The organism is Microcoleus sp. Pol14D4, assembly GCF_036701245.1.
Lineage (GTDB): Bacteria > Cyanobacteriota > Cyanobacteriia > Cyanobacteriales > Microcoleaceae > Microcoleus.
On record NZ_JAUBQM010000015.1, the window covers coordinates 1 to 57,671 of the forward strand.

General features: G+C 46.1%; 42 protein-coding genes, 1 tRNA gene and 1 other RNA gene (1 of these 44 running past the window's edge). 23 read left to right on the forward strand and 21 right to left on the reverse strand.

Features of this window, described 5'->3' with window-relative positions; translation table 11 throughout:
- The first annotated feature begins 306 nt into the window (after positions 1–306).
- Positions 307–1,707 (forward strand): NB-ARC domain-containing protein, encoded by a 1,401-nt coding sequence (locus QUA33_RS08415; protein WP_333148019.1) that lies wholly within the window; start codon positions 307–309, stop codon positions 1,705–1,707.
- On the opposite strand, the gene QUA33_RS08420 is transcribed toward QUA33_RS08415, so the two are convergent.
- The 6 genes from QUA33_RS08420 to QUA33_RS08445 form a co-directional block, all read right to left on the reverse strand.
- Positions 1,681–2,319, reverse strand: a complete 639-nt coding sequence (locus tag QUA33_RS08420; protein ID WP_333148021.1) for a type I restriction endonuclease — start codon at positions 2,317–2,319, stop codon at positions 1,681–1,683. The genes QUA33_RS08415 and QUA33_RS08420 overlap by 27 nt on opposite strands.
- Positions 2,320–2,631: 312 nt before the next feature.
- Positions 2,632–3,711, reverse strand: a complete 1,080-nt coding sequence (gene fba / locus QUA33_RS08425; RefSeq protein ID WP_006633469.1) for a class II fructose-bisphosphate aldolase — start codon at positions 3,709–3,711, stop codon at positions 2,632–2,634.
- 193 nt (positions 3,712–3,904) lie between these two features.
- Positions 3,905–3,976: transfer RNA gene (locus QUA33_RS08430), tRNA-Lys, on the reverse strand.
- 67 nt (positions 3,977–4,043) lie between these two features.
- The gene (locus tag QUA33_RS08435) at positions 4,044–4,913 is read right to left on the reverse strand and encodes an aldose epimerase family protein (protein ID WP_445243226.1); all 870 of its coding nucleotides are present in this window, start codon (positions 4,911–4,913) and stop codon (positions 4,044–4,046) included.
- Positions 4,914–5,050: 137 nt separating this feature from the next.
- Positions 5,051–7,129: a CapA family protein gene (locus tag QUA33_RS08440; protein ID WP_333148025.1), complete on the reverse strand. Its 2,079-nt coding sequence runs from the start codon at positions 7,127–7,129 to the stop codon at positions 5,051–5,053.
- A gap of 12 nt (positions 7,130–7,141) precedes the next feature.
- Positions 7,142–7,297 (reverse strand): hypothetical protein, encoded by a 156-nt coding sequence (locus QUA33_RS08445; RefSeq protein ID WP_158307982.1) that lies wholly within the window; start codon positions 7,295–7,297, stop codon positions 7,142–7,144.
- Between the two features lie 601 nt (positions 7,298–7,898).
- On the opposite strand from QUA33_RS08445, the gene QUA33_RS08450 reads away from it, so the two are divergent.
- Positions 7,899–8,210, forward strand: a complete 312-nt coding sequence (locus tag QUA33_RS08450) for a DUF6679 family protein (RefSeq protein ID WP_006633466.1) — start codon at positions 7,899–7,901, stop codon at positions 8,208–8,210.
- Positions 8,211–8,532: 322 nt separating this feature from the next.
- On the opposite strand, the gene QUA33_RS08455 is transcribed toward QUA33_RS08450, so the two are convergent.
- Entirely contained in the window at positions 8,533–10,167 is a 1,635-nt protein-coding gene (locus tag QUA33_RS08455; protein WP_333148127.1) for an MBL fold metallo-hydrolase, read from the reverse strand.
- A gap of 1,757 nt (positions 10,168–11,924) precedes the next feature.
- On the opposite strand from QUA33_RS08455, the gene QUA33_RS08460 reads away from it, so the two are divergent.
- The 6 genes from QUA33_RS08460 to QUA33_RS08485 all read left to right on the forward strand — a co-directional run bounded on the left by QUA33_RS08460 (position 11,925) and on the right by QUA33_RS08485 (position 21,422).
- Positions 11,925–13,115, forward strand: a complete 1,191-nt coding sequence (locus QUA33_RS08460) for a glycosyltransferase (RefSeq protein WP_333148027.1) — start codon at positions 11,925–11,927, stop codon at positions 13,113–13,115.
- A 74-nt stretch (positions 13,116–13,189) separates the two neighbouring features.
- The gene (locus tag QUA33_RS08465) at positions 13,190–14,500 is read left to right on the forward strand and encodes a glycosyltransferase family 2 protein (protein ID WP_333148029.1); all 1,311 of its coding nucleotides are present in this window, start codon (positions 13,190–13,192) and stop codon (positions 14,498–14,500) included.
- A gap of 256 nt (positions 14,501–14,756) precedes the next feature.
- On the forward strand, positions 14,757–16,007 hold the full coding sequence (locus tag QUA33_RS08470) for a glycosyltransferase (RefSeq protein ID WP_333148031.1): 1,251 nt from the start codon (positions 14,757–14,759) through the stop codon (positions 16,005–16,007).
- A complete protein-coding gene (locus QUA33_RS08475; protein ID WP_333148033.1) occupies positions 16,004–16,795 on the forward strand; it encodes an ABC transporter permease in 792 nt (263 codons plus the stop codon). Before QUA33_RS08470 ends, QUA33_RS08475 begins: the two co-directional genes overlap by 4 nt.
- Positions 16,796–18,868, forward strand: a complete 2,073-nt coding sequence (locus tag QUA33_RS08480; RefSeq protein WP_333148035.1) for a Wzt carbohydrate-binding domain-containing protein — start codon at positions 16,796–16,798, stop codon at positions 18,866–18,868. It abuts the gene before it with no gap.
- 136 nt (positions 18,869–19,004) lie between these two features.
- The gene (locus QUA33_RS08485) at positions 19,005–21,422 is read left to right on the forward strand and encodes a sulfotransferase (protein WP_333148037.1); all 2,418 of its coding nucleotides are present in this window, start codon (positions 19,005–19,007) and stop codon (positions 21,420–21,422) included.
- Positions 21,423–21,490: 68 nt separating this feature from the next.
- Here the strand turns inward: QUA33_RS08485 and QUA33_RS08490 are convergent, their stop codons facing one another.
- The 3 genes from QUA33_RS08490 to QUA33_RS08500 form a co-directional block, all read right to left on the reverse strand.
- Positions 21,491–22,711 carry an NAD(P)/FAD-dependent oxidoreductase gene (locus QUA33_RS08490; protein ID WP_333148039.1) on the reverse strand — a complete coding sequence of 407 codons (1,221 nt, stop codon included), beginning with the start codon at positions 22,709–22,711 and terminating at the stop codon, positions 21,491–21,493.
- 217 nt (positions 22,712–22,928) lie between these two features.
- Positions 22,929–24,836: a 1-deoxy-D-xylulose-5-phosphate synthase gene (dxs, locus tag QUA33_RS08495; RefSeq protein WP_333095197.1), complete on the reverse strand. Its 1,908-nt coding sequence runs from the start codon at positions 24,834–24,836 to the stop codon at positions 22,929–22,931.
- Between the two features lie 1,428 nt (positions 24,837–26,264).
- Positions 26,265–28,403 (reverse strand): protein phosphatase 2C domain-containing protein, encoded by a 2,139-nt coding sequence (locus QUA33_RS08500; RefSeq protein WP_333148041.1) that lies wholly within the window; start codon positions 28,401–28,403, stop codon positions 26,265–26,267.
- A gap of 334 nt (positions 28,404–28,737) precedes the next feature.
- On the opposite strand from QUA33_RS08500, the gene QUA33_RS08505 reads away from it, so the two are divergent.
- Both QUA33_RS08505 and QUA33_RS08510 read left to right on the forward strand, forming a co-directional pair.
- Complete coding sequence (locus QUA33_RS08505; RefSeq protein ID WP_333095199.1) at positions 28,738–29,169, forward strand: NfeD family protein; 432 nt, start codon at positions 28,738–28,740, stop codon at positions 29,167–29,169.
- 151 nt (positions 29,170–29,320) lie between these two features.
- Entirely contained in the window at positions 29,321–30,289 is a 969-nt protein-coding gene (locus QUA33_RS08510) for an SPFH domain-containing protein (protein ID WP_333148043.1), read from the forward strand.
- Between the two features lie 304 nt (positions 30,290–30,593).
- Here the strand turns inward: QUA33_RS08510 and cimA are convergent, their stop codons facing one another.
- A complete protein-coding gene (gene cimA / locus QUA33_RS08515; RefSeq protein WP_445243225.1) occupies positions 30,594–32,252 on the reverse strand; it encodes a citramalate synthase in 1,659 nt (552 codons plus the stop codon).
- Positions 32,253–32,327: 75 nt separating this feature from the next.
- Here cimA and QUA33_RS08520 point away from each other — a divergent pair, with 75 nt between their 5' ends.
- The 5 genes from QUA33_RS08520 to QUA33_RS08540 all read left to right on the forward strand — a co-directional run bounded on the left by QUA33_RS08520 (position 32,328) and on the right by QUA33_RS08540 (position 36,277).
- Positions 32,328–32,666, forward strand: a complete 339-nt coding sequence (locus QUA33_RS08520; RefSeq protein WP_333148045.1) for a 2Fe-2S iron-sulfur cluster-binding protein — start codon at positions 32,328–32,330, stop codon at positions 32,664–32,666.
- Between the two features lie 537 nt (positions 32,667–33,203).
- Positions 33,204–34,487, forward strand: coding sequence for an RNA-guided endonuclease IscB (gene iscB / locus QUA33_RS08525; protein WP_333148047.1), 1,284 nt, complete (start codon positions 33,204–33,206; stop codon positions 34,485–34,487).
- An 87-nt stretch (positions 34,488–34,574) separates the two neighbouring features.
- Positions 34,575–35,684, forward strand: coding sequence for a glycine oxidase ThiO (gene thiO / locus QUA33_RS08530; protein ID WP_333148049.1), 1,110 nt, complete (start codon positions 34,575–34,577; stop codon positions 35,682–35,684).
- 117 nt (positions 35,685–35,801) lie between these two features.
- Complete coding sequence (locus QUA33_RS08535; RefSeq protein ID WP_333148050.1) at positions 35,802–36,008, forward strand: hypothetical protein; 207 nt, start codon at positions 35,802–35,804, stop codon at positions 36,006–36,008.
- A 2-nt stretch (positions 36,009–36,010) separates the two neighbouring features.
- Positions 36,011–36,277, forward strand: a complete 267-nt coding sequence (locus QUA33_RS08540; protein WP_333148052.1) for a type II toxin-antitoxin system YafQ family toxin — start codon at positions 36,011–36,013, stop codon at positions 36,275–36,277.
- A gap of 67 nt (positions 36,278–36,344) precedes the next feature.
- Here the strand turns inward: QUA33_RS08540 and QUA33_RS08545 are convergent, their stop codons facing one another.
- Positions 36,345–36,812: a hypothetical protein gene (locus tag QUA33_RS08545; protein ID WP_190734193.1), complete on the reverse strand. Its 468-nt coding sequence runs from the start codon at positions 36,810–36,812 to the stop codon at positions 36,345–36,347.
- A gap of 950 nt (positions 36,813–37,762) precedes the next feature.
- On the opposite strand from QUA33_RS08545, the gene QUA33_RS08550 reads away from it, so the two are divergent.
- Positions 37,763–38,878 (forward strand): fatty acid desaturase, encoded by a 1,116-nt coding sequence (locus QUA33_RS08550; RefSeq protein WP_333148054.1) that lies wholly within the window; start codon positions 37,763–37,765, stop codon positions 38,876–38,878.
- Between the two features lie 266 nt (positions 38,879–39,144).
- On the opposite strand, the gene QUA33_RS08555 is transcribed toward QUA33_RS08550, so the two are convergent.
- Positions 39,145–40,893: an ABC transporter ATP-binding protein gene (locus QUA33_RS08555; protein WP_333148056.1), complete on the reverse strand. Its 1,749-nt coding sequence runs from the start codon at positions 40,891–40,893 to the stop codon at positions 39,145–39,147.
- A gap of 334 nt (positions 40,894–41,227) precedes the next feature.
- On the opposite strand from QUA33_RS08555, the gene QUA33_RS08560 reads away from it, so the two are divergent.
- Together QUA33_RS08560 and groL are read left to right on the forward strand one after the other, a co-directional pair.
- Entirely contained in the window at positions 41,228–41,386 is a 159-nt protein-coding gene (locus tag QUA33_RS08560) for a hypothetical protein (RefSeq protein ID WP_333148058.1), read from the forward strand.
- 30 nt (positions 41,387–41,416) lie between these two features.
- Positions 41,417–43,108, forward strand: coding sequence for a chaperonin GroEL (groL, locus tag QUA33_RS08565; protein WP_333148060.1), 1,692 nt, complete (start codon positions 41,417–41,419; stop codon positions 43,106–43,108).
- A 312-nt stretch (positions 43,109–43,420) separates the two neighbouring features.
- On the opposite strand, the gene QUA33_RS08570 is transcribed toward groL, so the two are convergent.
- Positions 43,421–43,678, reverse strand: a complete 258-nt coding sequence (locus QUA33_RS08570; RefSeq protein WP_050813024.1) for a DUF2811 domain-containing protein — start codon at positions 43,676–43,678, stop codon at positions 43,421–43,423.
- 225 nt (positions 43,679–43,903) lie between these two features.
- Between QUA33_RS08570 and QUA33_RS08575 the strand changes: the two genes are divergently transcribed.
- On the forward strand, positions 43,904–44,128 hold the full coding sequence (locus tag QUA33_RS08575; protein WP_333148062.1) for a hypothetical protein: 225 nt from the start codon (positions 43,904–43,906) through the stop codon (positions 44,126–44,128).
- A gap of 60 nt (positions 44,129–44,188) precedes the next feature.
- Here QUA33_RS08575 and QUA33_RS08580 read toward each other — a convergent pair whose 3' ends face one another.
- Both QUA33_RS08580 and QUA33_RS08585 read right to left on the reverse strand, forming a co-directional pair.
- Entirely contained in the window at positions 44,189–44,392 is a 204-nt protein-coding gene (locus tag QUA33_RS08580) for a hypothetical protein (RefSeq protein ID WP_333148065.1), read from the reverse strand.
- A gap of 77 nt (positions 44,393–44,469) precedes the next feature.
- Entirely contained in the window at positions 44,470–45,129 is a 660-nt protein-coding gene (locus tag QUA33_RS08585) for a class I SAM-dependent methyltransferase (protein WP_333148067.1), read from the reverse strand.
- Positions 45,130–45,791: 662 nt separating this feature from the next.
- Here QUA33_RS08585 and QUA33_RS08590 point away from each other — a divergent pair.
- A complete protein-coding gene (locus tag QUA33_RS08590; RefSeq protein WP_333148069.1) occupies positions 45,792–47,837 on the forward strand; it encodes a sensor histidine kinase in 2,046 nt (681 codons plus the stop codon).
- Between the two features lie 38 nt (positions 47,838–47,875).
- On the opposite strand, the gene QUA33_RS08595 is transcribed toward QUA33_RS08590, so the two are convergent.
- Positions 47,876–49,105, reverse strand: coding sequence for a Gfo/Idh/MocA family oxidoreductase (locus QUA33_RS08595; protein WP_333148071.1), 1,230 nt, complete (start codon positions 49,103–49,105; stop codon positions 47,876–47,878).
- Between the two features lie 294 nt (positions 49,106–49,399).
- Entirely contained in the window at positions 49,400–50,122 is a 723-nt protein-coding gene (gene rnc, locus QUA33_RS08600) for a ribonuclease III (RefSeq protein ID WP_333148073.1), read from the reverse strand.
- 100 nt (positions 50,123–50,222) lie between these two features.
- Here rnc and QUA33_RS08605 point away from each other — a divergent pair, with 100 nt between their 5' ends.
- Positions 50,223–50,357, forward strand: coding sequence for a hypothetical protein (locus QUA33_RS08605; protein ID WP_333148075.1), 135 nt, complete (start codon positions 50,223–50,225; stop codon positions 50,355–50,357).
- A gap of 132 nt (positions 50,358–50,489) precedes the next feature.
- Here the strand turns inward: QUA33_RS08605 and rnpB are convergent.
- The 3 genes from rnpB to QUA33_RS08620 form a co-directional block, all read right to left on the reverse strand.
- Positions 50,490–50,923, reverse strand: an RNA gene (gene rnpB / locus QUA33_RS08610) — RNase P RNA component class A.
- A gap of 318 nt (positions 50,924–51,241) precedes the next feature.
- Positions 51,242–52,423, reverse strand: a complete 1,182-nt coding sequence (gene corA, locus QUA33_RS08615; protein ID WP_333148077.1) for a magnesium/cobalt transporter CorA — start codon at positions 52,421–52,423, stop codon at positions 51,242–51,244.
- A 75-nt stretch (positions 52,424–52,498) separates the two neighbouring features.
- Positions 52,499–56,734, reverse strand: a complete 4,236-nt coding sequence (locus tag QUA33_RS08620; RefSeq protein ID WP_333148079.1) for a PAS domain-containing protein — start codon at positions 56,732–56,734, stop codon at positions 52,499–52,501.
- A 714-nt stretch (positions 56,735–57,448) separates the two neighbouring features.
- On the opposite strand from QUA33_RS08620, the gene QUA33_RS08625 reads away from it, so the two are divergent.
- A complete protein-coding gene (locus tag QUA33_RS08625) occupies positions 57,449–57,574 on the forward strand; it encodes a hypothetical protein (protein WP_333148081.1) in 126 nt (41 codons plus the stop codon).
- A gap of 25 nt (positions 57,575–57,599) precedes the next feature.
- On the forward strand, positions 57,600–57,671 hold the 5' portion of the coding sequence (gene hemG, locus QUA33_RS08630; protein WP_333148083.1) for a protoporphyrinogen oxidase. The gene runs 1,416 nt beyond the window's last position; the window shows 72 of its 1,488 coding nt (coding positions 1–72); it begins with the start codon at positions 57,600–57,602; its stop codon lies off the right edge, out of view.

Below are 57,671 nucleotides of genomic sequence, written 5' to 3' on the forward strand. Positions count from 1 at the left end.
TTGGGTCATTACTCAAAACAATTTGAAGGAATATAGCTTCAGCTTATCACCCTTCTCTCAAGAATGAAATAGCCCTGGGTTTAATACACTATTACAGGAATTAAACGACAAGCGTTTAATCCCTCAATTTACTTTTTAATATTTCTCCTAATGTTCTTAGAAATCAGAATTTTTTCATAAAAAAAGGTTCAATTTTGTCCACAGTTTTCTAGATTTTTACTATATTTTAATTCGTTTGGTATGAAATTGTATAAAATTGTTATAAAAGTGCTATAATATACAAAACTCTTACATCTTGGTAGCTGGATGAATCTTAAAGAAGTTTTAACCCTCACCGATCGCATAGTGTTCGAGAAAACGGGTCAACACCTTGACGATTTACAAGCAGCGGTACTGCGGGGAACTCTACAACGTGAGACATACAAGCACATAGCCAAAGACTTTGACTGTTCTGAAAGTAATGTTAGGCAAGTCGGATCGCAATTATGGCAGATACTTTCAGAAGAGTTGGGAGAAGATGTTAGTAAATCTAATGTTCGATCGGCAATGGAGAGATTGGAAGTCTCCATATTTTCAAATGCTGTACAAGATAATGTTCGAGTTGGTAGCATTAATTCTTGTGGAGAACCTAGAAACCCCCCAAATATCCCAAACTCACAGCCACCAAATCAAGAGACATCTAACTCAAAAAAAACTAAAACTCTACATCAAGATTTAAGCGAAATGCCGGAGTTGGGCGATTTCTACTCGCGCCCCCTCGAACTCCAAACCCTCACCACATGGATTCTACAACAACGCTGTCGCCTCATCACCCTCACCGGCATCAGCGGTATCGGCAAAACCACCCTAGCAGTGCAACTCGTACAACAAATTAAAGACGAGTTTGAGTACGCAGTTTGGTACACACTAGACGAATTCCCCACCCTAGAAAAATTTCAATCTAACCTAATACAGCTTTTTTCCCATTCCAAAAAAGAAGATTCATCCCCAACAAACCAAAAACGCTTACCGCTGATTAAGTATTTACAAAACCATCGCTGTTTAATCGTCTTAGATGACGTTCACAACCTTTTCTGTAGCGGCGAATTGGCCGGAAAGTATAAACCAGAATCCGAAGAATATCGCACTTTATTCAAACAAATAGAAAAATTATCCCATCAAAGCTGCTTGATGTTAATCGGTTGGGAACAACCGAGAGAAGTAACTCAAGTTAAAAGCCAAAATACATCTATTCGCACCTTACAGCTCAAAGGTTTAGACATCGCCGCCGGACGGGAAATACTGAGAAATTGCGGGTTAGAAGCAAGCGACAACAGTGAAACTCTCATTCATCGTTACCAAGGCAACCCCCTATGGTTCAAAAGCGTGGCGAATCTGATTCAAGACTTGGGAGGAGGCGTGACAGAGTTATTACCAAATGATACTATATTGTTGCCGGAAGATTTGAAAGATGTTTTACAGCAGCAGTTCGATCGCCTATCCGAACTAGAAAAACAAGTAATCTCCTTATTAGCGAAAGAAAGCCAGCCAATCAACCGGGCAAAATTGCTAGAAAATGAGATAATTCCCGCTTCAGATTTGCTAAATGCGCTGCAATCTCTATCGCGGCGCTGCTTGATTGAACAACAAGCAAATTTTTACACGATTTCACCTGTACTGAGGCAATACCTTCACCGTAACTTAGGCGGCAGTGATGCCTTGGCCTAAATGCTTCAAGACTTGAAAAGCCGATCGCAATTCACTTCGCACAGTATAAATCGAAAATGCCCGCGATAACCCGTATTCGGCTGTAGGTTGAGCCTTGACTTTCACAAACAACACATCATCGCCATTCGTCAACATACCAAATCTCGGTTTATCCAGATCAGGATTTGCCATCATGTATGCTAATGCTTGGGGTAATGCCGATCGCGTCGAAATCGTACTCTTCTTACACTCCAAAACTATTACCCAAAGCTGGTTCTGCAAAATCAAGATATCAATTCGTCCGCGCAGGGTTTCTTCCCCATCATCGATCGCAATTTCGATAGCAGCTTCAGCCTTCATCTTGAAAGGTGGATCGTAGAATCCCGCCAGTTCTAACAAAGGTGATGCCACCAGCAAAGTCACTGCCCCTTCTAACAATTCTCCATCGGCCCTATGATATAGCAATCTGCGTCGTAGCGTATCCAAAGCAGTCTGTTCAGAATCGCTGAGAGTTGGCAATTGGGTTTGCCACTCTGTAAAAAAAGCCTCATTCTCAGTTCTGCTCAAATTCAACCTTGATTCAGTCTCCTCTTGGCTTTTAATAGCTTCTGTAACTGCAATAACCTTTGCCATTCGTTCACCTTTGATTCAAACGGTTGAATTTCCAAGGAAAATTAGCTTCATTGTAAGCAAAAATAGGGATACTGCTATAGCGATCCCAGTTTTCAATATCATATGAATTCCGGTTTAATTGGAATGATTAAACCGCAGAGGACACAGAGAACACAGAGTCAGAGAACAGAGAGATGAATAATTCCTATGCTACCGGATTTGATATCACTTCTATTGATTTGTGTCCATAAACAAAAACCGGGCAACTTCAAAGCTACCCGGCAATCCTAACTTTAGACTTCAGACAAAACTAAAATCTAAAACCTAAAATTCTTAAACAGCCACAGTTTTCTTAGCAGAAGAGCTCAATTCACCCTTAGCATACTTAGCTGCAAAATCGTCCAAAGATACTTGCTTAATCTTTGTACCGTGACCGGCGCAACCGAAAGAATTATAGCGATCGCTACAAACCTTCTGCATATACTTGATCGACGGCTTCAAGAAGTGGCGGGGATCAAACTCATCGGGCTTGGCAAACAAAGCTTCGCGCACCGCAGCAGTAATCGCCAAACGGTTGTCAGTATCGATATTGATCTTGCGAACGCCGCACTTGATACCCTTTTGGATTTCTTCCACAGGTACGCCGTAGGTTTCGCGGATTTTGCCGCCGTTGCTGTTGATAATTTCCAGCAATTCTTGGGGCACAGAAGAAGAACCGTGCATTACCAAGTGAGTATTCGGCAAGCGGCGGTGAATTTCTTCAATGCGGCTGATTGCCAAAATTTCGCCAGTCGGCTTGCGAGTGAACTTGTAAGCGCCGTGAGAAGTGCCGATCGCAACTGCTAGAGCATCAACGCCGGTTTGCTCGACGAAATCAACAGCTTGTTCGGGATCTGTCAGCAACTGATCGTGAGAAAGCGCACCTTCAAAGCCGTGGCCGTCTTCTGCTTCGCCCATCCCTGTTTCCAGAGAACCCAAACAACCCAGTTCGCCTTCAACGCTAACGCCGATCGAATGAGCAACATTCACCACATCGCGAGTAACTTGAACATTGTACTCGTAGCTGGCGGGAGTCTTAGCATCCGCTTCCAGAGAACCGTCCATCATCACGCTGGTGAAACCTTGGCGCATGGCAGAATAGCAAGTACCGGGGGCATTGCCGTGGTCTTGGTGCATGGAAATGGGAATGTGAGGATAGGTTTCAACTGCTGCCAAAATCAAGTGGCGCAGGAAATTTTCGCCAGCGTAGGAGCGAGCGCCGCGAGAAGCTTGCAGAATCACAGGGCTGTTGGTTTCGTCAGCAGCGCGCATGATCGCTTGGATTTGCTCCATGTTGTTGACGTTGTAAGCCGGTAGGCCGTAACCATTTTCAGCCGCGTGGTCGAGCAGCAATCGCATAGGTACAAGCGCCATAGATATTCCTCCTAATTATTTGTGATTTTTGGGCAGTGAATTTTGGACAAGCTCAATTCTTACGATAATATTAAGACAATTTGCGACCGATCGCGCACGATCTTTCCAGATTTACTTAAAAGTTCAAAAAACAAAATTTTGAGTTCCGAGCATTCCGCTCAAAACTCAAAATTTTTAACTCACAAATTTTTTATGGGTCGCCCGGGATTTGAACCCGAGACCAATCGGTTAAAAGCCGAATGCTCTACCGCTGAGCTAGCGACCCGCGAAAACATTGTTACCGCACACAATTTCTAACAGTAGCACCCCTCATTTGAAATAGCAAGTGTTTTTTAAATAAAATTTGCAGTCATGCGAACCAGCATCTCGCAAGTCGCGCCGGGGGGCAAATACATCAAGTGTTCGCCAGTGTTGAGGGCATTTCGAGGAGCAGTCCAAGGTTCCAAACAGTAAAAATCCTTGCCCTTCACCATCCAGAAAACCAACTTCCCATAGCTGGAGTTGTAACTGAGGGTGAGCCGCAAGCCGCTCGCCGCGTCAGTGACAGTAGCAGCAAGACCAGTGAGTTCGTCAAAGGAAACATCAATTTCATCCAACGTCGGGTCAAAAACTCCAGTGAAGTAACCCTTTTCATGGGTGTTCTGATCTCTGTACTGCATCCCTGGAATATCAAAGCGCAGCTTAGATTTGTCCGTCGCCAAAAAGTAGGGGTGCAAACCACTAGAAAACGGCATCGGTTCAGCAGACAGATTGGTATATCGCTGAAAAATTTCCAAAGAATTGCCTTTAATCTGATAAGTGAAGGCTAGTTGGAAATCAAAGGGATAAACAGCCAGCGTCTTGTCGCTGCTGTCGAGAATCAGCGTAATAGCAGCGCAACCCTCCGTAACTTGTTCGCCTGTTGTCCAAGGCAAGTCTCGAGCAAAGCCGTGCTGTTTGAGCTGACGCTCGACTCCCTTGTGCGTGTAAGTATTGTCGGGGAGATTGCTGCAGATGGGAAACAAGATGGGAATCCCGCCACGTACAGTTAGATCGGGATTGGCGAACCGTTCCGCATCCAAATAGAAGATTTCTTTGCCTTCAACCAGCCAGCTAGTGGCAATACCGCCCCGTTCCGGCACAACTTCTAGAGTAGAGTTAGCGGCTTCGTCGGAGAGGATATAGGTTTTGTACTGCTTTTGCTTGAGCGCGATCGCAAACACATTTGTCATCGGTAGTAGGTCATTGATCATTGGTTGTCAGTAAATCAGTCGTTAATAATTGGTCGCTAGTATCTTGATGTTCACCCATTACCGCCCTTATCCTCCCCCTGCCTCCTCGTTGTTCAGACCCCCACTGGCTAACCAATTCTCCCAGCTATAGGAGGCAGGGCGATCCGGTGCTTGGAGCGTTTGCTGCTGTTAGCTGGAACGATCGCGGAGGCCGGCTGCTTTTTGAGTGCGACTTCAAAAGATACAGCCCGAGTGGGGGGAAGATAGCTTTGGGGACTCGGCACTGCTCCTTGACTAGGAGATGGGGGCGAAATAAACGGTTCTTTGATAAATGGCTCTTTTGTAAACGGCTCTGGTTCCCCGCTGGGGTTTTGAGGTTGAGTGGGGTAGATGCGCGGCGGCAAATTTTGATTCGGAGGCGGATTTGACTCAATTGCAGGCCCTGTCCCGTTCGGGAAAAATGAGGAGTTGTCCGGCTGTTGGGGCGCAGCCGGCAAAGCCGGCAAAATCAAAGTAGGTTTGGGTTGTCCGGGCCCTTGCTGAGTGCTTTCACCGGAGGTTCCCCCGGAACCTCGCCCGGGCTGGTATGTACCGCTCTTTGCTGCTCCTGGCAATGGAGAATTTGGAGTTTTTGATGCCGCTCCTGGCTGGACTAGGGCATCGAGAACTACAGAAGATTGCATCGGTCGATCGAAAATACTAGAAATTTGCTCGACGCGTTTGAGGATGCGATCGGCTGCGGCTCCCTTCACCACATTCGGCTGAAACTTTTTCACCTCCACAGGCAGAAACTCTACCTTCATATTCCTGTCTTTGAGCGATACTTTCAGGACTGCGGTATCGTAATCCCTGCGAGCATTGCCGCCGAATATAAAATTACCCAGCGAGTAAACTATCGGACGGCCCTTGTAAATTTCTGCACCTTGCAACACCTGGGGATGGTGTCCCACTACCAAATCAGCTCCTTGGTCGATCGTGAACCGAGCCAAATCAATCTGCCAGTCCCCCGGATAATCTGCCAATTCGACTCCCCAGTGGTAATTCACAATAATCCAGTCTACCTGACCCCTAAGAGCTTTAATATCCTCGGCCACGCGATTGTTACGGCGGGGGTTAGTGCCCGCTTTCCCTTGGTCAGCGACGTTAAGCTCGGCATCGTAATAACCGAGGTAGGCAATCCGCTGACCCTTAACTTCAATAATATCTGGACGCCTCGCTTCTTTAATATCTCTGCCGGCTCCCAGGTGTTGAATCCCACTATTATCTAGAGTATTCATCGTCTCCACCAGCCCCGGTTCCTCGTAATCCATAGCGCGGCTATTTGCCAGATTGACAATATCCACTCCTCCGGCTGTTAATACTTTCACCGATTCTGGATCGGCTTTAAAATTTAATTGTTTTTTGCCAGACCCCAATGTAGAGCGAGTCAGGGAGTTTTCTAGGTTAACCATCGCCACATCTGCTTGCCGGTACTCGTCCATATTGGCGAAAGCCCATTGGTGATCGTTGGCAGCAGATGCTCCGAGCGCATCCGATAGATTCACATTTCCTCCGAACATCAGCGTTACTGTTGGGTCGTAAGGATTAGCAACTTGCTTTTGCTGTACTACTGGTACCACTTCTAAGGCCGCTTGCACCGTATCTGCACGTTTTGGAGGCGGCCCCGACATTACCGCAGTTTGCTGGTAGCCGGATACTGGAGATACTAACTGCAGGGTCAGAGCTTCGTGGTAGCTGACCCAACACCCTAAAATAAAAGAGGCAAGTGCCGATCCCACTAGCAGCAGAGAACGATACGTTTTAAATTTAACCCAATCGACGACTGGTAGGGAACGGTAACGCCGACGCTGGCGGTTTGCCGGAGTGACAATTCGCACTGACTGTTTCCAGAGAATGTCTGCATCCCCAGCCAAGCGCGCGTGAATTCGCACTCCTTCTACTGCTGGCGAGTTGAGTCTCCAGAGTTGGTGGCAAATAAATTTGACTAAGCCTTCGCGGAGATTGCTCCCGAGTAATGTAGTATCTGGCGCAAATTCGCGCTGGAATTCTACGAGGATTTGGACGCAGCCGGCCTGAGCCTGTTCGACGCGGGCATAAATCCCTTCGGGTCGCAGCAAGCTGTCAATCCAGTAATTGAGGGCTTGAAAGTTGCCCGATCGCGCTAGCTCCAAGATAGACGGCTGCGACCAATTTTCTGCGTACACCATCAATTAGCCTCCTTAATACGCACGAGCAATGACTCCAATTTGTTTTGAACGGAACCGCAATTCTTTTAGCTTAACCGCCACAGGTTCCGCTGCCCGTTTTGAAGCTAGTTGTTGGCCGCCACCATTTTCTACATTTAGGGGCTGCCTGCTGTCAGTGATTTTTATCACACTCAGGTCGGTAGATTTGAGATTTGAGATTTGAGATTTGAGATTGAGTTCACAGAGGGTAATCGGGGCCAGAACCAACGTCGAAACAAGAGGTTTCTGGGGGAATTGAGGCACAAGAGAGGGAGATTTATGAGGCAGAGTCTGTTTTTATTGTCGCTGTTTGAGTGTCGCTTTAGAGCTTTCGGTTTGAGATTTGAGATTTGAGATTGAGCCAAGAGGCCTTAGCGGACAATAAAACAAACGTCGAAACAATAGATTTCTGGGGGACTTGAGGCAAAAGAGAGGGAGATTTATGAGGCAGAGTCTGTTTTTATTGTCGCTGTTAATCGAGTGCCTTTGTCAAGTCCTAATGCTTCGATCTATGCTGGCAAATGCCTCTCACGAGGGATGCCACTGGCTGCACAACCTGTAATTGGATAAATGGCGTACTAGATAGATTTGGTGGTAAAATCAAATTTGGTAACTCCCATCGGTACCAAAGTTGCGGAAAACGTGAAACTGGCCAGTCCATACGGCTGTGCCTTCCGATGTAAAACCCAAAGTACGTTACGGTAAACAGGCCATATTTTAAGCAAGTTACACTGCGCAGGAGAACTGACAAATGCTACAGCGCAAAATCTATCAACTCTGTTGTGATGGTCGTGAGGTTTCTATTTTTCTTCGAGATCAGCAACGTTGGATAGAGCGCGCTCGTATCCTAGATATTGAAGGGGATCTAGTCACGCTGCGCTACGAAACCGACGAAGAAGACGAAATCAGCTCTTGGGAAGAAATGGTGCGTCTCGAAAGTATTGGAGCTGTGTCCCAGAAGTTGGCTTCGGTGTCCCGAACTAACTGCGAACCCCTAGTTTCTGACGATTGTCCCGAAGCCGAACAAATTCGCAATCACTACCCGGACTCGAATTTGGAATAGTTTTGAGCTCGCGCTTGAGGCACAAGGAAAACTTGGGGGAAAAGAAAACGACTTTTCTCCCTTTTTTGTGGAGAAATTATGCAAAAAACCCGGTTTAGGCCAAACATATTCTGGGTTGTGACCACATAAGCTATTTTGCCTTTAAATTTAAGCTTGATGGGGGGATCTGCTGCCCACGGGACAACAGCGTAAATACACAGTAGTTTAAAAATTCAATGCGCGACACCCTAGCCCTGCTGAAACAGGGTTTTTTGTCTGGGTGCGTCCAGGGCTGTTCTTTTGTTTTCTAGGCCTGCAGGCTGGTTTGTAGGTGTCCGAGAGCTTATTCGCCGTCTGTTTCGCCATCTAGGAAAAGTTCCGACTCCGGTATCGCTTTAAATACGGGACAGTAACCGTCGGGGGTAACTTTAAAGCCAAACAAAGCACTGGACTGGTTCCAACAGCGCTGGCTGCGGTAGTGCTGACAATTGCCGCAGCATTCGAGGTTTGCCTGAACGGCGCTGCCTTGAAAAAGCAGTTCCCGCTGGGAGATGCCGCGCAGTACAAGTTCTTCGCCTTGCCAGCGCGCTTCTACCAAACCGGTATCGGCAAAATTGGCCCACCGAGGATCGGCTGTAATCGGACTCGGTAAGCTAATTGCTACCTCTGTCCCCAATTCGCTGAGTTCTCCCTCATAGTTAGTTTCTGGGATAGCGGGCTGCAAAAACATTTCCCCGATCGGCAATTCGACAAGTGTTCCGGCCGCCGGAGTGTGCAACTGGTAGCGGTTTCGCAGCTCGTCCAAGTTAGCCAAGTCAGCCAAATATGCAGGGGAACCGTGGAGTAAAATTACGTGCTGGGGACGCAAATTGTGGATGAGTTGGGTCGTCCCGGGCCCGTCGCAGTGTTCGGCTAGCAGATAAGTTTCGACACTTGTGACTCCAGATTCGGGCCTGTTGCCCAGCCAGTCGCTGACGGGATATCCTGGTTTTTGAGGGGCGAGCAAAATCCAAGGATGTGTGCCATCGGCAACATACAAAGCCAAATCAGCTAACTTGTCTGTAATTACAATACAGGGCGTGGCTCCCAATCCGGGGCGTTGTTCGGCAGACAGCCGGCGGACGCGGGGTTTCACCCTTTCGTCCCAAAACAAAGGTTGGTGCAGAGCAAAATTTTGGACGGCGGTGGGAAATTGGGGTAACAGTTCCAGATAAGCGTCGCACCCGTCGGCGACAGTGCCGTCCACCCAAATATCCAAGTCGCGGCCAGTAAAGTAGTGGTGACTGCGGAGCAGCATCAGCATTTCTTGGCCCAAACCAAGGGCCGGCGCGGGCAGCAGTACCGAGTACCCGTCGGCGATGGCGCGGTGGATGCGATCGGCTAACTGATTTTCTAGTTGTCGGCGGTGAGGGTGGCGCGCCGTGCCGTAACTGCCTTCCAAAATTAACACATCCGGCTTCATGCCCCTGAGTTCTCCCAGGGGCAAACCTTCCACCAAACGAGAATTGGATAGGAAAAAGTCGCCGGTGTAAACCACGGTGTAGGTGCGGTGCGGCGCGGCATAAGTCAGCAGCACAGTCGCCGCTCCGGGCAAATGGCCTGACGGGAACAACTGCACGCTCAGTCCTGGGCGCACTTCGAGCGGCGACTGCCATGGCAGTCCCTGGCAGAACCGGGACTCTGGCTGCTGAGCCAGTTCTGGCCAGTTGAGCGGTAGCAGTCGCGCTGTCACTTTGCTGGCGTAAATTGGCAAGTGGGGGAAAGATTGATGGAGTGCTAGCAAACCTCTGGCATGGTCAGAGTGGGCGTGGGTACACACCACAAAATCGGCTGGCAGCGATCGATTTTGTGTCGCTGACAGCGGTGCAATATCCTCTACACCGCAGTCGAGTAAAATGCGGTGCGGCCCCATTCGCACTAGCAGACAGACCCCTTCCTGTGCGTGGCCTGCGCCGTAAGGTAAACAATCGAGATCCATCACTGCGGTTAGCTCCCTGCTTTGCACGCAACTTGCAGTATCGCCACATTTAAACATTGGTTGCGACTGCATTCATTCGATCGAGTTCAGTCTCGGACGCTGAAACCGGGTTTGATGAACGAAAACACTTTGTTGCCGCCCCCGCTCCCGGTTAAAAAATCCGGTTTATCAAAGTTCTGGTGCGTAAGCCCTAGAGCTAAATGTTTGCTCGAAGGCTCCGGCTCTCGTGCAAGGAAAGTAATTGCACTTAAGATTTGATGCACGCCAAGAAGGTGATTTTCCGAAGGCATTTGCCTGACGGGCATTCGGCTTTCGACAAAGTTCATGCTACTGGTTCTGGCATCAAAAGTTACATTTTATTGCACCAGGTAAGAGTAGCGAACTCGATCTCATATTCTGAGTTTTAAACTTTTTTCCACAATTTGCGCCTGCTAAAAGCTAGTCTTTTTTATGAGAAGATTTTAATTCAGATGTCCAAAGATCTTGATAAAACTTTACAATTCTTCATTTTTAGGGTTTTGAGGCTCGTGTATTGTCCAATCTGAAAAACGGAGAATCAGCATTGTGCTAGCTAACTGCTTTTGTCAGGGCAGAGAGAGACTTTATGAGTTTGATCGGTTTCTTTGTAAAAGTTTGATACATTTTTCTAAGCAAACCTTCTGGCTATCCAGGAGAGAGTTTAAATTGCTTTTCGACCCCCCCCAAAAACCGATATAAGTTTCCGGCAGGAATTGCCAGCAGCCCAAAGTTTTAGACTCTTGTTCAAGCTCCAGATTCATCTGTGGAGTAAACTCAAATCGTTCGACTGAGGGCGACTCGACGGCTCGCCCAACGTCTGAGCGCGACTGAGCTGGACTCGACGGCTCGCCCAAAGTCTCGCCGAAGTCTCAAAACTCAAATCTAAAATCGGCTGACTGGCCCATAATTAGGTTTGTTTAGTCCGCTCCTTGACTAGGGGACAAAACGAGGTGTTTTTTGTTTTACCCCAAACGTAGCCACATCAATGCCCCGACAATGGAAGATAATTATCCTGTACAAATCCCACTAACTCGCCAGAAATAATCTCAGGTCCATGAGCCTCCAACCAGTCTGTAATCTTCGGTTTTTTATCATTGCTGGGTCTTCATTTGGGGTGGAGTTTTTGAGTTGTTTTTCAGCTAACCCGGGGCGACTGAAACAGAGTGTAATAGCTTGGTTTTAAGTTAAACATCACATCGTAGTTCTCGAAGAGTATCGTTGAAGTTCTGCCCGATTCCAGTTTTTTGACTGCCACCAGCAAATGACTGCTGCGCTTTGCACAGATTCTCGATAACTGACTGAGCCTCGTGGTTAGTGTTTAATTGTTTGGTATGTTTTAGAGAATAGTACCCTATAGCAATTAAAGCTGAAATGAGGGGCGATCGCACAAACCCGTTTTTATCAAAAAATAGGGTTTTTAGATTTGGTATTAATGGGGAGACTGAGGAGCGCGCCGACCGCCAATAACACTTGCAATTGACACCTGCGTGGAAGTGCGAAGGTTTTCGAGGAAAAATATTCTGTAGGCAAAAAGTTGACATCAACAGGCTATCGAAAGTAAAAATAAATAACAGTCATAACAAAAATGAGGCTTTATGTTTGATTCGCAATAGGCGAGCGACAACTAGGGAATTGAGAAGTTGCTATCCCCTAAAACAATTTCGCCTAAAATACATCCGGTAATATACGGAGTATCTAGGTTTTTTTCGCAATCAAAAATATAAAATCAAAAATCTAAAATGGCAACAGCTATTCTTGAGCTGGAAATGTCCACACTCCCGCCAGAAATTACGGTTGAGGAGCGTTACAGCAAAGCCTTGGTTTTAATTCGACTGCACGGAAAACCGATCGGCCAAGCTCTATTGTCGCTCGTCGGAGGTCGCGCCGACGGCTCCCAATTGCGGGAAACACTGATGAACGCTGCGGGGGAAAACCTTTGGAAAAATTGGCTCTACGATACTCTCGCATGGGACGAACGCGGGCCTGTGCAGGCAATGCCGATCGCCACAGTAGCGGTTTGCACGCGCGATCGCCCGGAAGATTTGCGGCGCTGTCTAGACGCGCTGATGCAGCTCCCAGACGAGGGTCAGGAATACTTAGTAATTGACAATTGTCCCAGCACGGACGCTACCAAGGAACTAATCAAAAATTACCCAAAAGTCCGCTATGTGCGCGAAGACGTACCGGGTTCCAGCGCTGCACGCAACCGAGCTTTACGCGAAGCTAAACATGAATTCGTAGCGTTTACAGATGACGATGCAGTGCCCGATCGGAACTGGCTGCGATCGCTCTTGTGGAATTTTAGCGACCCGCGAGTTATGTGCGTCACGGGGCTGGTGATGCCCTTGGAACTGGAAACCGAAGCGCAAGAATGGTTCGAGTCGTACAGCCCACACGGGCGGGGATTTGAGCGCCGAGTTTTTGATGGGGCGCAGTGCAATCCTCTGATTGTGCATCTTGTGGGAGTTTCGGCGAGTATGGCTTTGCGGAAAAGTTCGATCGACTGCATTGGCCTGTTTGACGAAGCTTTGGGGGCGGGAACACCCACTGTGGGCGGCGAAGACTGTGAACTATTTGCCCGCATTTTGCGCGCGGGCTACTGCATTGTCTACGAGCCGAGAGCATTGAGCTGGCACCGCCATCGGCGCACTTGGGAAGAATTGCGAAAAACGCTCCAAGGCTACGGAATCGGAGTCTATGCTTTCTGGACGCGGATGTTTGTAATCAACAGAGAATTCAGTGTGCCTCTATTAGCTTGGGGATGGCTGCGGTATAAGCAAATTCCTGAATTAATTGCTTCTTTGCGAAAGCAACCGGATGCGGTTCCGAGGGATTTGCTGTGGGCTCAATTCCGGGGCTGCATTAGCGGGCCGAGGGCTTATTTTGCTTCTCGGAAGTTGTTACAAAAAATTAAGGGGAGCAATGAATAGAGATTTTTAGATTATTTTTAACGGCAGATGAAGGGAGATGAAAAGCAGATGAAGTTAATTGTTGTAATGTAAATATGGAAAATCTAACAGTTAGCATAATTATTCCTAGCCACAATCGAAGTTCTTCGCTGCGGCGCGCTCTTGATGCTTTGCACTCGCAGACTTATCCGATCGACCTGATGGAAGTTATTGTAGTGGCAGATAGCTGCATTGACGATACTTTGGCAATGCTACAAGACTACAAAGCTCCGTTTAAACTGCAGGCGATCGAGGTAAATTGCCGGAGTGCTTCGATCGCCCGCAATACGGGAGCGGCTTCGGCTACCGGGAAATTGCTGCTGTTTCTCGACGACGATATCGAAGCGCTGCCACCTTTGGTGGAAAGCCATGCGCGGGTTCACCGAGAGCGTCCGGGAGCGGCTGTCATGGGCCCCTATCCGCCTAAGTTGCACGGAGGAACTACGTTTTTTGACGTGGAAGTGCGATCGTGGTGGGAAGAGAAGTTTTATCAGATGAGCCAACCTAGTCACAGATTTACTTATCAAGATTTGCTCAGCGGCAACCTTTCTTTGGATGCAGAACTGTTTGCTCGTCTCGATGGGTTTGATTCGGCTTTTGGGAACTGCGGCGGAGAAGATTACGAGTTTGGGATGCGTTTGCTGAAAGCTGGTGTACCTTTTGCTGTAGCGGGGGAGGCTGTGGGCTATCATTACGAACACGAAACTAATAATCTCGATCGCTCTTTTGGCCGATGTCGTCAGGAAGGGCGATCTGATGTTTTAATCGGCCGCCGACACCCGGAACTCAGACCGACGCTGCAAATAAAAGACTACGAAACTCCTGCTTTTTTGGTAGACAAGATTGTGGTGGCGATCGCGTTTTTCTGGCCGGCGGTTATGGATTGGCTGGCTGTGGGAGTCAGGAAATCTCTGGATTTGCTGGAAAGCTTGGGGATGCGGGGAACTTGGCGGTGGTTGCGGGCAAAATTGCGCGGTTATTGGTATTTGCGGGGTGTAATTGATGAGCTAAAAAGTCGATCGGCAATTTCTAGTTTTATGCAAGGAGGCCCGGCCCGTGCTGATTTGGGCGGATATGAAATTAACATTGATTTACAGCAAGGTTGGGAAGCGGCAGAAAGTCTGCTGGACGCGGAACGACCGGCTGGGGTTTACCTGTATTACGACCAACTAACAGTCGGCCATATTTTTCCGCAAGCGGGGGCGGAACCGCTGCGGGGCGCTCACTTGCGATCGATTCTGGCGCTTCACTTTGCTCAACCGCTGGCTGGGGCGATCGCGGTTAACGGTTTGCCCCGCACTGCTGAAACGCTTGAAGAAAAACCTTTAGTTGCTTTGGAAACTTACGAGTTAGCAATTAAGAGCTAAGTAAATAGGTACAAATAAAGATTACATGATTCGGGCAGGTGAGTGCATTCATCTTCTCGCTTATATCTGGTTATGCTTAGCTAAACTAGCCCCTAGAAGATTTTTTTTTCGTTCATATCTACTGAATTCGGGGAAGTGAAACCAAAAACTCAAACCTCAAAAGTTGGGAAATTGGAAAATTGCAACCCCAAAGTTAAAAGTCCAAAGTCAAAAGTTTTCTATCTAGTGCCCGCTGCAAAATTTTCAGGAGCAAGTTATGGCAATAAAAGTGATGGAGATTGAGTTTACCGAACAGATTAATCCGATTAGGCAACTCGAACAATACGAAGGAGTTCGGATTTTAGTTCGCTACCGGGGACGGCTTCTGGGCTGGGCTTCTGTTAGCAACAATCCCTGGGAACAAACAATTTCCGCTGAGCGAGTGCGACAAACAATTGTGGATCAGTTAGGAAAAGAGTTGGTGCGATCGACTTTAGGAGAGCAGTTCGGCGCTGTTTCTGAAGCAGTGGCGGATCGCGACCTGCCGCCAATTAGCGTTGTCATCTGCACGCGCGATCGTACAGATTTGCTCAAAGGCGCTCTGGAAGCTCTGCTCGCCCTCGACTATCCGCACCGCGAAATTATCGTTATAGACAACGCTCCTGCAAGCAGCAGCACCGCTGAATTAGTCGCGGATGCGCCGGTACGCTACGTCAAGGAAGAACGGCCAGGATTGGACTGGGCGCGCAATCGCGGGATCGCGGAAGCGCGGCATGAGATTATTGCTTTTACTGACGACGACGTGCGGCCCGATCGCGGTTGGTTGCGGGGTATTGCTTCGGCGTTTGCTGACCCAGAAATTATGGCCGTGAGCGGTTTAGTGGCGGCAGCCGAACTGGAAACAGAGGCTCAAATTCAATTTGAACTCCGCTACGGGGGAATGCTGCAATACCTCGACAGTTTTAAATTTGATGGTAGCAAGCTCTCGACGCGGGAGTTGCTGTGGGCGAGCAAATACGGCGTGGGGGCGAATATGGCTTTCCGGCGGCAAGTTTTCGAGGCTGTGGGCAATTTTGACGTTGCTCTCGATGTGGGTACTGCGACTTGTGGTGGTGGGGATATTGAGATATTTCATCGGATTCTGGCGAAGGGATACTCGACTTTTTATGAGCCGAGAGCTTTTGTGTGGCATCGGCACAGACGCAGCGCCGAGGCTTTGAGCAGGCAGTTACAGGACAACGGGCGCAGCTTTGGGGCTTTTTTACTGACGTGCGATCGCAACCGCACTGTGCCGCGCTGGGAAATTTGGAAATTTGCTATGTTTCAGTGGCTTGGTTGGTGGCTGGTGCGCCGCTTGGGGGTTCCGGGTTTGCTGCCGCGCAAGTTGGTAGTCAGCGAGTTACTAGGATCTCTCGACAGTCCTTTTGCTTACAGAAAAGCGCAGTTGCAGGCGCAGCAGTTAGCTGAGATTGAGCCGGAAGAGCAGCTACAGTCGCAACCTGAGCAAGTCGCCGGAGGTGTGCGATGAGAAGTGTTCCCAGGCTGGGTTACAGGCGCAAAATCGCTCATTTCTTCGATTTGCTGCGGGTGTTGGTCGATCGCGATATAAAATTACTTTACAAGCGATCGACTTTGGGGATTGCTTGGACTTTAATCAATCCGCTGTTGCAGTTAGCTGTATTTTCATTTGTATTTCGTTCTGTTGTACCGATTAACGTTCCGAAATTTTCTTCCTTTGCTTTCAGCGGTTTGTTAATCTGGAGTTGGTCTCAAACCGCATTATTTCAAGCAACGGGATTAATTACCAACAATAAAGCGCTAATCAGACAGCCTAATTTTCCCACGGCAATTTTGCCGGTAGTCACGACTATGACGGGGCTAATTCACTTTCTGTTAGCTTTGCCGGTGTTAATTATCTTTCTGGCAATTGATGGCGTTCAGCCGAGTGCAGTGCTTTTTGTGTTGCCGCTGCTAATGGCTATTCAGTTTATTTTGACTGTCAGTTTGGCCTACCCCCTCGCTGCTTTGAATGTCACTTTTCGGGATACTCAGCACACTTTGGGCGTAGTTTTGCAGATGCTGTTTTACCTGACTCCGATTTTCTACGACCTCAACAGCGTCCCGAAACAATTTCAGCCTCTTTATCAGTTGAATCCTATGGTGCCACTGCTGGGAGCTTACCGCGCCATACTGCTCAAAGGTACGCAGCCGGATTGGCTGGCGCTGTTAATTCTTAGCTTGGTTGTGGCTGCTCTTTTGCCGATCGGACTGGGAATTTTTAGACGGCAAAGCAATACTTTTGTGGAGGAATTGTAAATGCGTCAAGCTATTGTTGTCAAGGGTTTGGGGAAACGTTTCAACCGCTACTCTGCCGATCGACCTTATACGATTATGCAGGCCGCTTTGGCGGGTTTTCGGCAGATGAAACCGCAGGCGCGTTTTTGGGCACTGCGGGATATCAATTTCACGGTTTCTCCCGGGGAGATGCTGGGAATTCTAGGCAAGAATGGCGCGGGAAAATCGACGCTGCTGCAACTTGTTGGCGGTATCGGCCAGGCTCAAGAAGGAACTATTGAAGTTAATGGCAGAATTGGCGGTTTGTTGGATTTGGGTGCGGGTTTTCACTCGGATTTAACGGGCCGAGAAAATGTGTTTGTGGGTGCGGTGGTGGCCGGTTTGACTCGTCGGGAAGCGGCGCGCCGATTTGATGATATTGTTGAATTTGCGGAATTGCAACAGTTTATTGATAGTCCGATGCGGACTTACAGTACCGGGATGCAAATGCGGCTGGCTTTTTCGGTGGCGGTTCACACCGATCCAGAAGTGCTGTTAGTTGATGAACATTTGTCGGTTGGTGATGTGGCTTTTCAAAATAAATGTTTGAACAGAATCACGGAGTTTAAGAATCAAGGATGTGCGATTGTTTTGATTTCTCACAACGCGGCGCAAATTCATAAACTGTGCGATCGGGCTTTGTGGCTGAAATCAGGTGAAATCGTGGCTTACGGGGAACCAGAAGTGGTAGTCGGTCAGTATTTGTCGGAAATGCGCCCAGCCACCGAAAAACGCACTCCCATGCGTCCTCCTGAAATGACGACTACGGGTTCGCAACTGCGAATTAATGACAATCGCTTCGGTTCTTTGGAAGTAGAAATTACGGATGTTAAAGTGTTGCCGGATGGTGAGATAAACAGTGGCGATTCTATTACTGTGGAAATTCATTATTCTGTACCGAAGCCAATTTCGGCTGCTATTTTTGGCGTGACAATTAGCCGGGAAGACGGTCAAAGTTGTTTTGAGACTAATACTAATCAAATGGGCAGATTGCTGCCGCTGGCGGAAGGTAAAGGCACAATCCGCCTGCACTTAGACAGGCTGGATTTAGGCAACGGTCAGTATTACGTGAATGCTGGGGTTTATGAGAAGAGTTTGGCTTACGCCTACGATTATCATTGGCATCTTTATCCGCTGTACGTGCGATCGACTGTAAGCCAAAAAACGATTCTTTGTCCGCCCTACCACTGGGAATTTGATGGCAAAATGCAGGTTGCGGATTTACCCGAACCAATCGAAAAAGTTCACGCCTTGAATAAGGATAATCCCGCCTATGCCAAGATTTCGACTCAGTTGAAAAATAAGCAGGAACCAGACTTTTTAATTATTGGCGCTCAAAAGTGCGGCACGGAACCTCTATCCGGCTATCTCGCAAATCACTTGCAAATTCTCAAAGAAGGTTCCCGCGAAATTCAGTTTTTTGATTTGAATTTTGAGCGGGGTGTTGATTGGTACAGCAAGCAGTTGACTCGCTGTGTGGCGGGTGACAAGGTTTTGCTGTGGGAGATGACTGGTTACTATATTTATCATCCGTTGGTGGCAGAGCGGGTTTACAAGTGTTTCCCGGATGTTAAGCTAATTGTAATGCTGCGAAACCCGGTCAAACGAGCTTGGCTGCACTATCATTTAGAAGTGGCGATCGGCTGCGAAAAGCTGAATTTTGAAAAGGCGATCGCTTCAGAACCCGATCGCCTAAAAGGTGAAATTGAAAAAATTAAAACCGATCAAAGTTATTACAGTTTCAACCACCAACATTATTCTTATTTGTCACGAGGAATTTATGTTGAACAAATCAGGAATTGGCTCGATTATTTTCCGAGGGAACAGTTGCTAATTCTCAAAAGCGAAGATTTTGAGGCAAATACCGATAAAGTTTTTTCGCAAGTGTTAGATTTCTTGGATATTAGTGCGATCGCAAGTAAAGAATATGACATTAATACGAGCGAGGAGTACAGCAAAATACCAGCAGCAATAGAACAACAATTGACAGATTATTTCAAACCTTACAATCAGGAACTTTCTGATTTGTTAAAACAGGATTTTACTTGGAGTTAGAAAAATAGTTTTTAACCGCAGAGATGGCACAGAGGAACATAAATCCTACCTCTGTATTCTCTCCCTCTGTGCCCTCTGCGCTCTCTGCGGTTCATAAAAAAAAATCTCATGCACAAACAACTTATAAAGTATAAAAATGAAACGAATATTTCTAGTGGGAGCTCCTCGCAGTGGCACAACAATTCTTCAAAGCTTATTAGCTGCTCATCCCGAAGTTATTTCTTTTCCCGAATCTAAGTTTTTTCACTATTTGCTATACGATCAGTTTGCGGGAAAGTTGCCAGGTAGAATGGAAGCTTTTTTTAAGGATGAGATTAAACGTCCTGAACTTTTGAAAGATTTTGATGACAGCCAAACTGTGGAAGCTAAAGCTAGTTGGTTTGTGAAAGTTTTGGATGGTTTGGCGGGTGAACAAAAAAAAAGCATTTGGTTGGAAAAAACGCCGGAGCACATATATTTTATTGATGAAATAGAGCGCTTTTTACCGGATGCGAAATTCATACATATTTTGCGAAACGGTATGGATACAATAGCTTCTATGTTTGATGCTACTAGGAGTTTTAACGAATTGTGGGGCGCTGGTTGGGATTTAAACCACTGTATCAATCGCTGGGAACACGCGATGTTAACTAGCCACAAATATATTAATAAATCAAATCATATATTAGTTAAATATGAGGAGCTTTTAGATAACAAAACACTGATTCTAGGAGAAATTTGTAATTTCATGGGCATTGAATATGACGCCACAATGCTCGTTAACTATCAAGAAAAAGCCGCAAAGCTCAGTTTAAATCTACCTTGGCACAAAGGAATTGAGAGAGATGTCAAAAGTAGTAACGTTCACAAATATCATAAAATTTTCACGCGAAATGAAATCAGATATATTTTAGATAAAATTCAGCGAGTCCAGGGTGAAATTGCCTGGAAAGTTGCGGTGGAAGTGAGCGAACCAATTTCGGATATTTACGCTTTGCAAATATGCGATCGCCTGTGCTGTACGATCGAACTAGAAGGAATTCAACTAGGTATTATTGAATTCCCGATTTGCGATGGCATGGTTGCGGCTTCGGTTTTGGCGGATGCGGTTGCAGCTCAGTTTGCTTGGCAAATTCTCGATCGCTTCTTTCAACGCAATCGCTGCGAAAAAGGCAATAAGTTGTGGGAAATGTTGCTGGAACCATTGCACCCTAAACATGACTGGACGCTATTTCTGCAAGAATTATGGGGGCGTCCGCATTGGCATTTGGAGGATTTCTACAATCCTGAAATAGCTGAGAAAGTCCCAACAATTACCCTCGAAAAAGATTTGATTGCTGTAGAAGTTAGCGAGGAATTTGCTAATATAAAAGTTGAGCTTTCTGAAATAAATGTGCTGGTGAAAGTAGGCGGCGTTGCTGTCGGTATTGTCACTGTTGCGGTGGAAAATAATTTTGTTTCGGCTCAAAAATTGCGATCGACAATTACTCGAAATATGGGTTTTGAGTTGTGCGTCGCCACCGTGCGAGAAGCTTTGGTTGGAAAACCACTCAACGGCAAGCAGTGGCTGCGATCGCGCTTAGCCTCTTGTGCTCGACAAAGGTCGAATTTGCCCGACTGGTTGAATGCACCGGGTGCTGGGGGCATTTATCCCCAAAATGCGGTGATATTCGGCAGGCGATCGGGTGCGATCGGGACGAGTGTCAGCCGCCGCGCCTCACTCCCGGAGGCGGCGCTGCAGGAAATCGAGTCAGCCGCGGCAATCGCGGGGGAACCGACAATGCAAATTCCCCAAGAAAACGAGTTTCCAAAGCAAGTATTTTACGCACCGGAAATCATTGGCTCAAAATCTTCTTATCGGGAAGTTTCTCACTCGGTGAAACCTCAAGTTTTGGACAATCATAGCGTTACACAAAAACTCCCGATTCTCTCGTACCGCCGCATTTCTCCTGACGGTTTAGACGCAGTTACTCCCCAGATTTTTGAACAACAGTTACACAAGCTCAAAAATCTGGGTTATTACAGTGTGAGTTGGGAAAACTGGCGAAGCGCAAAACAGGCTAAAACTCCTTTACCCGGTAAAGCTGTATTGATGACATTTGACGGCGGCTATCTCGACTTTATCCAATATGCTTGGCCTGTGCTAAAACGCTTTGATTTTACAGGAACTGTTTTTATTGTAGCGGAGTCAATAGGCAAGACAAATAGTTGGGAAAAAGCCGAATTTGAAGAAGTGCCGTTAATGGGATGGCCGGAAATTTTGCAATTGCGGGATGCAGGGATTGAATTCGGTTCTATGTCTGCTACTCATCAACCTTTGACTGCATTGTCGCCGACAGAAATTGTGCGGGAGGCGGTCAAATCCCGTGCTATCTTGGAACAGGGATTAGAGAAATCTGTTAAATGCTTTGCCTATCCTTACGGGGATTTCGATCCCATTGTAGCGCATTTAATTGGAGCTAGTGGATATACTTTTGGTGTATCATATCAATTAAATTTTAGCAGTTTTGACGATTCTTTATTGTCGCTGCCGCGCATTCAAGTAACTGCCGAAAATGCCTTAAAATTAGCTTGAATTAGCTTAGTAAGGTCCGTCAATCAGCGAGATTTTTCCTCAATCAACAATCTCTCAACGGACGCACCTTACCAGTTAAATTTCTTAATCAATTCCTTGATTTTTCGCTGCAAATAACCGCCCAACCCTCGGGAAATTTTCTCAAACTTATAATAAAATAAAATCTCCATAACATCTTCTGTGTTCATATACTTTAAATAAGAAATTATTTTATCGGTCAGTTCATCATTAACATCATCGATATACTTTCTCACTGCCAATCTTTCCGAAATATTCCATTTCCGATCAAACTTGCGGTGCATTTCCATCTCATAATCCCGAAAATCTGAGATTTTTCCCTCCAAATACCTTTGAATATATTTCCCGGCGATTTGGGCACCATCCATCCCGTGTCTAATTCCTTCGCCACCCAAAAAATTTACTGTAGAAACACTATCGCCGATCGCAATTATATTATCCTTGCAATAAATATCATTCAAACCGCGACTGTACTTCAGCATTGAACCGTGTTTGTCAAGAATTTTATAATTTTTAGACTTCAGATATTCATCAATCAGTAAATCAATATATTTTTTCAGCGGCGGCAAATGCCTCAGCGTTTTCTGCTCTAAAAAAATTCGGGCAGCACCAACTTTCAGCCTGTTTTGTTCCATTGGAAATATCCAAGAATAACCTTTAGGCATCCATTTATCACCCACAAATAAGATTAAATCGCTGCTGTATTTATTGTAAATTTCTGGCTCTAATTCAATTAAATATTCGATTCCGGTTCCCGACAAAAAATCGGGCTTATCATTCTCTTTTTCGTACATAATCGCCCTAGCAAAGCCAGTAGCATCAACCAATACTTTAGTCCTAACTTTGATAAGTTGACCGTCGGATAACTGTTTAAATTCGACTGTTGTTTCGCCTTTGCTTTGTGAATGTCCGGTGTAGCGATAACCCAGCCAAACTTCACCGCCAAATCGCTCAACTTCGCCGGCCAAAAATGCTCTAAATTTAGCAAAGTTGAGAACAACTCCCAAGCTTTCGGGAGACTCCCAAGTTTGACTGACTTTGCTGGTTTCAATAGTAAGCTTGTGCCAAAAGCTGCCGATAACGGATTCAGGTAAATCGAATTTAGAGAGGGTTTCTAGAGGCGTGGCGGCGCTAGAAAAGTCATTTTTATTAAAATTGTCGTTTTGCTCTGCCAGCAAGACTTGGTGACCAGATTTAGCTAGGATTCTCGCGCAGTGTCCGCCTGCGGGACCTGCTCCTACTATTACTATGTCAAAACTTTTTACAGTCATCTTGCTTTTAACTCACTTCTAATGTCAAAACAGCCGCACACATATCAACTACTAATCGCCGAGTTTTCAGCCACTAGCGCTAGATTAAAATTTAAGGTACGATTTGGTTTCACGTTAGTCATTGTTTTTTCTGCCTTATCCTCAAGTCTTACTTCAATCCTGCTGCTCGGAACTCTAATGGTAAGGTGCGCTAGGCGCACCCTACAATTCTAGCTATTTACACGCTAACAGGAGACTGTTTGCGGCTGAATGTTGCTAAGATGCGATCGCACATTTGCGACGGATTTAATCCCAAACTGGCAAATGATTGTTCAGGCGTTGCATGATCTACCAATGTATCGGGTACACCCAACCGCATCACTGGAACAACAACATTATTGTCCAACAAAGCTTCGGCTACTGCTGAACCAAAGCCTCCCATCAAACAGCCTTCTTCCATTGTGACAACTTTGCCGATTCGCTGTGCCAAAGGCAGGATTAATTCGGTGTCCAAAGGCTTGACAAAACGCGCATTGATCACAGTTGCTTCAATGCCGTGCTCGCTCAGCATCTCGGCGGTTTGCATTGCCGGATAAACCATCGAACCGTAACCCAATATCAGCAAATCGTCGCCGTTGCGGAGAATTTCGGCTTTGCCGATCGGCAATTCTTCCCAACCTTCCTCCATCAAAGGCACGCCGTAACCGTTGCCGCGCGGGTAACGCATGGCGATCGGGCCGCTGGTGTGGTTGATTCCTGTGACGACCATCCGCTGCAATTCTGCCTCATCTTTTGGTGCCATAATTGTCATATTTGGCAGACACCGCAAGAAAGAAATGTCGTACATTCCTTGGTGGGTGGGGCCGTCAGCGCCGACTATTCCGGCGCGATCCAAACAGAAGAAAACGGGCAAATTTTGGATACAGACATCGTGAATTATTTGGTCATACCCCCGCTGCACAAATGTCGAGTAAATTGCTACAACCGGGCGCATTCCTTCGCAGGCTAAACCAGCGGATAAAGTCACGGCGTGCTGTTCGGCAATCCCGACATCAATGTACTGTTTCGGCAGTTTTTCATGAAGTTTATCCAGACCTGTTCCGGTTGCCATTGCAGCGGTAATGCCGACAATTTTGGGATTATCTTCTGCTAGCTTGACCAGGGCGTGGGCAAAGACTTTCGAGTAAGCTGGAGGCTTGGGTTTAGTGGAGGGAATGCCTTTGCCGGTAGCTAAGTTAAAGGGATTTTGGGCGTGATATCCTACTTGGTCTTTTTCGGCGATCGCATATCCTTTGCCCTTCACCGTCACAACGTGAACCAACACCGGCCCTTGGATAGTATGAGCTTGTTTGAAAGTGGTAATTAACTCTTCCAAATTGTGTCCATCTACCGGGCCCATGTAAGTAAAGCCCAATTCTTCAATTACTGCTCCAACTTTCGAGACTGCTAAGCGTTTCATCCCTTCTTTGAGGCGTTCCATTTCTGGAGTAAAAGTTTCGCCGACAAAGGGAATGTGTTTGAATTGTTCCTCTAAGTTATCTTTGAGAAACTGCACTGGTGGCGACAATCGCATCTTGTTCAAATAGCGGGTAATTGCGCCGACGTTGGGGGAGATTGACATCTCGTTGTCGTTGAGCACAACTAACAAATTGGTTTTCGGCATATGGCCCGCGTGGTTGATCGCTTCGAGTGCCATGCCGCCCGTCAATGCGCCGTCGCCGATGACTGCTACAGTTTTAAAGTTTTCCCCCTTGAGGTCGCGCGCCATCGCCATTCCTAGCGCTGCGGAAATGCTTGTGGAAGCGTGACCTGCGCCGAAGTGGTCAAATTTGCTCTCGCAGCGCTTGAGATAGCCTGCAACGCCGTCTTTTTGGCGCAGGGTGTGGAAGTGGTTGTAGCGACCGGTTATCAATTTGTGAGGATAAGCTTGGTGGCCGACATCCCAAGTAACTTTGTCGCGATCGAGGTCGAGTGTTTGGTAGAGTGCTAAGGTCAGTTCGACTACACCCAATCCTGGGCCGAGGTGGCCGCCGCTAGCGGCTACAGTTTCTAAATGCTTTTCTCGAATTTGTCGGGCAATTTGTTCGAGTTGATGAATCGAGAGGCCGTGTAATTGGTTTGGGTGAGTCAGTTCGCTGAGATGCATATTTTAAAATCTTGCTCCTGTGAATCAGGACGAATCCTTAACAGATATAGGTTGTGCCTGCGAGGTTGAGTACGCGCAAACGTTAGAATAGTTTAACGGTTATTTGAGAAAAACTGTTAGGCGTAAGATTTTTGTTATTTTTACCCTGGTAATTATAGTTAATAAATTGTGCGCCGTCAATATAAAAAAAGCTTATGTTGTTAGTTCCTAATCGCTAATTGTTAGCTGCCTGGAGATTATTAAGCATTTTTAACTACTTTTTGTAGTGATGGCTGACTTTTTAGCCCTCTTATTTCTGCAAGCAGACTATGATACCAAATCATTAACTGTGATGGAGCATCTCATATTTGTAAAAACACTTCTTCTGGCTCCTGCCTTCTGCCTCTTTTTTTCTACCTTCTGCCTCCTGCCTCAAAACTCCAATTTCTAGCTTGGCTGCTTTCCTTGAGATGATCCCACTGTGATTTACATAGCATAGCTGATGTCAAGTCATTGGTAACAAGTTAGAAATGAGTAGATTTTGTCAGCCCCTCTAAGTGGATAAAAAATTAACTAATAATGATAATTAAAAAAGCGGAAAGGTTGGACTAGCCCAATTAAGGCGACGATCGTCAATAAATTGTCAAATAGTTTTCACAGGTCCGCGAGAAAATTATCTAATACCAAATCCGGGTTAACGACCTCTAATTGATGACGACCGGGGCCAAAAGCAGCCATACGATCGCGCAAGGGACACCGAAGCTATGCAAAATATTCACTTGTTTATCAACTGTCAAGCGAGCTGTATTTATTGAAGTTGGTGACAATTTTTCTTCAATATTTGCCTCAAAGGTTCTATTTTTTGAGAGTACACAAGCGAGTGAAGTTTCCGCAGGGTTATCATCAGGGGTAAGGGGTAACGTTTCCCGGATTTGGTATTATAAAACGATAAAATTGACGAGTAATTGAGCGATTGTGTAGGTAAGCTCACATCTGAACGATTCTCGCTCGCACAGGCTTTCCCGCTTGTGAAGCGAAGAGTAGATTTTCTTGTGAAACGGGCCCCAGATCCCGTTCATAAAAGGCTTATTGAAAATGGTGCAACATCTCAGTAAGTAAAAATGGGTGCTAGCCGAAAAACCAACCGCGACCACGCAAAAAAAAACTTACAGGCCAATCTTGGAAGAGAAGATCAATGAGCTCTACCAGAAAGCATTCCATTTACACTGGGAAAGTTTTCCCGAATTTGGATAGTAGATAGCTGCGACTCTCGAAGCATTTTTTTGTAAGCTCAAAAGCCTAGAAGATTTACCACAAGGGCCGTTGGTCGGAAAGAAAGAACACGGGGACTGAAGTCCCCCGCGTCGCTTCCCTCTGGAATCTGAAGACGCGATCGTTTCCCGCATCCCATATTACTTTTATGAAAGGTTCTGCTTAATTCAATCTCCCTTACTCCGGTGATGGCAAAGGAGTTTCCCCTTCTTCGGGCGGCGGAATTTCCGCAGGAGTCGATTCGGGGGACGGCGAGGGACTCTCGACCCCGGGCGACGGAATTTCCGCAGGAGTCGATTCGGGGGACGGCGAGGGACTCTCAGCTCCGGGCGAGGGACTCTCCGAAGGACTTGGGGCGGGAGTTTCCGGCGGTGGCGGAAGTGGTGCGGGATCTGGCTGGCGGCTTTGGAGGCTTTGCACCCACAAACCTAAACCGCCGCCGGCTAATATCAGCCCCAACACCCCCAGTAGGGGCAGTGGCAGCTTGGATCGGGGTTTTTGAACGGGTTCCGGGGCGGGGGAAGTTTCGGGGTACAACAACTGTTTGGACGATTCTGAAAGCTGAGATTCTGGAATCCTCCCGGACTTCTGGAGGGACCGCGGCAGGGACGGCGGCAGCGACACCGAGGCGGACGCTGGCGCTGACGCCGGCGCTGACGCCACCGCCGGATCGAACAGTACCAATCTCTCAGGCGACATCCGACAGTGAGTGGCCACCACGGAGGTGTTGTCATAACCGTTTTTCTCGTTGGCGAGACGAATCCAAGACTGAACCGCGGCTTCCAAAGACATTTTGCCCTCAAGCACCTCTGGGCCGTAATTCTCCCAAGATTTCTCTACCCAGTCGTTGTCGCTCAAACCGTCGGAACACAGCAGCAGTAAGCCTTCCTCTTCGACAATAAATCGCTGAATCGTCGGGCGCAGGAAATCACCGTCCCGCGTTCCCAAAGCTTGAGTCAGGGCTCCTGCATCGGCTCGCAGTTGAGTCTCCCAGTATAAACAATGTCCTAGCTGGACTTCCCTTGAGGCTACGTCGTCGTCCACAGTCAGCCGGTGACAGTAATTTTTGCCAATCCAATAAGCGCGGCTATCTCCAACATTGACTAAATAAAGTTCGTGGCTGTTATTCGAGGGCAAATCCTCGGAAATTTTCACTTTTTGAGGCAACTGGAGGGCCATCACCAAAGTCGTCCCCATCCGCTGGCGCAACTCTTTTCCCTGCTCGTTATTTTGAGCGGAAATCACATTATTCACAACTTTCACTATTTCTTCGAGTTGCTTGATGACCATTGCTGGCGTCATCAACTCTTCTTGTTGAGCAATTTCTGCGAGCAAATTTTGGATTAAAGCTTTCAGAGATTGCACGGCTAATTGACTGGCAACTTCTCCTCCTTCGTGACCTCCAACCCCGTCGCAAACCATTGTCAAGTAAGGAATTAATTTGTCGTTCCCTGAAGTTTTGCTAGATTGAAAATCAGTAGCAATCGGATAGCAACTGTCTTCATTTTGGGAGCGTTGCGGCCCGGTATCGGTCATGCCGACTACTTCTAAGTGCAGAGGCAATTGAGCGGCTTGTTCTAATAGTAAATCGTTTAGTTCCAGGGCGATCGCGTCGAAATTCATGCTGCTGCGCCGCATAAACTGACAAATCTCTCCGAGTCTCGACTGCACCTCGGGTTGCGCTGATTCCACCAAACCTGACCACACATCTCCCAAATCCCGCAGCGTCGGTACAAAATTGCCCCGGTGCAGTTCCAGCAGGCGTACCCGCCAACCTTCCACGCGCAAATTTTCCGGTACCAGCAAACTCGAAGCGACTCCCTGTTCCGATAGCGGCGCCCACAGTTGGAGCATTTGCCACAGCCAGTAAACTTGGCGCGCGGCGCTTGTCCCAGACCAAGATTCTAAAATAGAAGGATACAGGCGACCGAAATTATTGATGGGCACATTTTCCAACAAGAGCACGTCTGTCGCTTCCGGTGCTTCCCCCAAGGAAGAAAAACCGTATACTTCCGGCGTATGCAGCCGTTGGGGATACAAATGCAGGTAAGGCATAATGCTATCCGGCAGTTGTTCAGGGACGCTGGGAGGCAAAGCTGGACGGCTGTCGAGCCAGATTTGAGGTGCAATGACAAAGTATCGATCGGCTATTACCTTACCCGCCGGCACTTCCTCGGCTGCTTGTCCCACCACCCACACATAGCGATAAATTAAATCCGTTTCGCACGCTGCACAGTGCTGGCGGCCAAAGGTATTGCGGGGATCGGCACAGCTAAGATTCGGGCAATAAATGGGTTCGGAGAAACTGCTGATCATATCGAAATAGTTTGTGTAAAAAGATTCTGAAGATATATGATTCGCCAGCCCAAATTCATGAGCTTGAGAATAAACTGATTTTAGCCCCTATCAATTTCTTAACTGCCTTTGGGCCCCTAGAAATTGTAGTTTCTGCCAGTCTGCACCGGCTTAAATTGTAATTTAAGTTACTAAACTCAGACTTGGAGTACGATGGAAGCCTCAACCTGGTACCTCTGCGCGAAAAATCGCTCTGAGGGGCTGCAAGTCGCAAACCCTTGCATAGTCAGTTGTTGGCAATTCTTAAATCTTAAATTTCCAATCTAAGATCTAAATAGTATCACCTATTCTTTTTATGATCTTGACTCCGACGCTCCTTTGGCTGCTAGCTGGGTCTTTGCTCTGTTTGGCAGAGCTATTTCTCCCGACTGCTTTTGTCGCTTTTATGATGGGACTGAGCGCCTTCGCCGTAGCTGGATGCTCTCTAGTTCTACCTTACGTTAATTTACAAATATTCCTGTGGATGGTATTTTCGACAGTTTTTGTGCTGCTGTCTCGGCGGTTGATACCAAAAGGCAAGGCAAGGGCGATCGCAGATTCTCAGGAAGCAAAAACTTTGACAGAAATTCCCCCCGGAGAAGCCGGCCGAGTCATTTATGAGGGGAATTCTTGGCAAGCTCGCTGCGAAGACACCAAGGCCACTATCCCCCCCAACCAAAACGTAATTGTCGTGGGACGGAAAGGCACTACTCTAATAGTTTTGCCCGAAAATCTCTTGCATTCTTAAACAAAATGTGGAATTGGGAATTGGAAATTGGTAGTTGGAAATTGGTAGTTGGGCATTGGGCATCGGGCATTGGGCATTGGGCATTGGCAATAACCAATAACCAATAACCAATAACCAACAGTTAACAATCAACAATTATTAGGAGTCTGTTGTGGAACAATTTTTTTTACTCGTATTTTTAGCTTTAGGCGGCTCAGCCCTCGCAGGTTCCGTCAAAATTATCAATCAGGGAAATGAAGCATTGGTGGAAACTTTAGGTAAATACAGCGGTAAGAAACTGGAACCGGGTTTGAATTTTGTCAAGCCGTTTCTCGATCGCGTCGTGTACGAGCAAACAATTCGGGAAAAAGTCTTAGATGTTCCCCCGCAAGCTTGTATTACCCGCGATAACGTTTCCATCACCGTTGATGCTGTGGTTTACTGGCGCATTGTAGACTTGGAAAAAGCTTGTTACAAAGTAGAAAATCTCCAGTCAGCAATGGTAAATATGGTGCTGACTCAAATTCGCGCCGAAATGGGTCAACTGGATCTCGAACAAACCTTTACTGCTCGTTCTCAAATTAATGAAATTTTGCTCAGAGATTTAGATATTGTTACCGATCCTTGGGGAGTGAAAGTAACGCGGGTAGAATTGCGCGATATTATCCCTTCTAAAACTGTACAGGAATCGATGGAATTGCAGATGGCAGCCGATCGACGCAAGCGGGCGCTAATTCTGACATCCGAGGGCGAACGCGAGTCAGCAGTTAACAGCGCCAAAGGTAAAGCAGAAGCGCAAGTTCTGGATGCAGAAGCGCGCCAAAAAGCGACTATTTTGGAGGCGGAAGCTCAACAAAAGGCGATCGTCCTAAAAGCTCAAGCAGAACGCCAAAGTCAGGTTTTGAAAGCTCAAGCTACTTCTGAGGCCTTGCAAATAATCGCCAAAACTCTGCAAAATGACCCCACTGCCCGGGAAGCTTTACAATTTTTGTTAGCTCAAAACTATCTGGATATGGGTCTAAAAATTGGCACCAGCGACAGCAGCAAGGTGATGTTTATGGACCCGCGCAGCATTCCCGCGACGCTCGAAGGAATGCGATCGATCGTTGGGGAAGGTAATAATAATGAGGTGAAAAAGTAGGGAGAATCTCATATTTGTCAAAACACTTCTTCTGGCTCCTTCCTTCTGATTCTTTCCTCCTGCCTCAAAACTCCAATTTTGGGCTTGGCTGCTTTCATTGAGATGCTCCCCAAAGTAGGGGAGCATCTCATATTTGTAAAAACACTTCTTTTGGCTCCTTCCTTCTGACTCTTTCCTCCTGCCTCGCAGCAAGAGAGCATCTGGCCTCAAAACTCCAATTTTGGGCTTGGCTGCTTTCATTGAGATGCTCCTCTTGGTATCTATTTAAACATCGATATTCAGGCAACTTCTCTTCGCCGTCAACCTAATAACTCGACACAGTTAAAACGATCGCCTCCCTATCTCCCAACACCAAACCATACTCCAAACCCTCAACAACCGCTTGATAAGAAGCATCCAAAATATTACCAGAAACCCCCACAGTCGTCCAGCGGTCTTGACCGTTGCTAAACTCAGCCAAAACGCGAGTTTTAGCAGAAGTTCCCGCACATCCGTCCAGAATTCGCACCTTATAATCGGTTAAGTTAAAATCAGTAATTGCAGGATAAAAATTCCGCAAAGCCTTCCGCAAAGCCGCATCAAGTGCGGAAACAGGCCCGTTTCCTTCCGCGCATTCGAGAATATCTTGACCGTTAACAGTCACTTTCACCGTTGCTAAAGAATTAACTGTTTCTTCCCTACCTTTATCGCAGTGAACTTGGAAACCTTTGATTTCAAATAAATGCTTGCGCTTTCCCAAAGCCTCTCGCATTAACAATTCAAAAGAAGCCTCAGCACCCTCAAATTGATATCCCTGGCTTTCCAAATCTTTCAATTTTTCTAGAATTTGGCGGCAAGCAGGATTTTTGCGATCGAGATCCATGCCAAAAGTGCGCGCTTTCGCCAAAACATTGCTCAAACCCGCTTGATCCGAAATCACAATTCGCCGCCTGTTGCCAATTTTTTCCGGTTCCAAATGTTCGTAAGTTAACGGATTTTTCTCAACAGCCGATACATGAATTCCGCCTTTGTGAGCAAAAGCTGAAAGGCCGACAAAAGGAGCACGATCGTCGGGAGCAAGATTGACAATTTCACTAATCGAGCGACTTACTTGAGTTAATCTCACTAATTGCTCGTCTTCAATGCAATTCTGACCCAGCTTTAGCTGAAAGTTAGGAATCAAAGAACATAAATCGGCATTGCCGCAGCGTTCGCCGTAACCGTTTATAGTTCCCTGTACCATCCTCACTCCTTCCCGCACAGCAGCCAAAGCATTAGCAACCGCAACTCCAGAGTCGTTGTGAGTATGAATTCCTAATTGTAAAGATTTTTGTCTATTAGTTCCTAAAGATTCTAAAACATCGCGAACCACCTCACTAATTTCGTGAGGCAAAGTACCGCCGTTAGTATCGCAAAGCACCAGCCATTCTGCACCGGCATCGGCGGCTACTTCTAAAGTTTTAATAGCATAATCTCGATTGTGTTTGTAGCCGTCAAACCAGTGTTCGGCATCGTAAATAACGCGCCTTCCCTGACTCCGCAAATATTCAATTGTATCTCGAATCATCGCCAGATTTTCGTCTAGCGTGGTCTTCAAACTTTCAATAACGTGCAAATCCCACGACTTGCCAAACAGCGTCACCCAGCGAGTACCGGCGGACAAAATAGCCTGCAACATTTCATCATTAGCTGCCGTAGTTCCCGGCCGCCTAGTCGAACAAAAAGCTACAACTTCTGCTTGAGTTAGGGGCTGTTCTTTAAGACGCCAAAAAAATTGTACGTCTTTAGGATTTGCCCCCGGCCAGCCGCCTTCAATAAAGGGAATTCCTAAACTGTCTAACTGTCGAGCAATTCGCAGTTTGTCTTCGAGAGATAAGGAGAGTCCCTCGCACTGAGCACCGTCTCGCAGCGTGGTATCGTAGATCCAGAGCCGATTTGTCATGGGAAATTGCGATCGAGAAATTGGTAATATATCACTTACCATATTAGATGAATTTATTTGAATTTAATGCGATAATATATAGGAAAATTAACATAAATCTAACTGGGGTAAATTGCTGTGGTCAAAGTACAAGCGCAAGGAAAAACATTTGAGTGCGATCGCGGAGCGAATCTCCGTGAAGTATTGCTCAAAAACGGCATCGATCTCTACAACGGCAACGCCAAAGTCATCAACTGCCACGGCCTCGGCACTTGTGGCACCTGCGCTGTCACCGTCGAGGGCGAAGTTTCCGAGGTCCAGTGGCGCGAAAAAGCCCGACTTTCGGTTCCTCCCCATTCTCCCGCCTCCAACCGCCGTTTGTCCTGCCAAACCAAGGTTTTAGGCGATATTAAGGTGACAAAATATGACGGTTTCTGGGGTCAAGGTTCTGAAACTGTCTGGAAACCCCAAGCATAGATTTTTTGTTAAGGAAGGCAGATAGGACGATCGCCTTGCCAGATAATCTGTAAGACTTGTGCAAGAATTCTAACTGTAAGGTGCACACGGGGCACCTTACCATAAAGAAATCCGAGAGGTCAATCGATTTTAGATTTGAGATTTTAGATTGAAGCATTGAAGCATTGACCCCACGGATAAATTCGGGGGGCAAGTTTCATCGGATACACGTTTTTTTTTATTTCTCCACGGATGAATCCGGGGGCTTGTATCCTAGATGCTTGCGGTCAAAAAACCCAGAAAGTCCATATAAAAGTTAGTAAGCAACCCCGGTCTAAAGACACGGGGCTTCAGCAAATAAACTGAAGCCGTGCTTACCCGCCTAAGCCTTAAGTGGCTACGTTATAGGGGTCAAAACACCGGAAAATGCGACGCTAGTTTTCCGCTCTGTTGTTTGCCATTAAACAATTCTAAGGTCAATGGAATAGTGTTGCCAGCGTAAAAAGCCCCTATAACATTGGCAAAGCGAACTTTACGAGAAATCGAAGGGACACAACAATGTCTATCCAACCAAATTACGTTTTTGTTTTAGATGCTAACCGCAAACCACTAACACCATGCAAACCATCTTTGGCACGCAAACTGTTAAAGGCTGGCAAATCTAAAGTTTTCAGGCTTTATCCTTTCACTATAATTTTGAGGAAAAAGGTAGATCGAGACCCGCAGCCTGTTACTTTAAAGATTGATCCCGGTTCAAAAGTTACGGGGTTTGCTTTACTTCTGAATTCCCATCTCATCTGGGTAGCCGAATTAACCCATCGCGGGCCAGCAATTAAAGCATTGCTAGACTCGCGCCGTTCTCTGCGGCGCAACCGCAGAAGTCGGCAGACAAGGTATCGCCAACCGAGATTTCTGAACCGAACTAGATCCAAAGGTTGGTTAGCTCCCAGCCTCCAACACCGAGTAGAGACAACGTTAACTTGGGTCAACAAGCTGTCAAAGCTTGCACCCGTTAATACGATTTTTCAGGAATTGGTGAGGTGGGATTTGCAAAAAATGGAAAACCCGGAAATTTCAGGGATTGAGTATCAGCAAGGAGAGCTACAAGGCTACGAAGTCCGCGAGTATCTTCTTGCCAAATGGGATAGGCGGTGTGCTTACTGTGGCATAGAGAATGTACCACTACAAGTTGAACACATTCATCCTAGAGTGTCAGGCGGAACCAATAGAATATCTAACCTGTGCTTAGCTTGCGAACCTTGCAACACAAAAAAAGGCACTAAAGGCATCGAGATATTCTTGGCAAAAAAACCCGATGTTTTGAAAAAAATTGTGGCACAAGCTAAACGTCCGTTGAAGGATGCCACTGCTGTTAACTCGACTCGATGGGCTTTATTTAATCGCTTAAAAGCGACAGGTAAAAAGATTGTTACAGGCTCTGGCGGGTTGACTAAATTCAATCGCATACGCTTAGAACTGCCAAAAACCCACTTCTTTGATGCTGCTTGCGTAGGCAATACACCTGAAATTTTCGTGTCAGCGAATCAGCCTTTAAATATCAAAGCCACGGGGCATGGTTCAAGGCAAATGTGCCGCACGAATAAATTTGGATTCCCTTCTAGGTACGTTCCTAGGTTTAAGTTTGTTAAGGGTTTCCAGACAGGGGATATTGTAAAAGCCCTTGTTACTTCGGGCAAAAAGATGGGTACTTACACGGGCAGAGTGGCTGTCCGCTCATCTGGTAGTTTTAATCTGTCAACAGCCCAAGGATTAGTCCAAGGAATCAATCACAAATATTGTTCTTCTATTCATCACAAGGATGGGTACAATTATGGATTTTAAGACTGTTGACGGGATACTAAAGTATCCCGTGTCCCTTTTCCTCCCAGGGCTAAAGCCACTGGGTTTCCAAGCTACCGCCAGGTTTTTATGAATTCACCTAAAGATATTCTGATTATTGGCGGCGGAATAATTGGTCTTTCGCTAGCAGTAGAACTGAAATTGCGAGGGGCATCTGTCGCGGTTCTCACCGCCGATTCTAAACAACCGACTGCCCGGGCTGCCGCTGGAATGCTTGCCCCGCAAGCCGAACGAATTCCCCCCAGTCCGATGCTCGATTTGTGCTTGCAAAGCCGCGCACTGTATCCCGCCTGGGTGGAACAGCTAGAAGATATTACCGGATTGAAAACGGGATATTGGCGATCGGGAATTCTCGCACCAGTTTGTCAAAATGATCCTCAAGAAAAGCCACTTTTGTCAAACCTTAATTATCAATGGTTGGACAGAGATACTGTTCGCCAGCACCAGTTTGGATTAGGTCAAGAAGTAATAGGCGGTTGGTGGTATCCTGACGACGCTCAAGTTGACAACCGCGCTTTATTTCGGACGCTTCAGGCAGCAACTAAAGAATTGCAGATTGAGATTATTCAAGGCAATGCAGGGGAAATTATTCGGCAGGGCAACCGAGTTGTTGGCATTGAAACAACAGCAGGAAAATTGCAAGCAGACCGTTATGTTTTGGCGGCGGGTGCTTGGTCTGAGCAATTATTGAATGTTCCGGTTTTTCCAAGAAAGGGACAAATGCTGTCAGTATGTGTACCAGAAGATTGTGGAGTTATCCAGCCCCTGCAAACCGTTATATTCGGGACTGGCATTTATATTGTGCCGCGTCAAGATGGCAGAATTATTATTGGTGCAACTAGCGAAAATGTGGATTTTACGCCGGGAAATACGCCTGCGGGAATGCAAAGTTTGCTAGCAGGAGCGATTAAGTTATATCCCGAATTACAAAATTATCCGATTCTGGAGTTTTGGTGGGGATTTCGGCCAGCTACTCCTGATGAGTTGCCGATTTTGGGTGCTAGTGCTTGGGAGAATTTGACATTGGCTACGGGGCATTACCGCAATGGCATTTTGTTGGCTCCGGTGACGGCTAAATTGTTGGCGGATTTCATGTGGAAGCAAAAGTTAGATCCGTTATTGGCTGCTTTTCATTATTCGAGGTTTCCGGAATCTTGGAAGTTTGAAAATGGTAAATAGTGAGATTTTTTGCTTTTTTTAAGACGAGGCAGAGAGAGCCGGGGAACGAGAAACGAAAGTCAACCAAAAAAATATTTTTTGCTATAATCTAATCAGCACAATAGGGTTTGGTAAGTTATGACTTTCAGTGATGTGGTCGAGACGATCAAAAATCTTTCTACTGACGAAAAGCAAGAGCTTCAACTGTTGTTGAAGCAATATCTCCGGGAAGAACGTCGCGAAGAGATATATCAAAACTTTAAGTCAGCGCAGATTGAACAACAAAAAGGTGAACTGAAATTTTCCGCTAACATCAATGAACTCCGAGTAATGATAGAGGAATAATCGTGGAAGTCAGTTTCAGTTCTTCATTCAAGCGTGCCTTCAAAAAGCGGCTCAAAAGCGATGCTGATTTGGAGGCTAGGTTTTGGCAAAAGCTGGAACAGTTCATCAGAGATCCGTTTGAACCAAGCTTAAAAACTCATAAATTGTCCGGTAGGCTCAAGGAGTTTTGGAGCTTTAGCGTAGATTACGATGAAAGGGTACTTTTCTACTTTACAGAAGACGGAAAAGCCGTGTTTGTAGATTTGGGAAGTCATGATGAAGTATATTAATCGACGGAACAGTTGCTACAGTACCGCTGGAAGTAGCGCGCCAAACCATTTTTGGGTAAGTCTTGAATTAGTTCGCATCCTGTTTTTTGGGTTGGTTTAATTCCCTGCATTTAGCTGCAGCCAAATCGTAAGCATTTTGGTAATCGCTACCGCCTAACATCAAATCGCCGTAATATTCATAAGGTTGATTGCCATAGATCGGCAGCGGGTCGTCTTCCGGATAATCTTCTTTTGATTCTTCTAGGATTGCTTTGAGTTTCTTGACGCTGAAGCGCTGGACTGGGAAGTAATGAATGTCTTGAGCGATGAAACCGAGATGGGGAAAGGTTGGGTCAACAATTCGCTCGTCGAGTTCAATCCAGCTATACTCGATGGGTTTATATGGCACTCCCGGCACGGCTAAAAAGCCTTGAACATAAATCGCGCCCTCGGTGGCTAACGCTGCTTTACAAGCGTTGTCAAAGCAGTTTTTACGGTTGCTTTTGATGCGAGCGGCCATTTCAATAGAAAGCGTCTCATCTAATAGTTCGGTCATAACCCATTTCTAATCGCGTGTGCGATTAGATTGTAGCAAATCAAAGCTATCTCCGAGCACAAAAAACGCAGGCAATTGCGATCGTCCTTCAAATTCTCGTCTTAATGAGTTGATCCAAAATCCTCTGCTGTTTTGGATGTTGTGTCAGCTTTGGTTTCCGGGGGGGGCGGTTTGTCGATCGCCCCTATCGCCCGCCAATAAAAAGTTTTCGCCCGTAGCCCAACTTTTGAACCTGCGATCGAGTTGGGCTAGAACCCGGTACAGTAAAGTGTGGCACAGACGATGCAAGCAAAAATAGTGGCATAAATTACTGAATGGCGTGCAACCAAACAATGATATTCATACCTTCCGGTGCAGCGATTTGTTCGGCTGTTGAAAGGCTTCACAGTTTTTTCTGTAAACAAAGCAGACTTGTGATAACCTCATAAATGTGCAAAAATCGGTTCCAAAAAAAAAACCTTTGGAAGAAACGGGGAAAGTCCGGCGTAAATCCGCCCCTGTCCCGCAAATGTGATGAGATTATACAGTCTCTACGGTTCCGCATCACTTGTAATTCCTAACTGAATTATCGCTAACAGATTATCTGTAACGACCGTCAAGAGAGCTATCCGCTATCTCAATTTTACTTCAAATCATTGCGACATACCATCCCATCCAAGAAATTATTCTGCTAACAAATGACGGTCAAATAGAAATCGATTTTCTGCAACAATTAGCAATTACTCTTACCGTTTGTTAGGAGCAAGTACGTCAATGCTGGGATTAATTTCAGCTTGACGAAACCATCCAAATGAGGAGCTAATGAACTACATATTATTAGCAGGTTTGTCAAGTATGGGCAAAATTCCAACCGCAATTCACCCGCTTACCTGCAATAAAACAATGCCAAAAATACCCACCCTATCCTGATGCTAAGCGAAGCACTTATCCACACACCATAGACATACTGAATGAAAAACGCGATCAAAAAGTCGGATTTTGTGCTAGCTCCTTATATGAAGAGCAACAATTTGAAAGCTAGTTGCCAAATACTCAATACAGTGATTCCTTATATACTGTTATGGTTTTTAGCCTTTAAAGCTGCTGCCATTTCTGTATTCCTGCTGCCGCCGATAATGGTGTTGATGACACTTTTTTCAGGACGTTGTTTCTCTTTGATGCACGATTGCGGACACTATTCTCTTTTTAGTTCCAAAAAAGTCAATCGCATTATGGGTTTTCTGCTAGGTATCATCAATGCGATTCCTCAGTATCCGTGGTCGAGGGGACACGCTTATCACCACAAACATAATGGTAATTGGGATATGTACCGAGGCCCTTCGGCGTTGATATCCACCGAAAAATTTGCGGCGCTAAGTCCCTTTAGGCAAAAGATCTATCAGTTACTCAGACACCCATTGATGCTGTTTCCCGGTGGTTTTTTCTATCTAATTATTAAGCCACGAATCGCCCTAATCTTGGGAATTACTGGTTTTATCCAACATATTTTTGCTTGTCTCAATCAAGATTTAAGCATGGGTTTATCTGCAATCATTGCTTCTTATAAATCCAAACATTGGTATACGACGGCTGAATTTTGGGATTTACTGTTCAACAATATTTGTGTTGTTGCTAGCTGGATTTATCTGAGCAACTTACTGGGATTGGGCTTTTTCTGGAGTGTTTACTCAATTGTCATGACCTGTTCAGCAGCGATATTTATCTGTATTTTCTTTGTACAGCATAATTTTGACGGTTCCTACGCTCATAAAGCCGAGGGTTGGGACTATCTTCTTGGCGCAATTGAAGGCAGTAGTTACCTAAAATTACCAAATCTTCTCAATTGGTTTTCGGCTGATATTGCTTACCACAATATTCATCATCTCTCTGAGCGAATACCTAACTATAATCTTCAAGCTTGTCACAATGCTAATATTCACCTGCTGGCTAATTCAAAATCACTGACCATTCGCGATATTCCTGACTGCTTCAAATTCATTCTTTGGGATGCTGCTTCAGATAGTCTGCAATCGATTAAATTTTTTCAACAACAAGAAGAAATTCCATTCAGTAAAGTAGCTCATTAAAGTCGGTTTGCAATAAATTTGGTGGCTTTTTTATCACCAAAATCCTAGGATTAGGGATGCAGTTAGTGGGATAAGTTTCAACCCTAACTTTCCTAGTTAAGTAGGTGGTTACAAATAAACATTAGATGGATCGGGCTGGTTTAACCGGGAGCTATACTAGCAGCCAGTTTATTCTGACAAACCCAGCTATTCTAGTCACCAGTTTATTTGCACCTACCTATTTATCTAGGGTCTAACTCTAGATAACTCAAAGTATCGGTCACTGGTCAGTGCAGCAATTCCTCTAATTTTTGCTGGTTCCACAAATACTGATAAAGCCCTGTTTCCCCTACCAATTCAAGGTGAGTGCCGCTCTGAACTATTTCTCCCCTATCCATCACAAAAATGCGATCGGCACTAGCCGCCGCTGACATTTGATGCGAGATAAAAATTACCGTTTTGCGATCGGTTCCCGTTGCCAAGTTTCGCAAAATGTCGGTAGCCGTTTGATTGTCAACGCTGGAAAGAGCGTCATCCAAAATTAACACCGGGGCGTCAACTAACAAAGCGCGAGCAAGTGCCGTTCGCTGCCGCTGTCCGCCGGATAAAGTAATGCCGCGCTCGCCGACAACTGTTTTGTACTGCTGCGGAAAGTTGAGGATTTCGGCGTGAATTTGCGCTTGTTTTGCTGCGGCTTCAATCTCCGGCTGTTCCGCTAAGGGGTTTCCGTAGCGGATGTTATTCTTAATGGTAGTGCCGAACAGAAAACTTTCTTGCGGAACGTAGGCGATCGCCCCGCGCAATTCGGTCAATTTTACCTCGGTAATATCCTGTCCGTCTACAAATAACTGACCCGGATCGATATCTAGCAAGCGTGGCAGTGCATTAGCTAAAGTTGATTTTCCTGAGCCGATCGCCCCGACAATTGCGACAGTTTCTCCCGGTTTTATGGTAAAATCAACATCTTTAAGCGCGGGTGTCTTAGCAGCCGGATAAGTATAATTTAGATGGCGAGCCGCAATTTCGCCTTTGACTGGAGTTGCCAGTTCAACTGCACCGGCAGCATCCTTAATTTGCGGTTCCACAGTCAGAATTGATTCGATGCGATCGACACTCACCTCTCCCCGCTGGTAAGCAGTAATTGTGAAACCCAACAGCGCCGTCGGAAACACCAAACGCTCGACATAAATCAGCAACGCCACAAAATCGCCAATGCTAATTTGACCATTAGCAATTGCCCCGCCACCAGCAGAAAGCAGCACCAACAAACTAATGCTTGCCAAACCGCCCAGCAGCGGAAAAATAAAGTTTCTAGTTTTTGCTAATTCCAAATTGGCTGATAGCAACTGTGCGTTTGAATTGCGAAAAGCTCGGCGTTCGTTTTCTTCTTGAGCGTAGATTTTAATTACGGACATCCCGCTCATATCCTCCTGAATCAAATCGCTCATCGCCGACAATTCCTCTTGCACGGCTAACTGTTGGATGCGAAGTTTGTCGCTAAATAACTGCACCAAAACTAACATTAAAGGATAAACGGCGATCGCCAACAGCGTCAGCCGTACATTAATCCCCAGCATCACCGGCAAAGTCAAAGCATAAGCAAAAGCTGTATTCGCCAAACTCAGCACCGCAAACCCCACCAAGCGCCGAATATTGTCCAAATCTGAAGTAGCGCGGTTAATTAAATCCCCTACCGTATTGGCGGCAAAATAAGACGGTTCTAATGTTAATAAATGATTAAATATTTGCTGTTTGAGGTCAAATTCGACTTGACGCCCGACGCCAAACAGCAAAATCCGCGACGCCATCCGAATTACCCACATAATTGAGGCGAGGATCAGAATTAGTGCCACGAAGTTGAAAACTTGGTCAAATTTAGTCGCAACTTGGAGAGTGTCAACTGCATTCCGAATCAGCAGGGGAATGTAAACGCCCACAGCATTGACAACTAATAGCGAAAAAACGCCCCAGAAGGTGGGCTTCCAGTGCGGGCGCATATAAGAGCCGAGTTTTTGCAGTCGAGAATAACGAGCCATTTGTTAGTGCGTAATTTGAGATTAATTGAGGAAAGGAAGAAGGTTCGGCAACGGATTTTGTAACGGATGTAACGGATGGATGCTGAAGGAAGAAGGAGTCTTCCCCAAGGTTTTCAGCAATTAACAACGTCCTAATAGTCTTGGCTGTTGTGTTGCTATAGAAGGTAGAAGTTTGAAAAAATAATAGAAGCTCTATCGAAAGGTAGATGACCGAAAACACAAGTTAAGAAATTTTTAATAAAAATTCTGCTTTGGGATAACGTGCCATCAAAATTAGGTTTTGGTATTAACTAAAACCTGATTATATCGATATGTAACAAACCCCATTATATCTGTGGGAACACGAGATATGTGGGGACACGGCAATGCCCTGTCCTTAGCCACCGGGAACGATCGCCCCAATCTCCCATCCGCCCCCCCAATCCCCCACACGGTTGAGGCGCGCTACAATCAAAAATCGATCGACTTAGCACTCAGACTCAGAGAGTGCTAAATTTGCTAATGTAAGCGATTGGAGACAAACATGACCAAAATAGTTGCATTTAGCGACAAATCTCGCCGGGCACTAGAACGCGGCGTCAATCAACTCGCCGATGCTGTCCGCATCACCTTGGGCCCGAAAGGCCGGAACGTCCTATTGGAAAAGAAATACGGCAGTCCCCAAATTGTTAACGACGGTATCACCGTTGCTAGGGAGATCGAACTCGAAGACCCCCTGGAAAATGCTGGCGCTCGCTTAATTCAAGAAGTCGCCTCCAAAACTAAAGATATCGCAGGCGACGGCACAACAACCGCAACGGTTATAGCTCAATCCCTCATTCGCGAAGGTTTGAAGAATGTCGCAGCAGGCGCAAACCCAGTCGCGCTGCGCCGGGGTATTGAAAAAACGATCGCCCACTTGGTGCTGGAAATTGAGAAATTGGCGAAACCCGTCGAAGGGGCTGCAATTGCTCAAGTCGCCACTGTGTCCGCCGGTAACGACGAAGAAGTCGGCGCCATGATTGCCCAAGCAATGGAAAAAGTCACGAAAGACGGCGTAATTACTGTTGAAGAGTCGAAATCTCTGACAACAGAATTGGAAGTTGTCGAAGGGATGCAGTACGATCGCGGATATCTTTCTCCGTATTTCGTCACCAACACCGATCGCATGGAAGTTGAGTACGAAAACGCTCGCATCCTGATTACCGACAAAAAAATTAGCTCCATTCAAGAACTAATTCCAGTTCTCGAAAAAATCGCCCGCACAGGTCAACCGCTGCTAATTATCGCCGAAGATATTGAAGGCGAAGCTTTGGCAACTCTGGTAGTCAACAAAGCCCGCGGCGTATTGAACATCGCAGCAACGAAATCTCCTGGTTTTGGCGAGCGGCGCAAAGCTATGCTTCAAGATATCGCCGTGCTTACTGGCGGTCAACTGATTTCTGAAGAAGTCGGACTCAGCATCGATACCGCAACCCTAGAAATGCTCGGTACCGCCCGCAAAATTACGATCGACAAAGAAAACACCATCATTGTCGCTGGCGAAGAACACAAAGCTGACGTGCTAAAACGGATCGAGCAAATCCGCAAGCAGCTAGAAGCGACGGATTCCGACTACGACAAGGAAAAGCTAACCGAACGCATCGCCAAACTCGCCGGTGGCATCGCTGTAATTAAAGTCGGCGCAGCTACCGAAACCGAGCTCAAAGACCGTAAACTGCGTATTGAAGACGCTCTGAACGCTACTAAAGCTGCTGTGGAAGAAGGTATCGTTGCCGGAGGTGGCACGACCCTAATTCACCTGATTACAAAAATAGATGCGATCGCACATACTTTGGACGCCGAAGAACAAGTAGGCGCTGACTTGGTGAAGAAAGCTTTGGAAGCACCTTTGCGTCAAATCGCTGATAATGCCGGCGTTGAAGGTTCCATCGTCATCGAGCGAGTGCGGGCGAGCGAGTTCAACATTGGCTACAACGCTCTCACCGACGTGTACGAAGATATGATTGCCGCCGGGATTATTGACCCGGCTAAGGTGGTGCGATCGGCTTTGCAAAATGCCGGTTCCATTGCTGGTATGGTGCTGACCACTGAAGCTGTGATTGTCGAAAAACCCGAGAAGAAAAAAGCCGGCGGCGACATGGGCGACATGGGCGGCATGGGCGGCATGGGCGGCATGGGCGGCATGGGCGGCATGGGCGGCATGGGCGGCATGGGCGGCATGGGCATGATGTAGTCTTCAGCCATTTGTTTGTAGTCTGTAGAGTGCGCCACAAGCACCCTGGATGTAAACAAGCGCATCTTATGTACTACCCGTCTACTGTTTGACGATTAAGACAGCTTCTCCCCCCGGCATCCCCTGATAGTCCGGGGGGACTTGAAGCTATCAAAGTCCCCTTCTTAAGGGAGATGCAATGGGGCTCGGCATTAAGCTATAAGCGATAGTTCTCAGGGATTTTAAGCTGAAGTTGCCACCTCTGCAGTGCGCGCCCTCTCGGTCAACTAAAATCCTTCCCAGAAACCGCGTCTCCCCCTCTCCCCCGATCCTTCAAGACGACGGAGTTACATTGTTGCTGTGCAAATCTTGAGGAGATTGAAACAGAGTTTCGAGATAAACTCTCGCAGCTTGGCGATAACTGCGCGAAGCTTCAGGCGTACCGCTATCGGCATTCTGCAACAAAAACAGCGACAGGGCCGCGCAAAATACTCGGTCTAGATCCCATTCGGGATGGGTTTCCAGGTAAGTTTTGAGAGAATCGTGGAGCGTTTCGGGAATTTCAGCAAAAATACTGACTGTTGGGTTCATCATTTTTTTTAGTCTCGCTAATAAATTGAAAACAGAACCCCCCCTTCGGCCGGATACAGGTGCAGGCACAGCCGAAATCAGAGCGCTTTTTTTAGGTCGGTCGCATCATTGTGCGCTATGAGGGGGTGGGTTTGTCAATGTTGCGAAATATTACAAAGTCCTTTAGATAAAAAAAAGGTTTACCAAATAATAAGCTTTTCATGGCATTTTTTGTTACATATCTTTATGTGTTGGGCGGTTTATGAGGGATTGGGCAGCAAGTTAAGGAAATCCCCAATTCCGCAGCAAGATGCTACCGTGCCGTTAATTTCTGTGGAAAACTTTGTCGCACCTGTGGAAAACCTCAGACTTGCCTGTGGAAACGCTGTGGAATGTTTAGGGAAAAGTCAGGGAAAAAATAAGAATTGCAAAGGGCATGGGGCATGGGCATGGGGCATGGGGCATGGGTAGCAAGTAACAAATGACTAATAACAAATGACTACTGATTGCTGACTAATGACTTCCTAAGTGCTACTCTGCCGCTTTTTGGCCGATGGTTGCCAATTCTGTCGGCGGAATTTTGTCGAGATTGGCTAAGATAAAGCTCATGGGGTCGATCGACTGAAGTTTGTCCCGGTGGCGCGCTAGGAAATCCCTGTAGGGAAGATCGATCATCGGTGCGGTTGATAGCAGCTTGGTTCTGCCAAAGTTGATCGCCTCATATCCAAACGCCAAAAGTTATCTTTTACTTTTCATGAGGGCTGGTCGTTTATTCAGAAAAATTAATCGGCTGAAAAATCACAAATCCCAATTCATAATTTATCCGCTGGTGGCGAGAACGTACTAGAGCATAACATTGATTTCCAAAGATAGGGAAACCGACCAGCAAATTTAAATTTTATGTCGGTGTATCCTTCAGATGTTAATAACTTGGTCAGCGTCTCTACTGAAAAAAATTTAATGTGACCGTTATCCCAAAGAACGGTAAAATGTTTATCTAGTTGGCCAGAAACCGCTAAAGCCAGATTTTTTAAATAGCCGTGATAGGGTGTGGAAATAATTAGTTTTCCTCCCGGAGTGAGGCATTTTTTGGCAGTTCTTGCTAGTTCTTTAGGATAAAGCAAGTGTTCGATTACTTCAATAGCTAAGACAACATCAAATGACTTCAGAATATCGGTATCTGGGAGGTCGTAAATATCTGCTTGGATAAACTGACACTCGGGGAAACTTTGACTGGAGATGGCAATTCCGGGCGCAGAAGTGTCAACGCCGACAACTTCGCAGCCGTGCTCTGCGATAACGTGACTGAGGCTGCCATTGCCGCAGCCGAGATCCAAAACTCGGAGTTTTGTCTTGCTGGTCTGCTGAAGTGCCGCCAGCATTTCTAATAGGGGAGATATCAAATAAGCGTGATGATATCTCGGACGGTTGTTTGTGTAATAATACGTATAATTGCTAAAGTTTTTTTTCATCGATTAAGCTATGGAGATTATTGCCGAGACCGCGAATTTACGGAGCGTGGGTACACTGTTTGCGCCAAGGTTCCCCACATTAGGGTTGTCAAAGTCGATCGGCAGGTCGATCGTCTCATTCTTTTTGTTTGACCGGTGAATTTTGTCACCGAATCAACCGGAGGGCAAAAGAAATCTTTCACAGAGTGCAAAATCTTGCATCGCCCATCTCTGGCCCATCTCTCGAAGGCATTCGCAAAAAAAAGTCCGATCGAGCAAGAATTCTCTATGTACACTAGCCGGAAACCGAACTTTTTGCCTGTTAATTTGGGGCGAGTGCATCGATGCGATTCTAGCTTCAAGCAACTGCGGTATGTCCACCCGACGCTTTTTGCAGCCTGAAAAATTGGCCCAGGGGCGATCGGATGCCAGTCGCTCCGAGAATTGAGTAGGGAAGTGTGACCGAAATCACAGGCATTTGCCAAACAAATTGCTAAGCATCTTTGGACCCACACACTTAGAATCGAGATTACTACAGTGGCTTCTATAATTGTGTTTAAATGTTGTTCTGAAGCTGTGTTGTCCAGTCAGCAGAGCACCCTAGACAGATTCATGCTTTCGGTCTGGTTTATTTCACTTTAATGGTCGCTGTTGGGTGTTGCACCTTAATTTAGATATTTCCTATGGTTAAGTTAGGTCAATCCTCCTTTCGCCGTATTTTACTGTCGCGGATTTTGTTGCTCAGCGTACCTGTTCTACTGGTGGGGGAGTATGTTACCTATCGCAAGGCACGCTCGACGCTTCTGGAAACTGCTCGTCAAAACTTGACAGAAAGTGCAGTCAGAAAAGCAGAAACTATTGAACAGTGGGCGAAATCGCTGAAGTCGAATCTGATCGGCGCTTCGGAAAGCTCGATGTTGCAGTCGGTAAATCCGAAGGATTATCAAAAGTTTATCGCCCAATTAGGGCAGCGGTTGCCAGCGCAGGTTGATTGCTTGCAATTGACTAATTTAAAGACAAATCAAGTGATAGCAAGCACTTGCGGGCCGCAGCCGATTCAGTCGCTGCCGGCAAAATTTTGGCCGCCCGTACAGCAGCAGCAAACGCTGCTGGACGACAAGAGCGTTTACATCAGTCTGTCCTTACCTCCGCAGCGACAGGAGACAGCAAACGATCGGAAGGTGGCTTTGGGGGCTGAGGATTTTCCCGAGGCGGGTAAAGAAGGCCCCGATAGCCAAGCGAGTTTGGTGTTGAGCGCTCCTGTTTACATTCGTCGGAGCAATACCCTGCAGTTGAGTTATGCTTTGAGTTTGCGCTCAGCCTTGCCTGTGCAAACCAGCGCTCCCAAGGGTTCTCTAGCCGGCTATACGGTGGCGATCGACCAAGATGGGACAATTTTGGCGCACCCTAATGTCAACCGCGTGGGCCGCAATATCGACCAAGAGGCAGATGCCGCTCGACTAAAAAGTATTGTCAAAAGGGCGATCGCAGGCGGAACTGCTTTTCTCCATCTATTTTCCTTTGAAAGAAATGGTGTAGAGTTGCTAGCAGGATACGCCGCTATCCCGAGTCCTTCAACTACACAGGAGAACAGCAAGTGGATTATTTTAGCTGTCTCTCGTTTAGATTACGCTCTGTCAGGTTTGGAAGAGATTCAGCAAGTTTTATTTAATTTAATTGTAGGCTTGGTTGCTGCTAGTATCATCGCGACTTTATATCTGTCTCGCGACTTGGCGCGTCCTGTGGAAAAACTAAGAGACTACGCGATGAAAGTAGATACGGAAGCGTCGCAGACAGTGCCCCAAGATTTCCAAATTAGGGAATTTAATCAACTATCAGAAGCACTCAACAGCATGGTGCAGCGCCTCAGATCCTGGGCCAGAGAATTGGAAGTCGCAACCAAAGAAGCGCAAGTTGCCAATCAATTAAAAAATGAATTTTTGGGGAATATTTCTCACGAATTGAGAACGCCGCTCAACGGGATTATTGGTTTTATTCAAATTGTGCGGGACGGCTACTGCGATGACCGAGATGAAGAAATGGAATTTTTACAGCGGGCTCACGACTCGTCCATGCAATTGCTCAATATCATTAATGATATTTTGGACATTGCTAAAATAGAATCCGGCACGTTCTCGATGATGTTAGAAGTAGTTGACATTACTCAGGTACTTGAAGACGCGATTGATTTGCAAGCGAGTCAAATAGAGGAAAAAGGCTTGAAGTTAAGTTTGCCAGCTCCTCACGATCCGATTATTGTTCATGCCGATCCAGAGAAGCTAAAACAGGTGTTTTTAAATGTTTTGAGCAATGCCGTTAAGTTTACAGAGTCGGGCAGCATTAATATATCGGTGCGGCTAGAATCTAGGACTAATTCTGGTAGTTTTAACGGCAGTGGTGAAAGTACGACGGGTCCTAGCGGTCAAAGCGATTGGGTGGTGGTGACAATTAAAGATACGGGAATTGGTATCGATCCCGAGCACCAGCAGAAATTGTTTCAACCTTTTGTGATGGCTGATGGTTCTACAACTCGCAGGTTTGGCGGTAACGGTTTGGGCTTGGCTATCTCGCGAAGGATAATGGAATCTATGATCGGAAGCATTACCCTGCACAGCGCGGGCGTGAATCAAGGTACTACGGTGATGATTTCTTTGCCTGTCAATCAGCAGTCAAGTTTTTATTTTCACAGCCCGGACTTAGTAACGGAAAAGGGAAATTTCAAAAGTTGAGGAGTGATTTTCCCAATCTAAAATCTAAAATCTAAAATCTAAAATGGTTTTAGGGGCTGTCCGCCGAGTTCGAGGGATTTGCTCAAAGTGCTGAGAATGCGGATTAATTCGACGGAGGCCGGGCCCGAAGAGGTAAGACAGGGGGTATTTGTTTGCACGCAGTTGAGGAAGCGATCGCACACTCGCCTCAGCGGTTCTACTTGTTCTAAACTCAACACTTCGCGGTGTCTGATGCCGGTTGGCTGTGGCGCGATCCTCTTCGTTGGCGTAGCCCCCGTAGGGGCGGGCTTCGCGATCGCACTTTCAAAACAGTTATTCTCTTCGCCTCCCCAATCTGGATTGCCGCGCTGCACAATCAGGGGAGTTTCTGGCGACATTTCATCAAAAATCAAGGTTCCCAAACTGCCAACAACTGTTAAGCGCCGTTGTTTGTCGGGATTTAGCCAGCACAGGTGAATAAATGCTTGAAATCCGTCGGGATAGGTGAGCGTTACCCAAACTAAATCTGCTAGTTTTTCTGCAGGATTATTAGTCAGCAGTGAAGGAGAAAATTGATTTTCAATTTCTGCTGCTTCTTGATTTATTCCTTCTTCCCTATTTCTTCTTCCTTCTTCCTTCTTCCTGACATCCGTTACATCCGTTACAGAATCCGTTGCCGAACTTCCTTCTTCCTTCGGAAATACAGTACCCATCGCCCTTACTTCAATTGGCGTTTGTTCCAGCCAAGTATTGAAAATAGCGATATCGTGAACGGCCAAGTCCCAAAGGGCATCAACGTCATGGCGCACGGGTTCAAAATGGGTGCGCTGGGCGTAACCGTAGCGCAATTTTCCGAGTTGATGCTGTTGAATAATTCTTTGGCCTCGATCGACTGCTGGATGAAACAGATAAGTGTGGTCAACGAAGAGTTGCCGATGCTGTTTTTCGGCTAATTGGCAGAGTTCTATGGCTTCAGTGAGGTTGAGGGCGAGGGGTTTTTCTGCTAAGACGTGGTAGCCTTGTTGCAGCGCTGCTGCTGCGAGGGTGTAGTGTGTGGAAGCAGGAGTAGCGATCGCCACAGCTTGCAGTCCCGGCAGGGCTTGCACTTGAGACCAATCGGTAGCTAGAATCACCGAGGCATCCAGATTAAATTGTTTTTGAACGGCCGCCAATGAATCTCGATTCGGGTCTACCACCGCTAAAACTTCGCTGTTGGGATGTTCCAGAAAGTTGCGAATTAAGTTAACTCCCCAGCGACCTGCACCCAATACAGCTATTCCGATTTTCATTGATTATAATTGCAAAAATCGCACAGTAATTATAGCATATTTTGTTATTATTATCTATGTTTTCACTCCAAAAAATCACTGTTGACTGTTGACTGTTGGCAGTAGTTATTGGTTATTGGTTATTGGTAAGCTGCTACGCATTTAAATTGCATCTAGAGATGGGCAGGATGCCCCTTCCACAATCATTGTAGAAAAATTGACTTTCAAATTAGATGCACAACAGCTTAGCAGCTAACAAATAACAAATAACAAATAACAGTCAACAGCCAACAGCCAACAGCCAACAGTCAACAGTCAACAGTCAACAGTCAACTGACTATTAACTAATTTATTGAAAGCTACCTGAGCCGCTGCTTGTTCAGCCGCTTTGATCGATCGACCTTTTCCCTCTGCTACCAACTTTCCCTGAATGAGAACTTCTGCGGTAAAACGATCCTCCCCGCCCTGCACTGTCCCGGTTTCTTGGACGCTATATTTAGGCAAAGTTTTGTATTTGCCTTGAGTCAATTCTTGGAGAGCAGCTTTGTAGTTTTGACGGGCCGGATCGCTGCGGATTTCTGCCGCTAGGCGTTGAAAGTGAGAATCTAGCCAAGGGCGAATTAATTCTAAGCTGTGGGTACTCAAATAAAGCGCAGCCAGTACCGCTTCCAAAGCATCTGCCAGCCGGGGTTCAGCGCCTGTTTTGTCCGAGGCGGCGCTGCTGGAAACAATTAAATAGCGATCGAACCCGTAACTTTCAGCGATTTTAGCAAGAATGCGATCGCTCACCAAGATCGATCGAATAGCAGCAAATTCCCCCACTGTACAGTCTGGATAAATCTCAAACAACAATTCCGACGCAGCCAGCCGCACAACTGCATCCCCGACAAACTCTAGTTGCTCGTAATTGGCCTTAGCTGACGCGCTCGCATGAGTCAAAGCTAAATCGAGGAGATGCCATTTTATCGAAGCATTCTTCGTCAGTCCCAATTTTTGAATTAATGTTTCAAGTTGCTTTTGGCGACCCGGATAAATCATACCATTTTAGATTTTAGATTTTAGATTTTATAATTAATTGCCAATGACGGATGACTATCCGGGCTTGGAGCTTGTCTAAAGTTGTATATTTTTTTGAAAAATGTCTCAAATTCATATCACTAAAAAGCTTTTCATTCAAAAACCCAATATTCCTTGTGGTGCTTGTAATCCGCTCTGTCAAGGTGGTGAAGAAGTGCCTCAAGCGCTGGAAATCTCTGCTTCGGGCGATCGATAAATCTTCTTTATTTGATAGATTATTAGCAATAAATAACATATCAAGAATAAAGCTCAACGCTTACGATGACGCAAACACCTTAATTACACCTTGACCAATCTGCCCCTAAGCACCTTACCAAAATTTGGGTGGGGAAAAAGTCGGACATAAGCCGGGTTCTGTTCTCTCAACTGCAAGCAGTTTTCGAGGGCAGTTATCTATCTGGGGCGCCTGTTACCAGACGCCTCAAGCGGTACCAAAAAACGGAACTGGTAAAAAACCAACCATAGTTCCTCCGACCTTGCTCCCAACTGGGGTTTACCGAGCCAGCACCTCTCGATGCTGCTGGTGCGCTCTTACCGCACCTTTGCACCCTTACCAAATTAGTTTTTGCTTCCCAGTCAAAAATCCTCAGTTACTTACTAATGACCAATGACTGCTGACTAATGACTAATTGGCGGTATCTTTCTGTGGCACTATCCTCACGATCGCTCGCACTGGGCGTTACCCAGCAAGTTTGGTTTTTCGGGAGCCCGGACTTTCCTCAGACAAGCTTTCGCTAATCCGCAACCGCCTGCGCCTACTTTTTCCCCAGATTTATTGTACGCGATCGTTCGTCAATCAATTTGGGATTTGAGATAGAAGATTTTAACTTGTCGCCCGCTTAATTTGGACATTTGTGTTTATTCAAACTCTTGTACGGTCGGCCCGAAAGCCCGCCCTACAATTAAATTACCATGCAAATCCCCTTAAATTCACTCGCGGATGAATCAGGGGGCGGAAAAGTTGGGAATTACGAGCCAAGGATTTATGGCACGGATTCCACTAGGGGCAGGAAACCTTTTTACCTAACATAATTTTTAATTATTAAATCTTCAATCCCAAATCTAAAATCTTCAATTCAGTTACTTTAATGAGTCATCTTTGATGGTAGAAAAATTATCAAACCAGCCACGCCGCCAGAAGAAGTAAACTAAGCCAGAGGCGATCGCTAGCATAATTGCCCAACAAAGCGGATAGCCAAAATACCAATTTAGTTCCGGCATATTCCAGGGAGATTTCTCTGTATTGAAATTCATTCCGTATACTCCCGCAACAAAAGTTAGAGGAATAAAGATACTCGAAATCACCGTCAGCAATTTCATGATTTCATTCATTTTATTACCCACCGAAGACAAGTAAACATCCATCAAACCCGAAGACAACTCTCGATAGGTTTCGACCATATCCATCACCTGCACCGTGTGATCGTAACAGTCGCGCAGGTAAATTCGCACCTCGGGACTAATCAAATCACTGCTATCTCGAATTAAAACATTAATTGCATCCCGCTGCGGCCAAATGGCGCGGCGCAGAGTCAGCAATTCTCGCCTGATTTTATATATTTTTTCCAGGGTTTTGCGGGTGGGGTTTAGAACCACTTCATCTTCTAATTCTTCAATCCGCTCTCCATAAACTTCTAATACAGGGAAGAATCCATCTATAATCGAATCTAACAGAGTATAAGCCAGATAATCTGCTCCATGTTTGCGAATCATTCCTTGTCCTTTACGAATGCGATCGCGCACTGGTTCAAAACAATCATAGTCCGGTTCTTCCTGAACAGTTAACAGGTAATGCTTGCCCAAAATAAAACTTACTTGTTCTTTATGAAAAGTATCTGATTCTGGATGGAGCATCACCATCCAAGCAATGATTAAAATATGTTCTTCATAGTCTACTACTTTCGGTCGCTGGGGAACATTAACTACATCTTCCTGAGCCATTAGGTGTAAATTAAACACTTCGCCCATTTGTCGCCAAGTTTCTTTGTTTCCCAATCCCAACATATCAACCCAAGAAACAGATGCTGTATCTAAATACGCAGCAGCTTTTTGAGGATTTGCCAATTTTGCGCGAGTTGCGGCTGTTTCGCAATAGTCAATTAATACAATCTCCGGAGGCGGCGCATCTGGTTCTAAGTCGAGAGTTCCCGGCGGAGCCCCCGGATCGTCATAAAAATAGTCAACATAGGAATCATCATCATCATCATCTTCTTTAATTTGTTTTGCAACGGCACTAGAAGTATGTATGCTTTTGTATACCATGCTAATATTCCTGACTTTAGAACCTTTAATTAGATTATCATTTTTCTGGTGCAACTACCAATTACCAATGACTAATTACCTCTGCCGAATGGGAATCTCGATCGCAAATTCAGTTCCTTCTCCCGGCGCGGAAATGCACTGCAGCGTCCCTCCGTGTCTTTCTACCACAATCTGATAGGAGATAGACAGTCCCAATCCCGTACCTTTACCTACTGGTTTAGTAGTAAAAAACGGGTCAAATACTCGACATTTAACAGACTCTACCATGCCACACCCGTTATCGGAAATTACGATCGCCACCCGATTGTTCTCCAACACCTCAGTGCGAATCCGAATCCACGGCAATGTGTCGCAAGTTAAAGGTAAACTAGCAAAATCTTGGCCTTCCTCTTCCGAATAACTCCCCAGTTCCAACTTCCTATTCCTGACATCGGCTAAAGCATCAATAGCATTATTTAAAATATTCATAAACACTTGATTTAACTGTCCCACGTAGCACTGTATCGGCGGTAATTTTCCATATTCTTTAACTATTTGAATAGGACGATTCCTGCCATTTTCTTTGAGTTTGTGTTGCAAAATTAACAGAGCGCTGTCTATTCCCTCGTGAATATTAACACGCTTGAGATCGGATTCTTCCAGGCGGGAAAAATTACGCAAAGACAGAACTATTTGACGAATTCGCTCGGCTCCGGTTTGAATAGAAGTCAGCAGGTGCGGGAAATCCTCTTTCATGAATTCCAGTTCTATTTCTTCTGCCAAATCTTGGATAACAGCAACAGGTTCCGGGTAGTGTGCGTGGTACAAACTGCACAGTTCCAGCAAGTTTTTGGCATACTCACTAGCGTAAGTGATATTACCATAAATAAAACTGACAGGATTATTGATTTCGTGAGCAATTCCCGCCACTAACTGTCCCAAACCCGACATTTTTTCCGCTTGAATTAGTTGAGCTTGAGTCCTGCCTAATTGTTTCAATGTTTGCTCTAGCTGGCGATTTTTATGTTTTAATTGAGCTTCGGCTTGTTTGCGCTTGGTAATATTGCGGGCTAGAATAATAATCTGATCGGAATTAAACGGCAACAGTCGGGCTTCATAAGTTGTTTCTCCTTCCGCCATGGAAAGCGAATATTCTATATCGATTGAATTTCGTGTTTCGGAAATTTCAAAGATTGCTTGGGAAAATTGGCTGGCGACATTGTGTGGCAATATGTCTGTCATTCGTTGGCCAAGAAACTGTTCGGGAGGTACGTATAAATTCGAGGAAGTTCCTGACAAATAATCCACAATTATACCGTCAGCATCTAGTCGAAAATACAAATCAGGCAAAGCGCGAAAAACTGCTTCTAACTCTAAAGTTTTTTGGCGCAATGCTTCCTCTGCGTAGTACCGATCGCTAATATCAAAAATCACCCCGTCCAAACAGCAAACGTTCCCATCTGCGTCAAACACAGGAGAACCCTTATCCCACACCCATTTAACCGTGCCGTCTGCTGCTAGCAACCGATATTCCAAGTTATAAGACTCTTTGTTTTCTATGCCTTGCCGAATAGTTGCTTCTACTTTTGCCAAATCTTCCGGGTAAATAATGCTAGCAAAAGTCCGGCATCCCCTGTCCAAAAGCCAAATAAAATCGGCCGCCGGGTAGCCCGTTAATAAGTAAACGGCATCGCTAATAAAATTAGTCGAGAAATCGCACTTCCAGCGATAAACCACTCCGGGAATATTAGCTACCAAAGACCTAAATCTTGATTCACTTCTACGCAAAGCTGCTTCCGATTCATGTCGTTCTGTAATATCGTGAGCGAAAGCTAGCACTGCAAATACATTACCTTCAGCGTCGCGCAGGGGAAGTTTTTGGGTATCAAAAATATGTACTGAACCGTCAGCAATAGTTGCCGGATCGCAGGGATTGTGGATAATTTCGCCGGCCAGTACAGCAGAGTCGTCTGTGCGGAAGCCTCGGATATTTTTGGCGGAATTCCCAAACACTAACTCTTCGGAAAATCCTAATTCTAAATCAGATTTGCCAATTATCTCTTCGACTGTTTTGCCGATCGCTTGAGCGAAACTCCTGTTTGCCAAAATATAGCGAAATTTTTTGTCTTTGGCAAAAATCCAGTCGCTGGTTTTGTCTATTACTGTACGCAGGAGTTGTTCTGAACGTTCGGTTTTTTCCAAAGACGCCTGCAGTTCTAGTTCTAGGCACTTGCGAGCAGTAATATTTTCAAAAGCAACACCGACGCAGTTGTTGGGTAATGGAAAAGCTTTAATAGAAAAAGCGCGAGTTATTCGACCCCCTTCATCGCAGTCAATATATTCAAGTTCTACGGCTTTCTGGGTGCGAATTACCGCAGCAAATGCTTGGGGAATGTTTTTCGATCGCAGGTGGGGAAAAATCTCGTCGATTGTCATTCCCAAAACATCAGCCATTTCTAATCCGGTAAATAGAGTAGCCGCGGGATTTGAGGCGATCGCCCTGAGAGTGCTGTCATCGTCTATGTTTTCTAAATGGTAGACGTACAAACCAATTTGCATATTCTCGACAATTTGGTCGTAGAGGCGCACGCTTTCGTCTACCTGCCTGCGTTCGGTGATATCTTCAGTAATACCTAAAACGTACTGAGGGCGACCTGTGGCGTCGAGAATTGGCACTTTGCGGGTGTGCAGTATTCTCATACCTTTGTGGCGAGTTTGGATCGGCTCTTCGGCTATATCTTTAACAGTAGATTGGTTGCGATCGCCGGTCAATATTTCCCTATCTTGAGCAGTAAAAACATCAGCTTGTTCTTTGGGGTAAATATCGTAGTCATTTTTGCCGATCGCCTCTTGAGATGTAACACCTGCGATCGTTTCTCCCGCTTTATTCCACAGCACAAATTTCAGCGAAGAAGCATCTTTAGCAAAAACTCCCACAGGCAGATTTTCTACTACGGAATTGAGAAAGCCTCTAGCTGATTTTAATTCAGCTTCTGCACGCTTGCGTTCGATGCCTAAAGCGATGACATCTGCCACCGACGCTAAAGTTTCCTGAAAGGGTGCTGTCAGCGGCTGGCGGCTGATAATTACCATGACTCCCACCAGCCGTTCTTCGACTATCAAAGGGTAGCCTGCGAAGGTGAGAATTTGCTGGGGGATTGGGCAATTTGTCGGCTTTTGGCTGGTGTTGATAATTGCTACTTCGGAACTGTGTGGCGGTGTTGCTTTTGCGGATTCTTCCTCTGGGATTCCAAAATTGTTCAGTTCAAATCCGCAGTCAAATTCCGGTTTTTGCTGTTTGGCGATCGAGTTAACCTTACTTTCAATAAACCTAGCCCGATCGTCTGTGCGGCTGTATATTCCCGAAGCTGCTTGCAATTGCCAAAGATTATGTTGAGAGTTGAAAGTCCAAATTTCAGCAGAAGCGACATCAAGATTCCGCACCATTGCCTCGCAGCAGGGAAGCAGGATATCTTGAGGGTGTTTGGTGAGGGCAATACCGACATCGGCTACCATTGCTGTGAGGCGAGAAGCTTGGGCTTTTTCTGCTTCCAACCGTTTGCGATCGGTGATATCTTCCACCAAAGAAAGCACGGTAAAAGTGTCGCCGCTGCGAATAATTGAGTTGAACCAGCGACACCAAATTACCTGTCCGCTTTTAGTATAGTTGCGGTTAATTGAAGTATTGCCGTTGCCGGTGGCTAGTTCAAGCTCGATCGCGCTTACAGCCTCTCTATCTTCTTCGCAAACCAAAGCCAAATCGCCGAACTGCTTGCCCATCATCTCATCGGATGTCCAGCCAAAGATTTCCTCGGCGCGTTTCGACCACTGAACGATGCGAAAATCTTCATCCCAGCCCACCATTGCCAGCGGACTGTTAGCTGCATTCAACCACAGTAAATGGTTCGATCGGCGTAACTCTTGAGTTTTCTGCTGCTGCCAGCGGTAGTGCCTGGTGATATCTCTACCAACGCCGAAAACCCGCATCTGGTTGCTAGAGGCATCCACCGCTGGCGTGTAAGCCGTTTCGTAAATTTTAATCCCGCCGTCTGCCGCCGTCACCTCATGAATTGCCAGCCGTTTTTTCCCGGTTATAAATACTTGTTGCAGGCAAGAATCAATCTGCAAGATTATATTTTTTACCGCAGGATTATTAGGATATAATTTCAATAATTCCTGATTAGTTTTGTTGACTATTTCAGCAGGCTCTAATCCCATCCAAGCCGCAGCAATAGGATTGATCGATAAATAATTTTGCTGTCGATCGCACTCTAGGAAAGCATCAACAGAGTTAGAGAAAAAAGACTGAAACGAGTTGATAACTTCCTGCATGGGTATTTTTTCATGAGAAAAGCTTAGTATTATGAAAACCTCGTGTCTTTAAACTCATATGTTGCACCATTTTCAATAAGCTTTTATGAGCCGACAGGATGCCCGCCCCACAAGAAATTAACTCTTTGTGAAACAGGGTGGAAAGCCTGTTCTTGAGAATTGTGCAAGATGTGAGTAGAGTGATCGAGGTAGCACGCATCAGGCAGTTTTCACCACCTTCAATATTGATTATTCCTACAGGGGGCTACTTGGTCGCTTGGTACTTTTACGATCTATTCTCAACGGAACAATTACCGTTTCCAATATTTCACCCGCATCGCATAGCAGCTTGGGCTTATACCCATATTTTTGATAATCTAATCAGTTAAGACGATAGCTAGTCAACTCTCTCTTTTGATTAGGGCATAAAGCCCAATCTCTTCAGAGCGGGGTGGTGACTTGCTTAAGCTCTAAAATTTGCCTAAAGTTAGTTTAACCCACTCAAATCTTTTTGGGCACTGTACTGCTGCGTTACTGCTGCCTTTGCCGGTGCAATTTTTGGCGCTGTTCCCTATAATACAAAAATTTTAAAGAAATAGTATATTTGGAAATATAGCTTAATTACAGCAGATGCTCTTTTTTTAAACCAGACCCAGCGGATACAAAAGTGAGATCGAGAGACGGGGAGATGGGGAGGTGGGTTAATCCACAACATACGAGAAAAATGCTTAAGAAATGCCCGACAGCTTACCGATTCCCAATTCCCAATTCCCGATTCCCAATTCCCAATTCGGTAATCTGAAAGCGGTTTGGCAGTACGCCCAGCAAAGAATGCAAGCCGTGCAAAGCCATGTAACATAAAGATTGCGATATTTTTCTATGTAATATGGAACTATTAGATACCTTGATTGTGGGTGCGGGTATTAGCGGTTTGAGTTTGGCGCACGCACTTCACAAG

Coding starts and splice junctions, on each gene's coding strand:
- QUA33_RS08475 (WP_333148033.1), top strand. CDS start 16,004: ATGAGAAGTGTTCCCAGGCTGGGTTACAGGCGCAAAATCGCTCATTTC.
- QUA33_RS08545 (WP_190734193.1), bottom strand. CDS start 36,812: ATGACCGAACTATTAGATGAGACGCTTTCTATTGAAATGGCCGCTCGC.
- QUA33_RS08440 (WP_333148025.1), bottom strand. CDS start 7,129: ATGGTGTACGCAGAAAATTGGTCGCAGCCGTCTATCTTGGAGCTAGCG.
- QUA33_RS08555 (WP_333148056.1), bottom strand. CDS start 40,893: ATGGCTCGTTATTCTCGACTGCAAAAACTCGGCTCTTATATGCGCCCG.
- thiO (WP_333148049.1), top strand. CDS start 34,575: ATGAATTCACCTAAAGATATTCTGATTATTGGCGGCGGAATAATTGGT.
- QUA33_RS08595 (WP_333148071.1), bottom strand. CDS start 49,105: ATGAAAATCGGAATAGCTGTATTGGGTGCAGGTCGCTGGGGAGTTAAC.
- QUA33_RS08550 (WP_333148054.1), top strand. CDS start 37,763: ATGAAAAACGCGATCAAAAAGTCGGATTTTGTGCTAGCTCCTTATATG.
- QUA33_RS08575 (WP_333148062.1), top strand. CDS start 43,904: ATGTGTTGGGCGGTTTATGAGGGATTGGGCAGCAAGTTAAGGAAATCC.
- QUA33_RS08450 (WP_006633466.1), top strand. CDS start 7,899: ATGCTACAGCGCAAAATCTATCAACTCTGTTGTGATGGTCGTGAGGTT.
- fba (WP_006633469.1), bottom strand. CDS start 3,711: ATGGCGCTTGTACCTATGCGATTGCTGCTCGACCACGCGGCTGAAAAT.
- QUA33_RS08500 (WP_333148041.1), bottom strand. CDS start 28,403: ATGATCAGCAGTTTCTCCGAACCCATTTATTGCCCGAATCTTAGCTGT.
- corA (WP_333148077.1), bottom strand. CDS start 52,423: ATGGTATACAAAAGCATACATACTTCTAGTGCCGTTGCAAAACAAATT.
- QUA33_RS08480 (WP_333148035.1), top strand. CDS start 16,796: ATGCGTCAAGCTATTGTTGTCAAGGGTTTGGGGAAACGTTTCAACCGC.
- QUA33_RS08485 (WP_333148037.1), top strand. CDS start 19,005: ATGAAACGAATATTTCTAGTGGGAGCTCCTCGCAGTGGCACAACAATT.
- QUA33_RS08470 (WP_333148031.1), top strand. CDS start 14,757: ATGGCAATAAAAGTGATGGAGATTGAGTTTACCGAACAGATTAATCCG.
- QUA33_RS08455 (WP_333148127.1), bottom strand. CDS start 10,167: ATGGATCTCGATTGTTTACCTTACGGCGCAGGCCACGCACAGGAAGGG.
- groL (WP_333148060.1), top strand. CDS start 41,417: ATGACCAAAATAGTTGCATTTAGCGACAAATCTCGCCGGGCACTAGAA.
- QUA33_RS08415 (WP_333148019.1), top strand. CDS start 307: ATGAATCTTAAAGAAGTTTTAACCCTCACCGATCGCATAGTGTTCGAG.
- QUA33_RS08585 (WP_333148067.1), bottom strand. CDS start 45,129: ATGAAAAAAAACTTTAGCAATTATACGTATTATTACACAAACAACCGT.
- QUA33_RS08590 (WP_333148069.1), top strand. CDS start 45,792: ATGGTTAAGTTAGGTCAATCCTCCTTTCGCCGTATTTTACTGTCGCGG.
- QUA33_RS08490 (WP_333148039.1), bottom strand. CDS start 22,711: ATGACTGTAAAAAGTTTTGACATAGTAATAGTAGGAGCAGGTCCCGCA.
- QUA33_RS08465 (WP_333148029.1), top strand. CDS start 13,190: ATGGAAAATCTAACAGTTAGCATAATTATTCCTAGCCACAATCGAAGT.
- QUA33_RS08535 (WP_333148050.1), top strand. CDS start 35,802: ATGACTTTCAGTGATGTGGTCGAGACGATCAAAAATCTTTCTACTGAC.
- dxs (WP_333095197.1), bottom strand. CDS start 24,836: ATGCATCTCAGCGAACTGACTCACCCAAACCAATTACACGGCCTCTCG.
- QUA33_RS08605 (WP_333148075.1), top strand. CDS start 50,223: ATGTCTCAAATTCATATCACTAAAAAGCTTTTCATTCAAAAACCCAAT.
- QUA33_RS08625 (WP_333148081.1), top strand. CDS start 57,449: ATGCCCGACAGCTTACCGATTCCCAATTCCCAATTCCCGATTCCCAAT.
- QUA33_RS08620 (WP_333148079.1), bottom strand. CDS start 56,734: ATGCAGGAAGTTATCAACTCGTTTCAGTCTTTTTTCTCTAACTCTGTT.
- cimA (WP_445243225.1), bottom strand. CDS start 32,252: ATGGTAAGTGATATATTACCAATTTCTCGATCGCAATTTCCCATGACA.
- rnc (WP_333148073.1), bottom strand. CDS start 50,122: ATGATTTATCCGGGTCGCCAAAAGCAACTTGAAACATTAATTCAAAAA.
- QUA33_RS08420 (WP_333148021.1), bottom strand. CDS start 2,319: ATGGCAAAGGTTATTGCAGTTACAGAAGCTATTAAAAGCCAAGAGGAG.
- iscB (WP_333148047.1), top strand. CDS start 33,204: ATGTCTATCCAACCAAATTACGTTTTTGTTTTAGATGCTAACCGCAAA.
- QUA33_RS08505 (WP_333095199.1), top strand. CDS start 28,738: ATGATCTTGACTCCGACGCTCCTTTGGCTGCTAGCTGGGTCTTTGCTC.
- QUA33_RS08460 (WP_333148027.1), top strand. CDS start 11,925: ATGGCAACAGCTATTCTTGAGCTGGAAATGTCCACACTCCCGCCAGAA.
- QUA33_RS08570 (WP_050813024.1), bottom strand. CDS start 43,678: ATGAACCCAACAGTCAGTATTTTTGCTGAAATTCCCGAAACGCTCCAC.